This window comes from Xanthomonas maliensis (assembly GCF_009192945.1).
Taxonomy (GTDB): domain Bacteria; phylum Pseudomonadota; class Gammaproteobacteria; order Xanthomonadales; family Xanthomonadaceae; genus Xanthomonas; species Xanthomonas maliensis.
Genome location: NZ_NSET01000050.1, coordinates 1 through 56,115 on the forward strand (window position 1 = coordinate 1; position 56,115 = coordinate 56,115).

Consider the following 56,115-nt stretch of genomic DNA (forward strand, 5'->3'; position numbering starts at 1 on the left):
CTCTCACATCGGTCAGCGGGTGTGATTTGCGCAATTGCCGCCGTCGGTCTGCGCATCGGCGCGTTGCAAGGCCCGCCAGCACGCACCATTCCATCCGCGTCTTCAGCTAGCGCGACGGGAGCGGGCATTTTTGCCTACCATATCCGCCGCGAAGGGTGTGTCGTGTCCGATGAAGCAGCAGTGGGCCGCCGGTCTGGCGGGCAGGGGTAGGGCGGGCGCGCCGGGGAAACGTGCAATACGTCGTCATGCGGGGGGACGCTGCGTCTGCCTGCTGCTATGGCTGTGGCCGAGTGTCGCCTTGGCCACGAGCGTGCTGCCGGCACCGTTGCGGGACTACGCGATCGACAGTTGGAGCTCGCGTAACGGCCTGCCGCATAACTCGCTGCGCGACATCGCGCAGACCCCCGACGGCTATCTATGGTTTGCGACCTGGGAAGGGCTGGTTCGCTACAACGGCCTGGAGTTCAACGTCATCGATCGCAGCACGCGTCCTGGCCTTCCGGATAACGGGGTCGGCGCCTTGTACGTGGATCGCGACAGTGCATTGTGGCTCAGCGATGCGCGCGGCAACCTGGTCCGTCACGGCGCCGATGGGCAATGGCAGCATTGGCCGCGGCAGCCCGGCTGGCCGCAGGCCTTGATTCACGCCATGACCATGGATGCGCAGGGGCGCATGTGGCTGCTGTTCGAAGGTCATGGCCTCGGCTGCCTGTCGCCCGACGGTGGTTTCGTCTACTACCCACCACGCGATGGCGTTCCGCTGCAGACCAGTTTTCCGCGAATGACGTTCGACGATGCCGGCCGATTGCTGATCGGTAGCTTCGATGGGTTGATCTATCGCGAGCCGGACGGACGCATGCATCAGGCGCCGGCGGCCTTCGACCTGCCACCAGGGCTGGCCTGGCCCTATCGGGCACCGGACGGCACCTTGTGGGTGGTGGCCGGCGATAGCCTGTATCGCCTGCACGATGATCAGGCGACGCGGGTGTACCGGCTGCCTGGGCAAGGCCACTTCACCGCCTTGTTGCAGGACCGCCATGGTCAATTGTGGCTGGGAAGCGAGAACCAGGGCCTGCTGCGTATCGGGCGCCATGGCATCGAACAGCTACCGCCCGGGCGCGCCTTGCCGACCGGGCGCATCGTCAGCCTGCGCGAGGATGCCGAAGGCAGTATTTGGGTTGGCGCCAACGGCGGTCTGTTCCGCCTGCGCGAAACGCTGTTCAGTCGCTACAGCCAGCGCGACGGACTCAGCGGCGACTACAGTCGCGCCTTGCTGGAGGATCGCGACGGCAGCCTTTGGATTGCCGGCACCGGCGGCCTGGATCGGCTGCTGCCCGATGGCCGGATCGTGGCAGTGCCGGTTGCCACGCCGTCCGGCCGGCGGCTGTCGGTGCTGAGCCTGGCGCAGGACCGCAACGGCGATCTCTGGGTGGGAACCTACGCCGACGGCGTGTTCGTGTTGCGCGATGGCCGGCTCGTGCGCCACTACGGCGAGGCCGACGGTTTGCCTGGTGGACATATCCGCGCCATTGCCATCGATGCCGACGCGGTGGTCTGGCTGGCCACCCAGCGCGGGCTGGTCCGCGTGCGGGATGGGCGTGTGGAGCCGCTCACCGGCGATGGGCTGCCCATCAGCGTGGTGACCGCGTTGGCCTGCATCGACGGCGCGCTGTGGATCGGTTCGGTAGATGGGGCTGCGGTGCTGCGCGACGGGCGCCTGCGACAACTGGACCTGCAGGGACTGGGCGATGGGCGCAGCGTGTTCGGCTTTCAGGCGATCGGCAAGGAGATCTGGATCGCCACCGATCGTGGCCTGTATCGCGATCGCAACGGTGTGTTGGCGCGGGTCGGGCTGGAGCAGGGCATGCCGGTGGATACGGTGTTCCAGCTGGTCGAGGACCACGCGGGCAACGCCTGGATCAGCAGCAACCGCGGCATGCTGCGTGCCGACATGCACCAGTTGGAAGACGTGGCCGATGGACGCACCCGGCTGGCCACCGAGCAATACAACGAGATCGACGGCATGGGCAGTGCGCAGGCCAACGGCAGCTCCGGGCCGAGCCTGATCCGGCGTGCCGACGGATCGATCTGGGTGGTCACCGCCGGCGGCGTCAGCGTGGTCGATCCGCAGCGCCTGCAAGGCTTCCGCCAGCGTCGGCCGCCGCCAGCGCTGATCGAAAGCGTGCAACAGGACGGCAAGCCGCTGCTTTGGCAGCAGCATGCTCGCTTGCCCGGTGGGCATCGGCTCAACGTCTCGTATGTGGGCATGAGCTTCCTGCTGCCCGAACGGATCGAATACCGCACCCGGCTGGATGGCCTGGACCGGTCCTGGACCGAGCGCGGGCGGCAACGCAGTGTCGAATTCATCGGCCTGCCGCCTGGACGCTACCGCTTGCGCGTGGCCGCACGCCACCCCGGCGGCGCCTGGAGTGCACAGCCGGTGGTCTGGGACTTCGAGGTCCTCCCGTTGTGGTGGCAGCGGCAGGATGTCCGTCTTGCCGGAGTGCTGGGCTTGTTGTTCGCGCTGGCACTGTTGTATCGGATCCTGCTGCGCGGCTACCAGGCCCATAACGCACGGCTGGCCGAGCTGGTGCGCAAGCGCACGGCCGATCTGCAACTGCAGGCGCAGCGGCTGCTGCAGGCCAACCAGGAAAAGAGCGAGCTGCTGACCCGGCTGCGGATCAAATCGGACACGTTCGAACGGCAGGCGCACGAGGATGCCTTGACTGGGCTACCCAATCGTCGCCACTTCGACGAGGCGCTGGCGCGCGACCTGAGTCGGGCGCAGCGTAGCGGCCGGCCGTTGGTGCTGGCGATCCTGGACATCGATCATTTCAAGCGCATCAACGACCAACATTCCCACGCCCGTGGCGATGCGGTGCTGCATGAGGTGGGCGCGCTGCTGGCGGCGTCGGCGCGTGCGTCGGATCTGCCGGCACGCCTGGGCGGTGAAGAGTTCGCCCTGCTGCTCAGCGACACCACCCTGGACGAAGCCAAGACGCTATGCCTACGCCTGCGCGACCAGTTTCATGCACGGCGGGACTGGGGCGGCGTGCAGGGATTGCATGTCACCTTCAGCGCCGGCATTGCCGTCGTGCGCGAGGGCGAAACCGGCCCTGCATTGCTGCAACGCGCCGACCACGCGCTTTACGAAGCCAAGAGCGCCGGCCGCGACCGCATCTGCAGCGACGAGTGACCCAAGCTGTTGCTGCGGTGGTCGCAGCCGGGGTGCATGACGTCGTCTGCCAAACGCGACGATGAGCGAGCCGCACGCCAACGCGGGCACGCCACGAGGCGCTTGCCGCAGGCGCGATGAAGAATCAGCGTGCGGTCGGTGCCGGCCAGGCGTTGGCGATGGTGCAGAACAGGCGCGCGGTCTGCTCGGTGTCATAGACCGCGCTATGGGCGTCGGCGCTGTTCCATTCCAGCCCGGCCGCCTGCGCGGCACGCGCCAGCACGGTTTGCCCATAGGCCACGCCGGCCAGGGTCACGGTATCGAACACGCTGAAGGGATGGAACGGGTTGCGCTTGTGGCCGACGCGGGCCACTGCGGCATTGAGGAAATTCAGGTCGAAGTGCGCGTTGTGACCGACCAGGATCGCGCGCTGGCAACCGTACTTCTTCACCGCCGCGCGGACCGGCGCGAACACATGGTCCAGCGCCTCCTTCTCCTGCTTGGCGAAGCGGAACGGGTGATCGAGTTTGATGCCGGTGATTTCCAGCGACTTTGGGTCGATCTCCAGGCCGGGGGCCGGCACCAGGTGCGCACTGGCGGTGTCGCCGGGAAAGAAGCGCCCATCGGCATCCATTTCGATCGGTACGCAGGCGATTTCCAGCAGCGCGTGCCGGTTCCAGTCGAAGCCGCCCGTCTCCACGTCCACCACCACCGGCAGATAGCCACGGAAGCGTCGTGCCATCGGCACCAGGGAAGGGGAGGGTTGCAGGTCGTCCGGGTCGCTCATCCGCATAGCCTAGCAGGTCGAGCTCCTGGGGCCGTTGCGTCCGTGGGTCTCTGCAGCGCTGCGAAGCGTCGCCGGGCCATCGATACGAGGGCGCGCGCCCCCGGGAGGCGGGCGAGCCGTCGTCAGCACCTGCCAACGGGCCGGGCCGCCGCCGTGCGCAGGTGCTGGCGGGGGGGCGTCCATCGTGTCAGCGCGCCTGTGGCCGACATGGAGACCTGCAGTGTATTGGCTCAGCAGCGGGGCCCGGTCAGCGTCTGTCGCGGCCGGACCAACCTCAGGCAGTTCAGATCACGCCGGTGGTGCTGGTGTCGTCGCGCTTGACCCGCGGCGGCAGCGGCTGCTCGCCGTGGACCAGGAACCAGACGTTCTCGGCGATATTGGTGGCGTGATCGCCGATCCGCTCGAGGTTCTTGGCCATGAACAACAGGTGCGTGCATGGGGTGATGTTGCGCGGATCTTCCATCATGTAGGTCAGCAGCTCGCGGAACAGCGCGGTGTATTGCGCGTCCAGGCGGGCATCCTCGTCGCGCACGCGCACGGCTGCGTTGGCGTCCTTGTCGCGGTAAGCCTGCACGGCGTCGCGGACCGATTGCGCCGCCATCTGTCCGAGCGCGCGCAGACCGACCGTCTGCGGCAGCGGCGGCGCGGAATTGAGCGCGATCGAACGCTTGGCGACATTGGCGGCGTAATCGCCGATACGCTCGATGTCGGCCGGAATCCGCAACCCTGCCAGGATCTCGCGCAAGTCGCGCGCCATCGGCCCACGCAGCGCCAGCCGCATCACGTCGTGGCTGATCGCATGCTCGAGCGCGTCGATGGCTTCGTCGTTGACCACGATGCGATGGGCGGCATGATCGTCGCGGCGTTCCACCACATCCAGCGCGGCTTCCAGCTGCGCGACAGCCGTCTCGCCCATGCGCACGATCTCGGCGACGAGACGGTGCTGCTCTTCGTCGTAGCTTTTGACGATATGGTCGTTGGGATGTTGGTTCATGGTGGTCTCGAATGACGGTGGTGGCAGGCGCTGATGCTGCGGGGACGGCGCATGCCGTCGATGCGTGCTGGCGTCAGCTGCGGTGCTGGGACGGCGATAATGGAACGGTCTGCATCAACCGAAACGGCCGGTGATGTAGTCTTCGGTCTGCTGTTTGGATGGCTGGGAGAAGATCGTTTCGGTGCGGTCGTGCTCGATCAGGTCGCCCAGATACATGAAGGCGGTGTAGTCGGACACGCGCGCGGCCTGCTGCATGTTGTGGGTGACGATCACGATGGTGTAATCGCACTTGAGTTCCTCGACCAGTTGCTCGATGCGGCTGGTGGAGATGGGATCCAGCGCCGAGGTCGGCTCGTCGAGCAGCAACACGTCAGGACGGAGCGCAACCGCGCGGGCGATGCACAGCCGCTGCTGCTGGCCGCCGGACAGGCCCAGCGCGCTCTGCCCAAGCTTGTCCTTGACCTCGTCCCACAACGCACCCTGGCGCAAGGCGTGTTCGACGCGATTGGCCATCTCGGCCTTGGACAGCTTTTCGTGGTGGCGGATGCCGTAGGCGACGTTCTCGAAGATGGTCATCGGGAACGGCACCGGCTTCTGGAACACCATGCCCACCTTGCTGCGCAGGCGGTTCATCGGATACTTCGGCGACAGGATGTTCTCGCCATCCAGCAGCACCTCGCCGCGGGCTTCCAGCTTCGGATACAGCGCGTAGATGCGGTTGAAGATCCGCAACAAGGTCGACTTGCCGCAGCCGGACGGGCCGATCAGCGCAGTCACCCGCTTCTCGGGAATCTCCAGGTCGATGCTCTTCAGCGCGTGGTACTTGTCGTAGTAGAAATCGAGCTTGCGGGCGGCGAGCTTGACCGGCGCCTGCGCGGTCGGCGCGCCCTTGGCGGCCGGAACGGCGATGCGTTGCATCGGCGTGGCGTTGTGGAGGTCGTTCATGTCGGGCGTCCGGAAAAAAAGGTCAGTCATGGGAAATCTTGTTGCGCAGGAGCAGGGCGCGTGCGCCCAGGCTCACCAGCAGCACGAACACGGTCAGCACCAGGGCACCGGCCCAGGCCAGCGTCTGCCAGGACTCGTATGGGCTGCCGGCGAACTGATTCATGATCACCGGCACGCTGGCCATTGGCTGGAAGATGTTGCTGTTCCAGTACTGGTTGCCGAACGCGGTGAACAGCAGCGGTGCGGTTTCGCCGCTGATGCGCGCCAGCGCCAGCAGCACGCCGGTGACGATGCCGGCCGAGGCACTGCGGTAGAGCACCTGCACGGTGACCTTCCAGTGCGGGATGCCCAGCGACAGGGCGGCTTCGCGCATCTGCGCCGGCACCAGCCGCAGCATTTCGTCGGTCGTGCGCACCACGACCGGCAGCACGATGAAGGCCAGCGACAACGCACCGGCGAATGCCGAGAAGCGACCGCCGGTCTGCATCACGTACAAGGTGTAGACGAACAGACCGAGCACGATGGACGGTGCCGACAGCAGGATGTCGTTGACGAAGCGCACCACCACGCCCGCCTTGCGCGCATTGCCGTATTCGGCCAGCCAGGTGCCGGCGGCCACCCCGAGCGGGGTGCCGATCAGGATCGCCAGCCCGCACATCACCGCACTGCCGAAGAACGCATTGAGCAGACCGCCTTCCTGCATCGGCGCTGGGGTCATCTTGGTAAACAGATTGAGATCGATGCCGGGCAAGCCCTTGGAGAGCAGCGTCCACAGGATCCAGGCCAGGAAGAACAGCCCGAACAGGGCGGTGACGCACGACAGCAGCAGCGCCACCGCGTTGGTGATGCGGCGCCGGTTGTACAGCGCTTGCGAGACCGAGGACATCAGTTGCCCTCCCGGCGGGCCAGTTGCATCAGCATGAAGCGGGCGATCGCCAATACGATGAAGGTCACGATGAACAACACGAAGCCGAGCAGCAGCAGCGCCGAGCGATAGGTTTCGGTGGCCTCGCCGAAGTCGTTGGCGATCAGTGCGGCGATGGTGGTGCCAGGTTCCAGCAACGACGGCGACAGTCGCACGGTGTTGCCGACCACGAATGCCACCGCCATCGTCTCACCGAGCGCGCGGCCCAGGCCGAGGAATACGCCGCCGATCACCGCCGAGCGCGTATACGGCAGCACGATGTCCCAACTGACTTCCCACTTGGTGGAGCCCAGCGCATAGGCCGATTCCTTCAGCCGCGTCGGTACCGTCAGGAAGACTTCGCGCATCACCGAGGAGATGAAGGGCACCACCATGATCGCCAACACGAAGCCGGCGGTGAGCAGGCCGATGCCCAGCGGTGGACCCTGGAACATCACGCCGATCAGCGGCAAGGTTCCGAGGTGATCATTGAGCCAGGGGGTGACATGCTCGGTCATCACTGGCACCAGTACGAACAGGCCCCACATGCCGTAGATGATCGACGGGATGCCGGCCAGCAGTTCGATCGCGGTGCCGATCGGCCCGCGCAGCCAGCGCGGCGCCACCTCGGTCAGGAAGAAGGCGATACCGAAGCTCACCGGGACCGCGATCAGCATCGCGATCAGGGCGGTGACCAGGGTGCCGTAGATGGGGGCCAGTGCACCGTACTTGTTCTCGACCGGATTCCAGTCGGCCGAGTAGAAAAAGCTCAGGCCCTGGATCTGCAAGGCATGGCGCCCGCCCCACAGCATCGACAAGGCAGCGCTGCCGAGCGCGAGCAGCACGAACACGACCGTCGCGCCCAGGGCCAGGCGGAACAGGCGGTCGGCACGCGCATCGCGCAGGTCGCGACCGCGTGGGGCGGTCATCGCTTCGGGAAGGGCGGTGGCATTCATTCGGTTGGACTCTTCACCCGCGCAACGGCGGGATGAGATAGCAGGAACGGCGAGGGGCCAGAGGCCGCCTCGCCGCAGCGCGATCCGCCACGCAGGCGGGCGCAGGCATTACTTGAACTCGCTGGCCCAGTAGGACTCGATCTGCTTGACCAGCTCCGGCGGCAGCGGCACGTAGTGCAGTTCGTCGGCCTGCTTCTGGCCGTTTTCCAACGCCCACTTGAAGAATGCCAGCGTCGCCTTGCTGCGCGCCGCGTCCTTGGGCTGCTTGTGCATCAGCATGAAGTTGGTCGCGGTGATCGGCCAGGCCTGCGCGCCCGGTGCATTGGTGATCACCAGGTTGAAGTCCTTGGCATTGGCCCAGTCGGCGCTGGCCGCAGCGGCAGCGAAGCTTTCGGCATTGGGCTGCACCCAGTTGCCGGCGGCGTTCTGCAGCGAGGCATACGGCATCTTGTTCTGCAGCGCATAGGCCAGTTCGACGTAGCCGATCGAGCCCTTGATCTGCTGCACGTAGGAGGCCACGCCTTCGTTGCCCTTGCCGCCGACGCCGCCCGGCCACTGGACCGAGGTGCCTTCGCCGACCTTGGTCTTCCACTCCGGGCTGACCTTGGACAGGTAGTTGGAGAAGTTGAAGGTCGTGCCCGAACCATCGGAACGGTGCACCAGGTTGATCTTGCCGGTCGGCAGTGTCACGCCCGGGTTGGCGGCGGCGATGACCGGGTCATTCCAGGTGGTGACCTTGCCGAGGAAGATGTCGGCCAGCAGCGCGCCGGTCAGGCGCAGCTTGCCGGCATCCATGCCTTCCAGATTGACGACCGGGACAACCCCCCCAATTGCCGAAGGGAACTGGCCCAGGCCAGCCTGCTGCAGTTCGGCGCTGTCCAGCGGCTTGTCGGACGAGCCGAAGTCCACCGTCCCGGCCTTGATCTGGGCGATGCCGCCGCCGGAGCCGATCGACTGGTAATTGACCTTGTTGCCGGTGGCCGCGTTGTAGTCGGCCGACCACTTGGACACCAGCGGATAGATGAAGGACGCGCCCGCGCCCGAGATCTCGGCGCTCTTGCTGTCGCCAGCCGCCGTCCCCGGGGTGGCGCCAGCCTGGGGAGCCGCGCCGGATTGCGCGTCCTTGCCGGGCGAACAGGCGGCCAGGGCCAGGGCAATGGTAAGGGACAGGGCGGTCAGACCGGCCGACTGCAGTTTCATGGAGGCTCCAAGCGGGAAGGGGCCGGGGAACCCGGCAGGCGAGGCTATGAAATGATGTTTTTGTTACATGTGCATGACAGTGGCGCCCGGCCACCGCCATCACAAAAAAAGACGCGGACCCATGGGGTCCGCGTCCCGGGTGCCGGCGTCGGGGAGAGAGACGGCGCCGGTCCTGTTGCGTGCGTCAGCGTGGCAGCGTCTTGGCCCAGTACGCGTCGATCTGGCTGACCAGGCTGTCGGGCAGGGGCACATAGTCCAGCTGCTTGGCCTGGGCATCGCCCTTGGCATAGACCCAGCGGAAGAACTCCAGGGTGTTCTCCAGGCCGGCCGCATTCTTGGGCTTCTTCTGCACCAGGATGAAGTTGGTGGCGGTGATCGGCCAGGCGTTCTCGCCAGCCGCATTGGTCATCACCAGGTAGAAGTCCTTGGCGTTGGCCCAGTCGGCGCTGTTGGCGGCTGCGGCAAAGGTTTCGTCGGACGGCTGCACGAACTTGCCGGCGGCATTCTTCATCGCGGTGTAGGCCATCTTGTTCTGCAGCGCGTAGGACAGCTCGACATAGCCGATGCCGCCCTTGATCTGCTTGACGTAAGCGGCCACGCCCTCGTTACCCTTGCCGCCGATACCGACCGGCCACTGCACCGCGGTGCCTTCGCCGACCTTGCCCTTCCAGTCGCTGTTGACCTTGGACAGGTAGTTGGTGAAGTTGAAGCTGGTGCCCGAGCCATCGGAGCGATGCACCACGGTGATCTTGCCCTCGGGCAGCTTGAGGCCGGGATTGAGCGCGGCGATCGCCGGCGCGTTCCAGGTGGTGACCTTGCCCAGGAAGATGTCGCCCAGCACCTGGCCGTCCAGCTTGAGGGTGCCGGCTGCGATGCCCGGCACATTGACCACCGGCACCACGCCGCCGATCACCGAGGGAAACTGGGCCAGGCCGGCGGCAGCGAGTTCTTCCGGCTTCAGCGGTGCATCGGAGGAGCCGAAGTCCACGCTGGCGGCCTTGATCTGCGCGATGCCGCCACCGGAGCCGATCGACTGATAATTGACCTGCTTGCCGGTCGCCGCGTGGTAATCGGCCGACCACTTGGACATGACCGGATAGATGAACGAGGCGCCAGCGCCGGTGACATCGGCGGCCTGCGCGCACAACGCCAGCGAGGCGGCGAGGGCGCCGGCAACCAGGCGGGAAGGAAGAGAACGGATCACGGAAGCTCCTTGTGGCTAGGGATGAAGGCGACCCGCAGCCTCGCCATTGCAAAGCAGGCGGATGACACTGCGGTGTCGCCGGGATGACATGGGGATGACGCATGCCGAGCCGGCCCTCTGCACCAGGCAGGGGGCCGGTAGGGGCATGGCTGGCTGCGACGAGGCTTACCAGTAGAACTGCGCGCGCGCTTCCAGGATCGACGGGTTGTCGTCGACCAGTCGACGGGTGGTGGCGCTGTAACGGCTGCTGTCGACCTTGGCGTAGTCCAGCGCGAACTTGAAGTTGGAGCGCCAGTACCAGTTGACGCCGGCCGTCCAGATATTCATCTTGCCGCCCAGCACGCCATCCACGAACGGCGTGTTGCTGCCATTGGAAACCACATGGCCGTCGTTGAGGTCGAGCGTGTCGTAGCGCACCGCCAGCTGCCACATGCCCGAAGCCGGGGCGTTCGGCAGCGGCGTGGTCGGCACACCCGCCTTGTAGCCCCAGGTTTCGCCGGTGATGTTCCACACGCCGCTGACGTACCAGCCGTCGCTGGTGTAGTCAGGGCCAGCGTTGTTGGTGCGCGTGGCGTTCTCCTGGAAGTACTCGGCCTGCAGCTTGAACGGTCCGGTGACCCACATCGCTTCGGCACCGGCCACGCCGACCCGGTCCACATTGGCGACGGCGCCGCTGTCGATCAGACGAACCGTGGTCAGGTCCGCATCCGGCCGCGAGCGCAGACGCAGGATGTCGCCGTCGGCGGTGTAGTTCAGGTAGCTCAGGCCGAAGTGGAGGATATTGCCGGCCTGGTTGATCGGTGCCCAGGTGCCGCGCGCGCCATAGCCATGGCCAGCGGCCAGGTTGCGCGTCAGCTCGCGGCCGAAGGCGCTGGCGGTCACGCTCCAGTTGTCGTCGCCCATTCCGTACGCCACGCCGAGCCGGCGCGAAATGCCGTAGGTGTTGGTCACCGAGGCCTTGGAGACGAAATCGTTGTTCTTGGTGCTCGACAGCTCTTCCAGGCTGTTGGGCTGCTTGAACTGGCCGATCTGCAAGTAGTTGTTGGCGTTGCCGCCGAACTTGTACTTGACGTTGGTATCCAGGAACCGGCCGGTGCTGTTGATGGTGGTGCCCTTGATGGTCACCTGCTTCAGAACGCTCGGATCGTAGCCCAGTACCCACTCGACGTTGCCTGGTCCCTTGCCCTTGAGCACCAGCTCGGCGCGGCGGATGCTGAACTCGGAGTTGTCGCCATTCGCACCGATCGCGCCATTGAGATCCTGCACATCGTTGTGGAACCAGTTGCCGTCTGCCTGGACCAGGCCTTCGAGCGAGACTTCCGAGCCAGCGATGGCATCGATGGCGATTTCGGCGTGCGCAGCCGGAGCGGCCAAGGCCAGTGCCAAGGCGCTGTAGAGCAGGGTAGGCGAGCGTTTCATGGAAACCTTGCGGCAGTGGGAAAGTGCGCGCAGGCTAGGGTGTGAAGATGGCGTTAATGTGACAATTCGCAAAAATGCAACATTTAAATTTTTGCCAATAAAGACAATGATTTAATCGTATTTAAACCTTGTCATTGTGTGTCATGACTATGAACAAGTTTGGTGCGGAGTCGCCTATGACATTGCGTGCCATTCGTTGCTCGCACCCTGATGGTGCGTGGCGACCTGAACCCAGCCCTGTGCACTCGTGCCGAGAGTCACCACTTGTGCGACGCACCACTTGCGCATGGGCGCGCGGACTTGTTAGTTTCGAACCATGTTTCCGCGATTTCTCCAACTGCTGCTGGTCTGCCTGCTCACGCTCACCGCGTGGTCGGCAGCCAGCGCGCACGTCCGCGTGTTCGACGCGGGCGCGAGCGAAAGCCTGTTGGCGATGGCGGATAGCGGCGATGAGCGCGATCTCGCCGACGATCAGCTGGACGACGGGGAAGGCCAATCGCAGGTCGATACCCATCCGGTTGACGACATTGCCTTGCCCTCCCAGGCCTGGCCAGTCCTCGCGCGCTACACGCCCTCTTGGTATGCGCATCACGCGCCGGCAACTCAGAAACGCGACCTGATCCCGCAACTGCGTCCTCCAAACGCACTGCGCGCCTGATCCCCGCTGTCGCTGTACCCGATGCCACGCATCGGATTTCCTGACTTGTTCGTTTTCTTTTGCGTCCGTGTCGTTCGACACGGAGGCCATTCGTTGCCTAGAGGAATCTCCCATGGAAAGTTTGCTGAAAGGTTTTCGCCATTTCCGTAAAGAAGTGTATCCGCGCGAAAGCGCCCGCTTTCAGGAATTGGCTGCCGGGCAAAGCCCGCACACGCTGTTCATCACCTGCGCCGACTCGCGCGTCATGCCGGAGCTGATCTTCTCGGCGAAGCCTGGTGAACTGTTCGTCTACCGCAATATCGGCAATGTGGTGCCGCCGTATTCGCAACACGTCAGTGGCGTGGTCGCGGCGATCGAGTACGCGGTTGCGGTGTTGGGCGTGCGTCATATCGTGGTCTGTGGCCACTCCGATTGCGGTGCGATGAAGGCCGTACTCAAGCCCGAGTCGCTGGACGATGTACCTTCGGTGGCGGCGTGGCTCAAGCACACCGACGCGGCGCGGCATGTCACCACGCATCATGGCCATGATCCGCAGAGCCAGGAGGCCTTGACCTGCATGACCGAGGAGAACGTGGTCTCGCAGCTGGATCATCTGCGTACGCAGCCGGTGGTGGCTGCGCGTCTGGCGGCGGGCACGCTGCGTATCCATGGCTGGATCTACGACATCGCCCACGGCGAGATCCGCGCCTTCGATGCCGAGAAGGGCGGCTTCCGTCCGTTGCTTGGCGAGACGACCCCCGAGGCAACCCCGCGTCCGCGACTGCAGCAGGCAGTGCGGGCAGAACTGGCCTGACGGAGCACAGTCATGAACGCACCAGGTATCGGCGGTTATTTCCGCCAGGGACTGTTCGGCCGTGATTTGCTCGCGTCGGTCGTGGTCTTTCTTGTCGCTCTTCCGTTGTGCATGGGAATCGCGATCGCATCGGGCATGCCGCCCGCCGCAGGCCTGATCACCGGCATCATCGGTGGTCTGGTGGTCGGCTTTCTGGCGGGGTCGCCGCTGCAGGTGAGTGGCCCGGCCGCCGGCCTGGCTGTGTTGGTGTTCGAACTGGTCCGTGAGCATGGCGTTGCCGCGCTCGGGCCGGTCGTTCTGCTGGCAGGCGTGATCCAGCTGGTGGCCGGCCTGTGCCGTGTCGGGGTCTGGTTCCGCATGACCTCGCCGGCGGTGGTGGCGGGCATGCTCTCGGGCATTGGCATCCTGATCGTTGCCTCGCAGTCGCACGTGCTGATGGATGCGGCGCCGAAGGCGCGCGGTCTGGAGAACTTCGCCGCGTTGCCTGCCACATTGTGGCGGGCGATTGGCGAGGGCGTCGGCTTGTCGGCGCTGTTGGTCGGCCTGGCGACGATCGCGATCATCGTGGCGTGGGAAAAGCTGCGCCCTTCGGCGCTGCGTTTCCTGCCGGGCGCGCTGATCGCGGTGGTCGCGGTGACTGCGTTCGTGCAAGTGCAGGGCATCGCCGTCAATAAGGTCGACGTGCCCGCCAACCTGTTCTCTGCGGTCACCATCCCGAGCGTGTCGGATATCTTCGGCGTGTTCAACGCGACCTTGCTGGTGTCGGCGATCACGTTCGCCTTCATTGCCAGCGCCGAGACGCTTTTGTCGGCGGCGGCGGTGGATCGCATGCATCAGGGCGCACGGACCCAGTACGATCGCGAGCTGGCTGCACAGGGTGTGGGCAATATGCTGTGCGGCTTCCTGGGCGCACTGCCGATGACCGGCGTGATCGTGCGCAGTTCTGCCAACGTGCAGTCCGGTGCGGCCACCCGCATGTCCACGGTGATGCATGGCACCTGGTTGCTGGTGTTCGCGCTGCTGCTGCCGTGGCTGCTGCGGATGACGCCGGTCGCCTGTCTGGCCGGTATCCTGGTCTACACCGGTGTGAAGATGATCAAGTTCGGGCAGGTCAAGGAGCTGGCGACGTATGGGCGTGGCACCGCGGCGATCTACGTCGCTACCACGCTCGCGATCGTGGCAACCGATCTGCTGACCGGTGTGCTGATCGGCTTCGGTCTATCGCTGTTCCGGTTGGCGCTGCACTCGGCGCGTCTGAAGGTCCACGTGCGCGAGCACGCCGACAAGAAGGACGAGATGCACCTCACCCTGCAGGGCTCTGCCACGTTCCTCAAGGTGCCGGCGATGGCGCGGACGCTGGAGAGCGTGCCGCCCAACACCGCATTGCATCTGGATGTGGCCAAGTTGCACCACGTCGACCATGCCTGCATCGAACTGCTACGGGATTGGAGCCGCAACGCCGCCTCGCGCGGCTGCGAATTGGTGGTGGATTGGGACGAACTGGAGCGGCGTGTCGAAGGGCAGCCGACGGTAGAAAGCGCGGCGCTCGAAGTGCCGCGCAAGGCGGCGTAGACTCGTTGCAAGCGCCCGGCGTCCGCGCCGGGCGACTTCTGTCGTGACCGGGTGATGCATGGCGCCGCAAAGACGCATCGCCCGGTCACGATTTCTCTGTCTTCCCTCGCTCTGGCAACGCCGGCTTATTCGCCTGGCAAGGTCTTGTCGCGGTAGCGGCACAGATCGTGGATCACGCAGCCTGGGCAATCCGGCTTGCGCGCCTTGCAGACATAACGCCCATGCAGGATCAGCCAATGGTGTGCATCCTGCAGGAATTCGGCTGGCACGACCTTCATCAGGCGATCTTCCACCGCCCGGACGTCCTTGCCAGGGGCTAGCCCGGTGCGATTGGCGACGCGGAAGATATGCGTATCCACCGCCATGGTGGGTTGACCGAAGGCGGTGTTGAGCACGACGTTGGCAGTCTTGCGGCCGACCCCGGGCAGTGCTTCCAGTGCTGCGCGATCGGCGGGCACTTCGCCGCCGTACTGCTCCAGCAGGATGCGGCAGGTGGCGATGACGTTCTTGGCCTTGGCGTTGAACAGGCCGATCGTCGAGATATACCGCTTGAGACCGTCCTCGCCCAGATCCAGGATCGCCTGCGGTGTGTTGGCGACGGGATATAAGCGTCGGGTGGCCTTGTTCACGCCCACGTCGGTAGCCTGGGCCGACAGCACCACCGCGATCAGTAATTCGAACGGCGTGCGGTATTCCAGCTCGGTGGTCGGATGCGGGTTGAGTTCGCGCAAGCGCTCGAAGACTTCCTCCACTTCGGCACTGCGCAGCACGCTGCCGCGTCGCGCGCGGGGTGTGGCGGTAGGTGTGCCTTTCACGCGCCGGCGCCTCGATTGGCCTTGGCCTTGGCGCGCGCCAGCGCTGCCAGTGCCAGCGGTGGCAGTGCAGGGGTGTCGGTTGCGCGTGCCGTGGCGGACGGGAGTCGGCGGGCGTCGCGCTCGGCGGCGCGTCGTTGCAAGCGGGCCGCGCGTGCCCGATAGCGATCGCGTGCTGCCCAGGCGGCGTGCAATCGTTGCTGCGCCGCCAGCAATTGCGCGCTCAGCGACGGCTGGCTGGCAGTGAGCCGGTCATCGTCGGGCGTGGGTCGATACTCCATCAGGCCCAGCGCCAATGCGCCATCCAGATCATCGGCCAGGACCCGTGCGAGCAATTGCAGCGGCAGCGGCGTGTCGTGAACGTACATCATCGCGATCAACGGTTGTGGAACTGGGCAGGCCGCTTGTCGAGGAACGCGCGCGTGCCTTCCCGCATGTCGTCGGTGGCAAACAGCAGGGCGAACTGTGCGGTTTCCAACTGCAGGCCTTCTTCCATCGCGCATTCGCCGCCGAACACGATGGCATCGAGGATGCCGCGCAGGGCCAGCGGGGCAGCGGTGGCTAGTTGCTCGGCCCAGGCCAGGGTTTCAGCCTGCAATGCATCCGCTTCGACCACGCGATTGATCAGGCCTAGCGACTGCGCGCGCGCCGCTTCGATCGGCTTGCCGAGCAGGCATAGCTCCAATGCGGCGGCCCGGCCGGTCAGGCGCAGCAAGCGCTGGGTACCGCCAAAGCCGGGAATCAGCCCGAGATTGATCTCCGGTTGGCCCAGGCGCGCGTTTGCCGCGGCGATCCGCAGATGGCAGGCCATCGCCAATTCCAGGCCGCCGCCGAGCGCGAAGCCGTTGATCATGGCGATCACCGGCTTGGGCATACGCTCGATCCGCCGCATCAACTGCTGGCCGAGCAGGGAGAACGCCCGCCCGTCCATCGCCGACAGTCTGCTCAGCTCGGCGATGTCGGCACCGGCGACGAATGCCTTGGGGCCGGCACCGGTGAGGATCACGACCCGGACCTGGGCATCGTCGGCGGCGTCGGCGAATGCCGCATCCAGCGCCTGCATGGTCTCCCGGTTGAGTGCGTTCAGCTTGTCGGGGCGGTTGACGGTGATGGTCCGGATGCCGGCCTGGTCGGCGACAAGGATGACGGGAGAGGACATCGCGTTTCCTGTTGAAGTAAAAAAAAAGTAAACACGGAACTTCCGCAAGCCTTGCAGGTCCTAGCTTTCGTGCTCAGTAGCGGTTCCGTATCGCGGCCGCTATCCTAGCGCGTCATCTCAGGCGGCAGCCCCGTCCTGTGCCACCACCCTGGAGAAATGTTTGATGAAGTTGCGTTCTATCGCGGTCGCCGTGGCGGCCCTGGCCCTGACGGGCAATGCACTGGCCCAGGACACGACGTCCGAGAAGGGCAAGTTGAGCTACTACTTCGGTTACGACTACGGCAATAACCTTGCCGAGCTCACCGGCCGCGGCGAGCAGCTGGACATCAACTCGGTGGTGAAGGGTCTGCAGGACGCCTACGCCAAGAAGCAGCCGGCGATCACCGCCGACCAGCTCAAGCCGGCGGTCGAGGCTTTCCAGAAGCGTGAGCAGGCCCGTGCCCAGCAGGCCAAGGCGCAGTACGACAAGGTCGCTGCCGAGAACAAGACCAAGAGCGATCAGTTCCTGGCCAAGAACAAGGCCGCTGCCGGCGTGCAGACCCTACCCAGCGGCGTGCAGTACCGCGTGATCGAAGCCGGCAAGGGCGCCAAGCCGACCCAGGCCAGCACCGTGCAGCTCGAAGTGGCCGGTCCGTTCCCGTACGGCGACCGTGGCCAGGCGCGTCCGGCGCAGCAGATCCCGGCGATCAAGGTCAGCGAGGTCGAGATGCAGGCCATGCGCGAAACCCTGATGCAGATGCCGGCCGGCTCGAAGTGGGAAGTGACGCTGCCGCCGGAGAAGGCCTACGGCGCCGATCCGCGTACGCCGTTCCCGCCGAACGTGGCCGTGCAGTTTGAGATCAAGCTCGTCAGCGTCAAGTAATTCGCTGTTGGATGCAGTACCGACGACGCCGACCGAGAGGTCGGCGTCGTTGTTTTGAATGGGGATGCAGTGCCGTGAGCGATGCGACGAAGGACAAGGAGCGCGCACCGCGCGCGCTGCTCAGTCCCTGTATCGGTGTATGTTCTCTGGACGCGCAGGGCCGCTGTATCGGCTGCCTGCGAACCATGGACGAGATTGCACGTTGGACGCGCATGACTGACCGCGAACGCCAGGACCATCTCGAGCAGTTGCTTCCATCACGTGCGCTGGCGCGGCGATTGGCCGAATACGCGGCGCTGACGCGCGCGTTGTATCCGCTGCATGCGGTCCCGTCCGGGCCGGGCTGGAATCACGGCGAACTGGTCGATCTGACCCCTGTCGGTCCTTCGGCCGAGGCGGCCGTGCTGGTCGGCCTGCTGCCGCGCACGGATGCGACGACGGTGCTGCTGACCCGCCGCACCGACAGCCTGCGTCATCACGCCGGACAGGTCAGTTTTCCCGGTGGGCGGATCGAGCCGTCCGATCATGATGTCGCCACTGCTGCATTGCGCGAGAGCTGCGAAGAGATCGCGCTGGGCGCCGACCAGGTGCAGGTGATGGGCTATCTGGACCCCTTCCTGACCGTGAGCGGGTTCCGCGTCACGCCGGTGGTCGCAGCGATCGACCCGGCCTTCGTGCCGGTGCCGCAACCGAGCGAGGTCGCCGAGGTGTTCGAGGTGCCGTTAGCCTATTTGATGGATCCAGACAACCTGCGCAGCGTGGAAATCCTCTACCGGGAACGGCCGCGGCGGGTACTCGAATACGCCTGGCCAAGGCACCGGATCTGGGGCGCCACTGCCGCCATCTTGTTGAATCTTCGTCGTCGCCTGGAGCAGGTTGCATGAGTGCAGACCCCGAGTGGACCACGCTGGTCGATACCACCCAGCTCGCTGCCGCCCTGCGGCACCCGCGGCTGCGGCTGCTGGACGCACGCGCAGCGCCGCCGACCGCGCCCGATCCCGATGCGGCCCGGCAGGCCTATGCGCAGGCGCATCTGCCGGGTGCACCGCATGCGGATCTGGAGGCGGATCTGTCCGACTTGTCGCGTCCGGGCGAGGGCCGCCATCCGCTGCCTGATAGCGCGGCCTTCGCGCGCCGCCTGGGCGCGTGGGGAATCGCAGCGGACAGCCAGGTGGTCGTCTACGACGCCGGCGATGGCAGCATGGCGGCTGCGCGCGCCTGGTGGATGCTGCGTCTGATGGGGCATCGCCGGGTGGCAGTGCTCGACGGTGGCCTGGCCGCCTGGCGCGCCGCCGGCCTGCCGGAAACGGCGCAGGTGCCGGCACCGGTGCCGACGGCCGACTATCCGGGACGCTTCGATCCGCAGGCGGTGGTGCAGGCCGAAGAAATCCTGGCGCGGCTGGGGCAGGCGCCGGGGTGGCTGCTCGATGCGCGTGCCGCCGAACGCTTCCGTGGCGAGGTCGAGCCGATCGATCCGGTCGCCGGACATGTGCCTGGTGCAGTCAATCGTCCGTTGGGCTTGAACCTGCAGGACGGGCGCTTCAAGTCGGCCGCGCAACTGCGCGCCGAACTGGGGGCCTTGCTGGGCCCGCACCGGCCCGAGCAGGCGGTGGTGATGTGCGGGTCCGGGGTCACTGCCTGCCATCTGTTGCTGGCGCTGGAAGTGGCCGGCCTGTCCGGCGCGCGTGTCTACGCCGGGTCATGGAGTGGCTGGTTGCAGGAGTCCGATCGTCCAGTTGCGACCGCTACGGGACAAATGCAGGCACAATAGCGACAGGATGGGTTGCCTGTGGGGACGCAGGCTCGCTGCGCGGAGCGCAGTTCCTCGCGGGTGCTGGGTGTGCGCATGCGGTTGCCGTTGCAGATGGGGGTGGGCTGCCTCGCAGTCCTGTGGCTGGCCGGCTGTTCGGCCGATTCGAAGTCGTCGATCGCGCAGGCGCAGACGCAGGCATCTTCCGCAGACGAGCCCACCGGTTCCTACCAGGCCCAACTCAGCCAGGCCCGTGCCGCGCATGTGGCCGCGTTGCGTGCGCCCGACGGCTGGTTGAGCGTGACCGGCTCCGGACGCCTGAAGCCTGGTCAGTATCGGCTGGGCGCGGACACGCGAAACGACATCGTGTTGCCGGCAGGTCCGGCTGAGCTGGGACGACTGACCCTGCAGCCCGATGGCCAGGCGCGCTTCCAGGTCAGTGGTGGGGCCGCGGTCACGCTGGATGGACAGCCGGTGCAGACCGCGCTGCTGCGACCAGAACAGGCCGGTCAGGGCGGCAGTCGCCTGCAAGTGGGGGAGCGCCAGTTCTATCTGGTGCGCACCGGTGCCCTCTGGGGTTGGCGCTTCCGCGACCCACAGGCGGCGAAGTCGGTGCAATTTCACGGGTTCGAGTATTTCCCGGTGGATCAGCGCTGGCGTGTGCAGGCGCAGTGGCACCCCTACGACACTCCGGAGCAATTGACCTTGCTGACGTCGATCGGCACGCCATTGACCTTGACGGTTCCCGGAGAGGCGGAGTTCGTCCGTGATGGCCACCGCTATCGCCTGCGACCGGTGATCGACCCGACCACCCGGCAGCTGTTCTTCCTGTTCACCGATCGTACCAGCGGCAAGGAGAGCTATGGCGGTGCGCGGTATCTGTATGCCGGCCCGCCGCGCGACGGGCATCTGCTGCTGGATTTCAACCTGGCCGAGAACCCGCCTTGTGCGGTGAGCCGCCATCTGGTGTGTCCGATCGCGCCGCCGGAAAACCGGCTCGATGTGCCGGTGCGCGCCGGCGAGAAGACCTATGTCGCGCTGGCGCACTGAGCAACGCTCAGCGCGGACTATGCGACCACCTCACCGCCTGTTCGATCTGCTCCCACGGGAACAGCGGGCCGGGATCGAGTTTGCGGCGGATCTTGCGTGCGGGATCGTCGCTGGCCGCTTCTTGCGTGGTGTCCAGGGCCTGGTGGCCAGCGATTCGGCGGATCGTCGGCAGCGTGTGCTGCAGCCATTGCAGCAAGCCGATCAGCGCGTTGATCTGCGCCGGCGCATAGGGTTCGTCCATCTGCTGGAAGCGTGAGTCCAGCCAATGCGGATAGCGTCCGCGGTTGACCAGTTCGATGCCCAGCGAGTGCGGGTTGTGCCCACGCACGTGGTGGGCGACGCGGTCCAGTGCGACGTATTGCTGGATGCTGCCATTGCGATCGATGTAGTAATGCCCGCTGTTGCCGGTACCGCTGTCGTAGAGCACGCGTTCGCCGTATTCGCGCGCCATCGCCATGTCGGGCAGTTCGGTGCAGTGGATCACCACCAGGTCGATGTCCGCGAGCGCGCGTCTGGCCAGACGCGATTCGTAGGGCAGCGGCGCGTAGGTGATCGGCGGCGACGGCAGGACGGCATCGGACATGGAGCGGATGCTAGCATTGCGCGATGGCTTTGAATCCCGACAGCCCGCTGGGCAAATTGATGGCGACGCTGCCGCAACAGGGGCAGTTGACCTGGATCGGCGTGCGTCCGGCGCGCGATGTGGCGATGCAGCAGGTCGATGCCGCGCAGGCGACCGCTGGCGCCGGCCTGACCGGCGACCGGTATCGCGGCGGCAGCGGTAAGCGTGGCGTCACCTTGATCCAGGCCGAACATCTGCCGGCTATCGCGGCGCTGTCCGGTCATGCCGTGGTCGCACCGGCATTGCTGCGGCGCAACCTGGTCGTGACCGGCATTCCGCTGATCGCGTTGAAGGGGCGCCGCTTCCGGATCGGCGAGGTCGAACTGGAAGGCACCGAACCCTGCGATCCGTGTTCGCGCATGGAGGACGCCCTGGGTGCGGGTGGCTACAACGCCATGCGCGGTCATGGCGGGCTGTGCGCGCGCATCCTGCGCGGCGGCGTGCTGCGGCTGGGCGATCCGGTGCAGGCGCTATGAGCCGCGGACATTGCATTCTGGTGCACGGTTTCGAGAGCGGGCCTGAGGCGTTGAAGGTCACCGCGCTGGCAGCGGTGGCCGAGCGGTTGGGCTGGACCCACGAACGACCGGATTTCACCGACCTGGACGCGCGGCGCGACCTCAGCCCGCTGGGCGATGTGCAGGGACGGCAGCAGCGATTGCTCGAGATCGCGCGTGCGGCCGCAGGCAGGGGCCCGTTGGTGCTGGCAGGGTCCAGTCTCGGTTCCTATATCGCCGCGCAGGTGTCATTGCACGTGCCCACGCGTGCGCTGTTCCTGATGGTGCCGCCGACCAGGCTGGGACCATTGCCAGCGCTGGATGCCGCGGCGGTGCCAATCTCCATCGTGCATGCCTGGCGGGACGAACTGATTCCCGCCGCCGAGGTCATCGCCTGGGCACAGGCGCGTGCAGCGCGCCTGCTGCTGGTCGACGACGCGCATCAGCTGGCAGCGCATGTGGAAACGGTGGCGCAGGCGTTTGCCGACTTGCTGCAGCTGCTGTGATGCGAGTGGGCCGCTGAGCGCATGGACATTTTGATCCGCGAGGCCGGCGAAAGTGATGCGCAGGCGATCGAGCTGCTGACCCTGGTCGCTTTCCTGCGCGAGCCGCAGCGCGGTCATGACGCGCATGCGGTGATCGCGGCCTTGCGGGAGGATGCGGCGCTGACGCTGTCGCTGGTGGCCGACCACGAGGGCTACGTGGTCGGCCATCTGGCGGTGTCGCCGGTGTCCTTGTCGGACAACGCGTCCGGCTGGTATGCGTTGGGCCCGTTGGCAGTGGGGCCAGGGCATCGACGCCAGGGCCTTGGCACGCGGCTGGTGCAGGCGGCGCTGGCCACCTTGCGGCAGTCCGGCGCGGCCGGCTGCGTGGTGCTGGGCGCGCCCGGACTGTTTCGCCCACTGGGCTTTGCCGTCGAACCGGGACTCACGCTGGCCGCGGAGTCCGACGAGCCGTTGTTGGCGCAGGCCTTCGGCGATCGCTTGCTGCCGTTGGCCGAGGTGAGCTATCACCCGGCATTCGGCCTGGACTGAGCGCGCCACTGCAAGCCGTGCGCTTGCGCGGACCTGGCTCGCCAAGGCAGCGCAACGGCAGCGTGTTTCGGTTCGTTTGACCGGCGTTGGCATCGCTCTGGGCGTGGCCGTGCGGCAATCCGCTCGGCGAGGATGGGACGTACAGCGTGATCGATGCTCGCCAAGGTGGACCATGGAAGACAATGCGCTGCCCGCAGGCGCGTCCGCGCCTCGCGGTCAGCTGATTTCCCATTCGCCGGATCCGCCGCCGCAGGACGAGGCCTTGCTGCGATCGGTGCGCTCGCGGCTGATCGCGGCCCATGCCGACGCGCCCGCGCAGCTGGATGTCCTGCTTTGCCAGGTCGATGCGCTGTGGACGTTCGAATTCGGCCGGTTCCTGCTACGCAATCGCGGCTTGAATGCGGACTGGGCGCATCAGATCGTGACCTATCGACCGGGGACGTTGACGCCGGCGTCGACGCCCGCGTTGCAGTACGCCTTGTTCGAGCGCTTGCCGTCGATGCTGGCGACCCGCGAGCGGTTCGGCATCTTTCGCCGGCAGCTGCAGCGACTGTTGCGTCCCGGCCTGACCCTGGCCTCGATCCCATGTGGCTATATGAGCGAACTGCTGACGCTGGACTACCGGCATTGCCCGGACGTCCGGCTGCTGGGCAGCGATCTCGATCCGCAGGCATTGGAGGGCGCGCGTGCACTGGCGCAGCAACATGGCCTGGAGCGACAGGTCGCGTTGCAACTGGCGGACGCCTGGGCGCCGGGTGAGCCCGATAGCGTGGATGTGTTGACCAGCAATGGCTTGAACATCTACGAGCCAGACGATGCGCGGGTGGTGGCGCTGTATCGGGCCTTCTTCGCGCGGCTGCGGCCAGCCGGCATGCTGGTGACCAGCTGTCTGACGCCATCGCCGGCGCAGTCTGCGCAATCGCCCTGGAAGTTGGCGGCAATCGATGCCTGCGCCGCGCATCTGCAGGCACAGCTGTTCAGAGAGGTCATCCAGACCCACATCAACGTCCGAACCCCGGCGCATACCCGCGCACAGCTCGAACGTGCCGGATTCGTCGACGTGCGGGTGATCGAAGACAGCGCCGGCATCTTCCCGACGTTCATCGCCTCCAAGCCAGGGCCTGGATGACGTCGGGGCCGGGCGGGTGGCGTTGGTTGCGCACGCAGGGCGTGGAGGTACCGGACCCACGGTCTGGGCAAGGCGGTCCCGAGGTAAGCCGTAGCGCTCTAGACGCCTTGGGCGGCTCCGGGTCCCCGACCGGTCCGGGATGGTGGAGCGCTCGCCGCCGCGCGGGTCACTGCGCAGACCATGCCCCGGGCTGGTAAAGCCGTGCGCAATGGCCGACCATTTGCACCCGCCCGCGGCGGCCGTGGCAGCCTTCTGCAGTGCCGGCCGCCCTTCCTGTCTTGCGGTCCGCGTCCGGCGCGGTCACTGCCTCCATTGATACCTGTCGACGTGAAATTTTTCGCATCCTGCGCCAAGGGCCTGGAATACCTGCTGGCCGACGAACTGCTCGCGCTGGGCGCCCGTACGGCCACCGCCACCATCGCCGGCGTCAATGTCGAGGGTGACCTGGTGCACGCACAGCGTGCGGTGCTGTGGTCGCGCCTGGCCAGCCGGGTGGTGTGGCCGTTGAGCGAGTTCGACTGCCCCGATGAGGACGCGCTGTACGCAGGTGTGGCCGCATTGCCGTGGGCGGAACACCTGGCCAGCGGACAGACCCTGGCAGTGGATGCGCACGTGTCCGGTACCGTCATCACCCACGCCCGCTACGCCGCCCAGCGCATCAAGGACGCGGTGGTCGACAGCATGCGTCAGCACGGGCTGGAACGGCCGTCGGTGGACCTGGAGCGGCCGGACCTACGGCTGAACCTGTCGCTGCGCAAGGGCCGCGCGACGCTGTCGGTGGACCTGGGCGGCGGCCCGCTGCACCGACGTGGCTGGCGGATGGCGCAGAACGAAGCGCCCTTGAAGGAAAACCTGGCCGCAGCGGTCTTGCTGCGAGCCGGTTGGCCGCGTGCCTACGCCGATGGGGGCGGTTTGCTCGATCCGATGTGCGGCAGCGGCACCTTGTTGATCGAAGGCGCGCTGATGGCGGCCGACGTCGCGCCGGGCTTGCAGCGCTACGGCAGCGATCTTCCCAGCCGGTGGCGTGGATTCGATCGCGACGCTTGGCAGAGGCTGGTCGCCGAGGCGCGTGAGCGCGAGCGCGCCGGCCGGGCGGCGCTCGCCCAGGTGATCCATGGCAGCGACATGGATCCGCACGCAATCCGTGCCGCCAAGGAGAATGCGCAGGTGGCCGGCGTGGCCGAAGCGATCTGGTTCGGCGTGCGCGAGGTCGGCGACCTGCAAGCGCCGCCACAGGCCGACGGCGTGGTGGTCTGCAACCCGCCGTACGACGAACGCTTGGCCGCCGATGCGGCGCTGTATCGCCGCCTGGGCGATGCCTTGCAGCGCAGCGTGCCGCAATGGCGCGCCAGCCTGCTATGCGGCAACGCCGAGCTGGCGTATGCCACCGGACTGCGGGCGGGCAAGAAGTATCAGCTGTTCAATGGCGCGATCGAATGTGCGTTGATCGTCTGCGACCCCATCGCCGTGGCGCGACGCGAGCCGCTGGCCGCACCCACTGCGCTCAGCGAGGGGGCGCAGATGGTGGCCAATCGCCTGCGCAAGAATCTGCAAAAGCTCAAGAAGTGGCGCGCCCGCGAGGGCATCGCGTGCTTCCGCGCCTACGATGCGGACCTGCCCGAATATGCTGCCGCGATCGATGTCTACCAGCAGGCCGACGCCGAGCGTCAGCTGTTCCTGCATGTGCAGGAATATGCGGCCCCGGCCAGCATTCCGGAGGCCGATGTGCGGCGTCGGCGCAACGAGCTGCTGGCGGCTGCCCGCGCCGTGTTCGAGGTGCCGGGCGAGCAGGTGGCGTTGAAGTCGCGCGAGCGCGGCAAGGGCGGCAGCAAGTACGGCCGAATGGAGCAGCGCAATGCGTTTATCCATGTGCGTGAGCATGGCGCGCTGTTGCGGGTGAATCTGTTCGATTACCTGGATACCGGACTGTTCCTGGACCACCGCCCGCTGCGCGGGATGATGGCCGCCCAGGCCAAGGGCCGTCGGTTCCTCAACCTGTTCTGTTACACCGGTGTCGCCAGCGTGCAGGCAGCGGTGGCCGGTGCAGCCGCCACCACCAGCGTGGACCTGTCGGCGACCTACTTGCAGTGGTGTGCCGACAACCTGGCGTTGAACGGCCACAGCGGCAAGCGGCATACCCTGGTGCAGGCCGATGCGCTGGCCTGGCTGGAGGCCGAGCGCGCGCAGTACGACGTGGTGTTCTGCGACCCGCCGACATTTTCCAACTCCGCGCGCGCAGAGGATTTCGATATCCAGCGCGAGCACGTGCGCGTGTTGCGCGCCGCGGTCGCGCGGCTGGCACCTGGCGGTGTGCTGTACTTCTCCAACAATTTCCGGCGTTTCAAGCTGGACGAGGCGGCGGTCGCCGAGTTCGCCCAATGCGAGGAGATCAGTCCACGCACCATCGATCCGGACTTCGAACGCAATGCACGCATCCACCGCGCCTGGCGCCTGAACCGCTGAGCCAGGCAGTGCCGAGCGCAAGCAGGCACGGCGCGCTTGCCCGCCGCGTCGCGACCAACGTGGCGGCGAACGACGATCGCAGCACGGGCGTACCGACAAGTCGGTCATGGTGCTGCGGTATGCTGATTCGCATGTCCTGGAGTCACCGATGACCGCAACGCCCCGCATCGCCTTTCTGGCCAGCCCCGCCGAGACCGCGGTGGCGGCACGCGCCCAGCTGGTAGAGCGCTATGGCGACCACCCGCTGGACAGCGCCGAGATCGTCTGCGCGCTGGGCGGCGATGGTTTCATGTTGCAGACCCTGCATCGCCACGGCGCCGCCGACAAGCCAGTGTTCGGCATGAAGCTGGGCTCGGTGGGGTTTCTGATGAACCAGCACCGCCCCGACGAGGACTTGCTGGCACGACTGCAGCGGGCCGAGCCGGCCCATCTGCGGCCGCTGGAAATGTTGGTGCAGACCGAGTCCGGAACGAGTGCCGGTTCGCTCGCGTACAACGAGGTCTCGTTGCTGCGCCAGACCCGCCAGGCGGCGCACCTGAGCGTGGACCTCAATGGGCAAACCCGGATCGCCGAGTTGATCGGCGACGGGGTGATGGTGGCCACGCCGGCCGGCAGCACCGCCTACAACTATTCGGCGCATGGGCCGATCCTGCCGTTGGGCTCGCATACCCTGGCGCTGACGCCGATCGCGCCGTATCGGCCGCGACGCTGGCGCGGCGCCATCCTCAAGGCCGATACCGAGGTGTGCTTTCGCGTGCTGGATCCATACAAGCGGCCGGTCAGCGTGACGGCCGATTCGCACGAGATCCGCGATGTGGTGGAGGTGACCATCCGCGAGTCGCGCGAGCGCCGGGTCACCCTGCTGTTCGACCCGGAGCACAACCTGGAAGAGCGCATCTTCAGCGAACAGTTCGCGGTCTAGCGGACAGGAGTATTTCGTCGATGTGCTCCCGGTGGCGCGCGTGGGGCCGTCACTGGCTGTCCCCGCTCAGCCCGGCCTGTGCGCGCCGCGCCTCCATGCCTCAGCCTTGGGCGGGCTTGTGGATGGTTGGAGACCGCATCCCGCCTGCTTTAGGTCCTGCCGGAATGTTGGCAGGGTGCGGCAACCGGCGCGCGGTTCGGGCGATAATGCGCCATGGCTGACAATTCCCCCAGGCTGTTGACTGTCGCGGTGACCTCCCGCGCCCTGTTCGATCTCGAGGAAGGCCATCTGCTCTTCGAAAGCGATGGCTTGGAGGCCTACTCGGCCTATCAGCGCGAGCACGAGGACGATGTGCTCGAGCCGGGGGTGGCCTTTCCGGTGGTGCGCAAGCTGTTGGCGCTGAACCACGACACTCCAGCGGAAACGCCGCGGGTGGAAGTGATCCTGCTGTCGCGCAACTCGGCCGACACCGGCCTGCGCATCTTCAATTCGATCCAGCATTACGGCCTGGATATCGTGCGTGCCACGTTCACCTCGGGCCAACCGACCTGGCCTTACGTCAAACCATTCGGCACCGACCTGTTCCTGTCGGCCAATCCCGAATCGGTGCGGCGTGCGCTGGCACACGGCATCGCCGCGGCCACCATCATGCCGCGTGCACCGGGCGAGCGCGCCGAAGCAGCGGCGGCGATCGTCGACAACGACGACAGTCGCCTCTCTACCCAGCTGCGCATCGCCTTCGATGGCGATGCGGTGATCTTCGGCGATGAGAGCGAGCGCATCTCACGCGAGCAGGGCGTGGAAGCATTTGGCCAGCACGAACGCGAGCGTGCACGTGAACCGTTGTCGGTGGGGCCGTTCCGCAACTTCCTGGCCGCGTTGCATGTCTTGCAGGCGGCATTTCCGGCCGGCGAGGCATCGCCAATCCGTACGGCGCTGGTCACTGCGCGCTCGGCACCGGCGCATGAGCGGGTGATCCGCACCCTGCGCGAGTGGGGCGTGCGGCTGGACGAGGCGCTCTTTCTGGGCGGACGCCACAAGGGGCCGTTCCTGGAAGCCTTCGGCGCGGACATCTTCTTCGACGATTCGCAGCACAACATCGACAGCGCTCGCCAACATCAGCATGTCGCCGCTGGGCATGTGCCGCATGGTGTGGCCAACGAAGGGTAAGGGCAGGGCGGTAGCGTCACTCGACCGGCGGTGACATCCCCAACTGCAGGTCCACCACCTTCCAGCGCAATCCCTGTGGTTCCAGCACCACCTTCATCGGTGGTGCGCCAGGGCCGCGTTCGACGTCGATCACGAAGCGGTCCAGTGCCTCGAAGTGATGGGTGGCGTTCTTCAGCGGTCGCGCAGGTTCGGTGGGGCCGAAGGGGTCGCCTCCCTGCAGTTCATTGCGGCCGCGCTTCCACAGCACATGTCCCTGCAACAATGCACCGATGCCGATCGGCGTCACCAGCGTATCCACCGCCGCACCACCGAGCTGGTTCCCCAGGCCATAAAGCAACGTGCCCCAGCGACTGGCGGCGATGTCTGGCCCGGCTTGTCGCACCAGATAATCGTTGAGCTGGGCCCGCAGGCTGCTGCGCACACGCGGAAAGTCGACATAGCGTTCCAGTGCGGCGGTGTCGCGTTGCTCGATGGCCCTGGACAGTCCGTGCATGGTCATGTAAGGCCCGGCGAACCACCACGAAGTGACGGCCAGCAGGACAATGACGAGGATGCGGAGGGCTTTCTTCATGGCGCCCAGACTGCCGCAATCGCGGCCGCCGCAGGTGAAGATCAGTGGCTGGGCGAGCCGCGGCCATCGCCGAAGGCGGCGACCAGACGTTGCCGTTGGGCGGGGTCCAGCGCCTGGATGCGGGTCCGCAGCACTTCGTCCAGATTGCCGATGCGGGTGGTGCCCAGGATGCCGCTGGCCACGCCCGGGTGCTGCAGGACATAAGCGAACGCCGTTTGTGCCGGGCGTTGGCTGTCGATCGACGCCACCGCGCGCCGCATGTCCCGCGCGCAGTGCATCAAGGCACGGCTGCTGGGCTTCAGCCAAGCGCGTGCCAGATACCAGGCGTCGGCCAGACGCGGCAGGCGCGCGCGAGCGGGCAACAGGTGCCCCTGCGCAAGCACGGTGCCGGCTAGTACACCGATGCCCACGTGCTGCAGCTGGTCGATCAGCGGTTCGCGGTCCTGCTGCAGCGCGTTGTAGTCCAGCAGCACCACATCGAAGACGTCGGGGTGGGCGATCATCCAGCGCAGGGTGGACGCCGAATGCGTGTTGATGCCGGCGTGGCGGATCAGGCCACGCTCGCGCAGACGCTGCATGGCCAGCAACAGGTCATCGTTGATGTCGTGCTCGCTGGCGCCATGCAGTTGGTAGATGTCGAGATAGTCCAGGCCAAGATTGCGCAGCGATGCTTCGCAACTGGCCGTGATCGCGGCGGCAGAGAAGTCACGCTGTTCCGCACCACTGATCCCGGCCTGTCCGGTCAAGGTGCCGCCCTTGCTGGACACGACCAGGGAATCTCGTGGGAACTGCCTCAGTAGGGGGCGCAGGATCCGTCCCAGGCGCGGTTCCGCATGGAAGCCGGAGTAGTTGTGGCCGGTATCGAGCAGGTTCACGCCCTGCGCCAGCGCGTGCTCGACCACCCGTGCGGCGGCGCGTTCGTCGAAGCTGCGGTGGCCCCAGAAGCCGGAACACCCCAAACCGATCGGCGAGACTGCCAGCTCGGTGCGACCCAGCATCCGGCGCTGCTGGCCCAGCGGTAGATCCTGCGGCATCAGAACTCCAGGTCCAGCGCAGCGCACAGGTAGTCGACGAATGGCGCCAGCACGACCAGATCGGCGGCGATGGTGTGGCGCAAGCGCGGGCCGGTCATCGTGGCGTCGTCCAAGTGGCGCAGATACGCCCAGTTGCGATGCTTGAGATCTTCGATGAAGGCGAAGTCGTTGGGGAAACCCCGCGGTGCGCGCACCAGCTTCTCGCTCTCGTCCAGCGCGAAGTTGCGGCGCAGCTTGGGCGAATGCGCTGCGGCCTGCCAGCTCCCCGGATTCTCGAAGATGAACTGGCGGACCTTGCGCTGGGTGTCCGGCTCCGGATGCCACAGCCCGGCGCCGACAAAACTCTCCCCTGGCTGCAGGTGGATGTAGAACGACGGCGCCGGCACCTGACGGCGACGCGCATGGAACAGCCGTGCGCCCTGCCAGGTCTTGTATGGGGACTTGTCGTGCGAGAAACGCGCATCGCGATAGATACGGAACAGCGAACCGCCCTGCGACTTGGGATCGGCGCGGTAGTGTTCGCTCACCTGTGCCAAGGCCGGCTGCAGGTCGGCGATCAGCTGCAGGAACGGTTGCCGCACATGCGCTTCGTACTGCTCTCGGTGCTCGTTGAACCACGTTTTGTCGTTGTGGCGCGCCAGGCCGCGCAGGAACTTGAAACTGGCTGCGGAAAAGTAACTGGTCATAGCGTGCGTCTTAAGTCCGAACCCCAGGCGGAGAGCTGGTCGAGCAAGGACTGCTTGGTAGCATCGTCGGGGTGAGTAAGCCGTAAATCGGCGATCTGAGCGTCGTATTGGTCCAGGGTCAACTCGCCCAGGCCACGATCTTCCAGCAGGCGCTGGCGGCGATACGCCTGCCACCGTTCCTGCTCGTCAAACGTCAGGCTCTGCGGCCAGTTGCGGGCGCGATAACGGAACAGCAGTTCGACCAGGCGTGGGTCGCGCAGGCGCTCGCTCAACGCGCCCAGCTCGGCCGGCGCGCTGCTGCGCACCTGCGCCAGCAAGCGTTTGTCGCCCTCGGCGAGGAAACCATCGTAGAGCGAGGCGTCGGCGTCGTTGCTGGTTGAGCCGCTGGCGCGTTCGCCCGCGTAGACCTGGCGGACCTTTTCGGCCAGCTGCGGTCCCAGTGTGCGCAGACGCTCGGCCTTGGCCAGCACGGCCTCCACGTTCACGCCCAGCCGATGGAAATCGGCCGCGCGCAAATGTTGCCAGGACACCAACGCCGGCACCTTGTTGAGATGCACTTCCTTCAATGGGACGCGGTGTTCGCCCTCGGGCAAATCGGCGGCACGGACGTACAGCCGATCGGCGATCTCCTCCGGCGACAACCGCAGCAGCGCATCCACATCGCCATCGAGATCGAACACGATCACCCGGCTGTCGATGCGCGGATGCCGCGTCAGCGGCAGCACCGCCGCCGCACATAAGCGGCTGGCCGGATAGCGCTGGGAAACGTGCAGCACAGGCTGCATCCCCACCACGTCCAGCAGGCTGGCAGCGAAGCGCTTGTCGCGCAGCCGCAGCGCGTATTCCCATAGCTTGGGCTGATGCTGGCGGAAGCGGCGTGCCATGCCGATAGTGGCGTAGACGTCGGACAAGGCCTCGTGCGCATCGCCTTCGCGCACGTCGTTGGCCGCCGCCAGATCCTCCAGGCGGAACGAGGTGGCGCCATCGGCGCGTTGCGGCCAAGCGATGCCCTCGGGGCGCAAGGCGTGCACCAAGCGCAGCATGTCGAGCAGATCCCAGCGTGAATTGCCGCCACGCCATTCACGTTCATAGGGATCGTGGAAGTTGCGGAACAGGCCGCAGCGAACGAATTCGTCGTCGAAACGGATCGAGTTGTAGCCCAGCGTGCAGGTCTGCGGCCGGCTCATCAGGTCGGCGATGCGCGCGAACGCTTCGGCCTCGCTCACGCCTTCGCGCAGGGCATGCTGCGGGGTGATGCCGGTGACCATGGTGGCGTAGGGCGAGGGCAGCAGATCGTCGGCCGGCTGCACAAAGAAGCTGACCGGCTCTTCGATCACCTGCAGTTGCGCATCGGTGCGCACGGCAGCGAATTGCGCGATGCGTGTGCGGCGCGGATCCTGGCCGAAGGTTTCCAGGTCGTAGAAAAGAAAGCTGTCAGTCATGCGGTGCGTGGTCCGGTCCGCGACGCGTGGCGATGCGCCGCCAGGCCGGCATTATCGCCGATCCCGCCGCGCCACGCTGACGCGTGGCTGTGCTGGCGGGAACAGCATCGTGCACCGTGTCGATGACGAACAAGCGCGTTGGGCGTCAGGCGGTCGGCGTCGGGATCATCGGCGGTTGCATCCAGCAGCGCCGATGCGCCGCAGGATCCCGGCAGGAGCCACAGACGGCGCACTCAGTGCGCGCCGTGCAACGGCTCCAGGCGGGCATGGATGCGCGCTTCCAATGCCGTCCAGTCGATCCACGACAGGTCGCTATGCCCTCGGGTCGCTTCCTGCAGGATCTCACGCTGAATCTCGCTGCGCGCCAGGGCGACCGAGTACGGCGTTCGCAGGAAGGTGACCATCGTGTAGTGCGGTACGAAGCGGGTCGGCCAGCGCGCCTGCAGTTCCTGCTCCAGTGCGCGTTGCAGCAGGAAGCTGGCATCGCCGACCCGGTCGCGCATTTCCAGATAGTTTTCCAGTGCCATCTGCTGGATCGCGGCTGCGTCGTGGCGACGGCCGGCTTCGAAGGCGGCGTAGGCGCTGGCGAGGTCGTCGTGCGCATCCAATTGTTCGGCCAGCGCCACGCAATCTTCGAACGCGCTGTTCATGCCCTGTCCGTGGAAGGGCACCATCGCATGCGCGGCGTCGCCGAGCAGCACCGCGCGCCCGCCCAGGTGCCAGCGGTCCAGCGTCAGGGTGCCCAGCAGGCCAGGCGGATGTTCTTCCCAGTGCTCGCGCAGCTGTGGGATCAAGGCCAGCGCGTCGGGGAATTCGCGCGCGAACAAGGCATGGGCTTCGTCGCCGCTGCGGGTAGTGGCAAAGCTGGGCGTGCCTTCGTTGGGCAGGAACAAGGTCACCGTGAAGGTGCCGCCGGCGTTGGGCAGGGCGATGCACATGTAGTGGCCGCGCGGCCAGAGATGCAAGGCATTGGGCTCGATACGGAAGCTGCCATCGGGGCCGGGTGGGATTTCCAGCTCCTTGTACGAATGGTCGAGGAAGCTGATGCGCTCGCCCAGCGGCGACTTACGTTGCATCGCCGCGCGCAACGCCGATCCGGCACCGTCGCTGCCGACCAGGCTGTCGAAATGGATGTCGTGCGGTTGGTCGTCGCGGTCGTCGATGAAGCGCGCATGGCCGGCATCGAAATCCACCGTATGCAGGCGACGATAGAAGTGCACGCGTGCGCCTGCCTGTTCGGCCAATTCGAGCAAGGCGATGTTCAAGTCGGCCCGATGGATCGACCAGATCACTTCGCTATCGTCGCGGCCGTAGCGCTGCAATTGTGGGCTTCCCTCGCGCGGATGCACCATCCGCCCGCGCATCATCACGGCCTTGGCCATCACCGCCGCTTCGGCCCCGGCCTGGCGCAGTGCGTGCCGGCCGCGCTCGGCCAACGCCAGGTTGATCGAACGTCCCGATTCGTAACCCTTGATGCGTGGATCGCCGCGACGTTCGTAGACAGTGACCTGCCAGCCGCGGCGCGACAGCAGGATGGCCAGCAGGCAACCGGCCAGGCCGGCGCCGATCAGGGTCAGGGTGCGAGGGGAGTCGGCGTTCAATGCAGTATCTGGCAGGGGCCGGGCGCGTGCGCCGGCCAAGTGGGGGCTCAGGCGGTAGCCCAGGTTTCGACCTGTTCCACCAAGGTGTGGAGATCGACGAAGCGGTTGTACAGCGGCACCGGTGCAATGCGGATCACGTCCGGCTCGCGCCAGTCGCCCAGCACGCCGGCCGCTTGCAGCGATTCGAACAATGCGCGGCCCCGTGCGCGGCCGCCGCTCACCCGCAGCGAGAGCTGGCAGCCACGCTGCGCCGGATCAGACGGCGTGACGATCTGCAGCACCTGCGGCACGCGCGCCTGGATCAACTGTTCCAGGTGAGCGGTCAGCTGCTCGGACTTGCCGCGCAAGGCCTGCATGCCGGCCTGGTCGAACAGCTCCAGCGACGCGCGCAACGGCGCCAATGCCAGCACCGGCGGATTGCTGAGTTGCCAGCCTTCTGCACCGGGCGCGGCGACGAACTCCGGTGCCATCTGGAAGCGGGTCTGTTGCTCGTGGCCCCACCAGCCGGCCATGCGGGGCAGGTCGCTGTTGGCATGGCGGGCATGCACGAAACAGCCGCCGACCGCGCCCGGGCCAGCGTTGAGATATTTGTAGTGGCACCACACCGCGAAGTCGGCACCGTCATCGTGCAGCGTCAGCGGCACATTGCCGACTGCGTGCGCCAGATCGAAGCCGACCGCCGCACCCTGGGCGCGGGCCAGGCGAGTGATCTCGGCCAGATCGAAGGCCTGGCCGGTGCGGTACTGGATGCCCGGCCACAGCACCAGCGCCAGGCGTGCGCCATCACGGGCGATCGCGTCGGCGATCGCGGCCATCGACAAGGTGCCGTCGGCCTGGTCAGGCTGGACCTCGATCAAGTGGGTGGCCGGGTCCAGCCCATGCAGACGCAACTGCGATTCCACCGCGTGGCGGTCGGACGGAAACGCGCCGGCCTCGAGCATGATCGCGCCGCGCTGCGATGTCGGCCGATAGAAGCTGGCCATCATCAGGTGCAGGTTGACGCTGAGAGTGTTCATCGCCACCACCTCGCCCGGTTGGGCGCCGACCACCCGGGCCAGGCCATCGCGCACCAACTGGTGATACGTGAGCCACTGGGTGGGGCCAGTGAAATGGCCCTCGACCGCCAGCGCGCCCCACTGATCCAGCACTTCCTCGACCATCAGGCGGGCGCGCCGCGGTTGCAGTCCCAGCGAATTGCCGACGAAATACGTCTGATCGCGGCCGGCGTGCTGCGGGAACACGAACGCCTCGCGCAAGGCGCGCAGCGGGTCGGCGGCATCGAGGGCCGCGGCATGCGAACGGGACAGCGGGTCGGTCATCTTCGGGCCTCGCGGCACAGGTCAGTCGCTCAGTGTACCTGCCTGCGCTCCCCCCGCCGGTGCGGTCTCCGACCGTGCCGCCATGCGGGCAGGGCGCAGCAGATGCGTCAGGGTGCCGATGCTGTCGGTGACCCGGTCCAGGGTATCGATCAACACGGCGTTGACGGCCGGGGCATCGTCCTGGTCGGCGAGCGCGGCCGCCAGTGGTCGCTCGCTGCTACGTAGGGTCGCTGCCGGCGGAACCTGCCCGTCGACCAGGCAGCGCGCCAATTCCGCCAGCGCCTGGTCGGCCTGTGCAGCGAAGGCGTCCAGTGCATCCAGTTGCGGGATCGGATGGCCGTCGCGCAGTACCGCCTCCAGCGACAGCGTTGCACGGAGCAGGCGATTGGCGTTGGCCAACAAGGATTCGGCCAGGGTGAGCTCGGCGCGATTACGGCGGCTGCCCGGCTCGCCGCGCAAACGTTCGATCGACGCCTGAGCGTTGGTGCGTGCCACGCGTGCGGTGGCGCGGGTGTCGTGCAGGGCCTCCAGCTGGCCGCCCAGCACCTGGTGCAGATGCGCGCGGTACGCATCCAGCAGGAGGGCCAGCGAGGCACGGATATGGCGCCGCTCGCGGGTCGGCCAGAGCGCATAGGCCACCAGCGCCAGCACGCTGCCGGCCACGGTCGCCTGCAGGCGTGCGCCGACTGCCTCGCCCGGTGCCACGCCCTCGAACGACAGCAAGATCACCAGCATGCCGGTCAGGAAGGCCACACCGATGCCGTAGTTGACCTGGGTCAACAGGCGGAACGCCAGGCAGAATGCCGCCAGCAGGATGATCCGGATGGTCGCGCCGTCCATGGCCAGATGCGCCAGCGCGGTGGCCAGCAACAGGCCGATCACGGTGCCGGCCACGCGCAGCGCGCCGAAGCTGAAGGTGCCGCCGAAGTCGGGCTTGAGCACGATGGCCGTGGTCATCGGAATCCAGAATCCGTGGGGAATCTGCAGCCAACGCTGGACCGCGATCGCCAGTGCCAGGCAGACCCCGCAGCGCAGCGCGTGGCGGAACGCCACCGAGGACAGATCCAGGTTGGCGCGCAGCGTGGCCCAGGTCGCCGCCGGCCGCAGGGCCGCGGGCAGCCGGGCCTCGGCGAGTTGCGCCTGGATCTCGCCACGGCTGCTGGCCCAATGCGCGTTGCGGACCAGGGCGCGCAGCTGCCCGGCCAGGCCATGCGCACGTGCCAACGCCACCCGCATCAGCCGACGCTGGCGGGTGTCGGCGGTGTCCTGCTGCACCTGCGTCAGTGTCTCGATCAAGGCGTCGAAGCCGGTCATCGAGGCGTCGGCGGCAGTCGGGTCTTCGCCGGCCGTCATCGCGTGCGCCAGTTGTTCCAGCACGATCGCGCTGCGTTCGAGCACGCGTTCGATCGCCTGGCGCGCCGGCGCGAGTTCCAGCCGGGTGTCGGCATCGGCCAGCGACAGCAGCTCCAGTCGGACCCGGTCGCAGACTTCGGCAATGATGCGAAAGCTCTGCACGGCGATCGCGCGCGACCGGTGTTCGCCGTGCAGCATCACCATCGCGTCGAGCACTTCCTGAGTGGCCGGTGGCGCGGCGCTGGCGTCCGGTCGCTGGCGGGCGATGCCGGCAAGCTGGCGCATCAGCTCGGCCAGGGCGAAGCGCTCGGGCCGGTAGCGCTGCCACGGCCAGGCGGCCAACGCCAGCAAGGCCTGCAACAGACCGCCGGCGAAGATCAATGCGGCCACGCCTGCGGCCTGCTGGGCGGGCAGGGCCATGTCGGCGCTGACGACCAGCAAGATCATGCTGGTCAACCCGACGCGTGCGGCGACCGGCCCCAGTGCGACCAGCAGGCCACCTGCCAAGCCGAGCAGCAGGCCGGCCAGCGCCAGTGCGACCGTGTGCCCGCCGACCAGGATGCCGAGCAGGGTCGCCACGCCGGCCGCCAACGCGGCCATCAGCATGCGCTGCATCCGCGCACGATAAGGGCCGGGCTGGTCGGAGAACATGGTGTTCAAGGCGCCACTGCTGACCGCCAGGCCGGCTGCCACATGATCGCTGGCCACGCCAACCGCCAGCGGGATCACCACCGCGGCGGTATTGCGCAAGGCCACGCGCAACGGCACGTCGCGCGGTTTGAGGTCGATCAGGTTACGCAGCATGTGCGTCCACCCAGCGCGGCAGGCGGGGAGCGGGAGGTTGCGCCGCCTGCACGCGGTGTCGTGACGGGGCTGCGGCTTGCGCTGGCACGCGGATCGGAATGTCGCCAGCCTGTCGCGTGGGTGCGATTGCCCTGAGCCAATGCGGGGCGAGGCGCTTCCAAGGCATACGGCGGTGGGCAATGGCATCCATGCACGTGACCAGACGCGTCATTGCCAACCATGGCCTGGCCGGCTCCGCGCCAACGCAGGCCGCGCCAGCGTTCTCCAGAACGCCAGCGCCTCGCCGACACACCGTCGGCAAGCGCTGGCATGCGTCATCCATCGCCTGCTCACTCCTGCGCTGCGGCGTAACGCTCCGGTGCCGGGTGGACGTGCCCGCAGCGTTCGCAGGTACGCAGTTCGCGCGAGCCGTAGAAATGGGCGAAGACCGGTGGAAAATCGCGCTCGATGTCGCGCAGCGGGAACATCGCCTCATAAAGTTTGTGGTTGCATTGCGGGCAATACCACTGCAGGCCATCCTGTTCGTGCGGCAGGCGCTGACGCTCGATCACCAGGCCGACCGAGCCGGCACTGCGCTGCGGCGAATGCGGTACCCGTGGCGGCAGCAGGAAGATCTCGCCCGCGCGGATCGGGATGTCGCGGGCGACACCCTCGTCCTGCACTTTCAGTACCATGTCTCCTTCCAGTTGGAAGAACCATTCCGGTCCCTCGTCATAGTGGTAGTCGGTCCGCGCGTTCGGCCCACCGACGACCATGATGATGAAGCCATCCTGCTGGATGCATTTGTTGCCGACCGGCGGCTTGAGCAGATGACGGTGCTCGGCGATCCACGCGTGCAGATTGATCGGCAAGGCAAGCATCGGGGCTCTCGCGGTATGGGGAGTGCCCAGCATAGCCAACGCCGGCAGGATCAGGGCGCCCCCCGGCCGCCGGTCGCAGCCGAGGGTTCAGCGCTCGGCGTGATCGGCCTGGATGCGCGCCAGCGCCGCGTCGTAACGTGGCTGCAGTGCGTCCGGGCGATCGACCGAGACGCCCAGGTCGTGGACCCGGCCATCGCGCAGGCTGTACACCCAGCCATGCACGCTCAGGTCCTGGCCGCGCGCCCAGGCATCGCGCACGATGCTGGTGCGGCAGACATTGACGACTTGTTCGAGCACATTGAGTTCGCATAGGCGTGCGTGTTGCACCGGCACATCGCCCGCCTGCTGCAGGCAGCTCTCGTGCTTGTCGGCAACATCGGTGACATGGCGGATCCAGTTGTCCACCAGGCCCATGCGCATCTGGGTCAGGCTGGCGAGCACGCCACCGCAACCGTAATGACCCACCACAAGCACGTGCTTGACCTTGAGGACGTCGACCGCAAACTGGATCACCGACAGGCAGTTCAGATCGGTGTGCACCACGACATTGGCGACGTTGCGATGCACGAACACTTCGCCCGGCGCCATGTCGATGATCTGATTGGCCGGGACGCGCGAATCCGAGCAGCCAATCCATAGATACTCTGGGGTTTGCTGCTGTGACAGACGGGAAAAAAACTCCGGATCTTCCCGGTTGATGCGGTCGGACCAGGCGCGGTTGTTGTCGAGCAGATGGCTGAGTTCATTCATGCCGCCAGTATCGCCCAGATGCGGCGGCGATGCGCTCACTCTGCGACAAGCTCAGCCGCATGCCTGGAGCCGGCGACTGTTCAGCGGGCGTGCTGAGGTCACTTCGATCGATGGTGTGCCGAGAAGCGTGCTGCTATTGGAATGCGCGCAGACGTCGGTCGTGCAGAGGCGCGATAAAGCTGCGTCGCTTTCCTTTCGATTCCTTCCGATGGCATCACTGGTCCGCTTCACTCGCAGGCCATTTTGGTTGGCAGGAGACTGATCGCATCCAGATCGTTGCCAGCCCCGGGCCTTGCATTCGCTCTGCCGCGTGTGCCGTTCGATCGGCGTCGCAGGCCAGATCGACAAGGGCGAACACGTCCGCGCGTCTCAGGCGCGGCCGCCCAGGGTCTGCACCATGCGTGCGCGCAGGTCGGCCTCGTTGTCGGCATGCGGCGGGGAGACTTCATGCAGCGAGAAACCGCGGGCCAGTGCATCGTCCTCGTCCAGCCCGTCGAAGGCGACGAACTCGGCATCGAACAGTGCCGCGCGTGCGCTGTCTTCACTGTCGTAGACCAGCGTCTTGCCATCGCTGTCCAGCACCTCGGCCGTGCCCGCGTGCTTGATGCGCAGCCGTGCCCAGATCAAGGTGCGGGCGATACTCGCCAGCCACCATTGGTCGTGTTCGTCAGCGGAAGGTGATAGGTCGTCAGTGTGCGGATTCATGGCAATACCTTGGACATCAGGCCGAGCAGGGCGGCCATGCCCAGACCGACAAAAAGGGTCAACAGCGACACCCAGGCGGGTGTGGCCAGCCCGGACAATGCGCGGTCGCGGTAACTGCGGTAGCGGCGCGCCAGTAGCCAGCGTAGTGCCGCCGGGCTGATGAAGGCAGGCTCGCCGAACGCGTCGAGCGCATCGGGATGTCGATCGCGCAGGTGCACCAATGTGAGCGGCCAGAAGATCAGCAGCGCACTCAGCCCGGCGACGGCGACACCCACGAAACACAGCGCGAAGAACAAGGTCATGCGGCCGCCAGCATCAGTGCAAGTTTTGGGAGCGCCGCGCCAATGATCAGCGCCGCAATGGTCCACCGCAGCGGAACGATGGCATGCCGCGTCGCGTCGCGCGCGCTGTCGGTCTGCCACCACTGCTGCGGGTCCAGTTGGCGCGATGCCGATCGCGTCAGCTGCACGCTGCGTACTACTGTTACCCCGGCAGTGACGATTGCCAGGACGAAGGCCAGCAATTGCAGCGTGGAGGCGATGGTCAATGGAGTCATGCTCAGAACTCCGCGCTTCCCGGCGCACGTGGGTAGGGAATGGCGTCGCGGATATTGCTCAACCCGCAGACATAGACCACCAGACGCTCAAAGCCCAGGCCGAAGCCGGCGTGCGGCACCGAGCCATAGCGGCGGAAGTCGCGGTACCAGCCGTAATGCTCCTTATCCAGGCCGAACTGCGCCATGCGCGCATCCAGTACCTCCAGGCGTTCCTCGCGCTGGCTGCCGCCGATGATCTCGCCGATGCCCGGCGCCAGCACGTCCATGGCCGCCACCGTCTTGCCGTCGTCGTTGAGGCGCATGTAGAACGCCTTGATGTGCTCTGGGTAATTGGTCACCACCACCGGGCGGCCGATATGTTCTTCGGTCAGCCAGCGCTCGTGTTCGGTCTGCAGGTCCAGGCCCCATTCGACCGGGAAGTCGAACTTCTTGCCCGCGTTCTGCAGCAGCTTCACCGCGTCGGTGTAGTCGATCTGCTCGAACGGCGCATTGATGAAGGCTTCCAGCTTGCCGATCGCGTTCTTGTCCACGCGCTCGGCGATGAAGGCCAGATCGTCGCTGCGCTCGTCCAGCACCGCGCGGAACAGGTACTTGAGGAATTGCTCGGCCAGGCGCGCATCCTCGGCCAGATCGGCAAAGGCGATTTCCGGCTCGATCATCCAGAACTCGGCCAGGTGGCGAGTGGTGTGGCTGTTCTCGGCGCGGAAGGTCGGGCCGAAGGTATAGACCTTGCTCAGCGCCAGGCAGTAGGCCTCCACGTTGAGCTGGCCGGACACGGTGAGAAAGGTCTCCTTGCCGAAGAAGTCGCGGCTGAAGTCCACCTCGCCGTTGCCGGTGCGCGGCAGGTTGACCATGTCCAGGGTAGAGACGCGAAACATCTGCCCGGCGCCTTCGGCGTCGGAGGTGGTGATGATCGGCGTGCTGATCCAGTTGAAGCCGTTCTGGTGAAAGAAGCGGTGCACCGCCTGCGACAGGCAGTTGCGGATACGGGTGACCGCACCGAACAGGTTGGTGCGCGGGCGCAGGTGCGCCACTTCGCGCAGGAACTCCGGCGACATCGGCTTGGGCTGGATCGGGTAGGTGAGCGGGTCCTCGACCCAGCCCACCACCTCGATCGCGCTGGCCTGGATTTCGAACGATTGGCCCTTGCCTTGCGATTTCACCAGCACGCCCTTGGCGATCAGCGAGCAGCCGCTGGTCAGGCGCTTGACCTCGTCGAAATTGGGCAGGGCATCGGTTGCCACCACCTGGATCGGGGCGAAGCAGGAGCCGTCGCTGACGTTGACGAAGGCCAGTCCGGCGGACCCGCGCAGTGTGCGCACCCACCCGCGTACCGTGACTTCGCCGCCTTCCGGGATCTTCCCGGCAAGCGCATGTTCAACGCTGACCACCGTCATGACTGTTCCTCGCCGTGGCGACTCGAATAGGACCGTCGAGTTTACTGGCTGCATGCGCACCGGCGCGAGCGCCCGGCTCGGCCCCGTTGGTCGGCCAGACTTGTCGATCCCGCGATGCACCCCCACATCGCCGTTGCGCGCGTCGCGCGCCGCTATACTTTCCCCTTGCGTTTCGGAGTGCCCCCATGGCCATCACCCTCACCCCCGCCGCGCTGGAGCGCGTGCAGCGTTTCGTGCAGCAGAGCCCAGGGGCGCTGGGTCTGCGGTTCGGCGTGACCAAGACCGGTTGCTCCGGCTGGGGTCACGTGACCGACCTGGCCCGCGAGCGGCGCGAGGATGATGCGGTGTTCGAGCAGGACGGGGTGCGCATCTTCGTCGATGCGACTAGCCTGCCGCTGGTGGACGGGACCTGCATCGACTTCGGCAAGCATGGTCTCAGCGAGACCTTCACCTTCCGCAACCCCAACGCCACGGCCGAGTGCGGTTGCGGGGAAAGCTTCACCACCGACGCCGATAAAGGCTGAGGCCGGCGCACGGTCTGGGGCGCAGCGTCCGGCGGCGGCTCCGCTGGCTTGGCTTGCAGCCAGCGCTTCGGGCTGACATACTTGCCTGCTTCCTGCCCGTCTGGGCGGGAGTCCCTTGCTCCACCGTCGTGCCTGCGGGCCGTCCGGGGAGCTGTCCGGCCCACGTGGCCACATCCGAAAGGTAAACAACATGAGTCGTCATTACGAAGTCGTGTTCCTGGTCCATCCGGACCAGAGCGAGCAGGTCCCGGCCATGATCGAGCGCTACAAGGCGCTGATCGAGGGCGGCAACGGCACCGTCCACCGTCTGGAAGACTGGGGTCGTCGTCAGCTGGCCTATCCGATCCAGAATCTGGTCAAGGCGCACTACGTGCTGCTCAACATCGAAGTCGACCAGGCCGTGCTGAGCGAGCTGGTGGAAAGCTTCCGCTTCAACGACGCCGTGCTGCGCCACCTGGTGATCAAGCGCGACGGCGCCGACACCGAGCAGTCGCTGATCATGAAGAGCAAGGACGAGAAGGGCGACAAGCCCGAGCGCAGTGAGCGTCGTCGTCGCGACGATGAGGAAGGCGACAGCAACGCCGCCAACGATAACGACGGCGACAACGCCGAAGCCGCTTAAGGAGCGCTGTCATGTCCAAGTTCTTCCGTCGCCGCAAGTTCTGCAAGTTCACCGCTGAAGGTGTCAAGGAGATCGACTACAAGGATCTCAACACCCTGCGTCAGTACCTCACCGAGAACGGCAAGATCGTGCCGAGCCGCGTGACCGGTACCAAGTCCAAGTACCAGCGCCAGCTGGCCACGGCGGTCAAGCGCGCGCGTTTCCTTGCGCTGATCCCGTACACGGACAACCACGACGTTTGATAAGTCGTTGAGGTCGGCGACTTGCAGGCGCCGCACGGTTGCCTGCGCGTCGCTCAGCAAGCCCGCACTTGGATGCGGGTGAGCAAATCGATAGAAGTTGGTGCGTTGAGAGTGCGGTGGTCCAGGTGCCTTTGGCGATCCTGGCGGCCAACTCCCCAATCCCGGCTTCTCCTATTCGGACAGCATGCGTTGCGTCGGCCGCCGCCGGCGCTAACGAATAACGGAGCAAGACCATGGAACTGATTCTTCTGCAAAAAGTGACCAACCTGGGTGGCCTGGGCGACAAGGTCAGCGTCAAGCCGGGCTACGGCCGCAACTTCCTGGTGCCGCAGGGCAAGGCCGTGCCGGCCACCGCTGCCAACGTGGAAGCCTTCGAAGCCAAGCGCGCCGAGTATGAGGCCAAGGCCAACTCGATCCTGGCCGAAGCGCAGAGCCGCGCCGGCAAGTTCGAAGGCGCCAGCGTCACCATCGGTGCGCACGCCTCCACCGAAGGCAAGCTGTACGGTTCGGTCGGTCCGCGCGACATCGCCGAGGCGTTCACCGCCGCCGGCCTGCCGTTGGAAAAGAGCGAAGTGATCCTGGGCGAAGGCGCCTTCCGCAACGTCGGCGAGTACGACGTGGTGCTGCACCTGCACGCCGACGTGGAAACCACCGTCAAGGTCGTCATCGAAGCCGACGCCTGATCCTGACAGGTCCGCAAGGACGAACAACGGGCGCCCTAGGGCGCCCGTTTTTTTGTGCGTGCGCAAGCGGCGGGTTGCACTGCGCCCTGTGTCTGCGCGTTCACGTTGGCGCGCAGTCGGTCGCTGGCCGATGCGGCGCCAGATCATGCCAGGGCAGGGATGCTGCCGCTGGGCTGTGCCGGCGCCGGTTCGGCAGTCCTGGGGCATTCCAGTGGCGCCGGCGTGCGCTCGTGCTGCCCCCTCGCACGCCCTTCTACCGCTCCATCAGGTGAGGGCTTTGGACGGTGCGGCGCGCTGGTATGGCGCTGCCGCCCCGCGGCCTTGTCGCGCCGCCCTGCCGCGGACGCTCGTCGATGGCTCGGCAAAAACAACTGGTCGAGCGCATGACCGGCGCCGGGTCCCAGCGCCCCATTCCGCCTTGCAGGTTCGACAGCCGGCATCCCACCGATGCCCGACAAGCATGTTGGGCCGTGCTGCCACTTCGCGAGGCGGCCGCCGCTTGGTTGCGGCGGCGAGGGCTAGCAGGCCTGACGTTGCTGCTGTTCGGGCCGGCGACGGCGTGCCGGGGTGGGGCCGGCTATACTCCCGGCAATCGTTCGCTTCGCGCCCCGCGCTGTCCGGTTGCTGCAGCCAGAGGCGAAGCCCTTGCAAACCCGACCCGACGGTCGCTGTCGCCGTTGACCGAGATCCCCGCTCCATGCGTCTTTCCACGATCAAACTGTCCGGTTTCAAGTCCTTCGTCGATCCGACCACGCTGCATCTGCCGACCAACATGACCGGCATCGTCGGCCCCAACGGCTGCGGCAAGTCCAACATCATCGATGCGGTACGCTGGGTCATGGGCGAGAGCTCGGCCAGCCGCCTGCGCGGCGATTCGTTGACCGACGTGATCTTCTCCGGGTCCTCGGCACGCAAGCCGGTGTCGCAGGCCACGGTGGAACTGATCTTCGATAATTCCGACCACACCATCTCCGGCGAATTCGCCTCCTTCAACGAGATTTCGGTCAAACGCCTGGTCAGTCGCGACGGCAACAGCGCCTATTATCTGAATGGCACCAAGTGCCGGCGACGCGACATCACCGACCTGTTCCTGGGAACCGGCCTGGGGCCGCGCAGCTACTCGATCATCGAGCAGGGCATGATCAGCCAGATCATCGAGGCGCGCCCGGAAGACCTGCGCGTGTACCTGGAAGAAGCCGCCGGCATCTCCAAGTACAAGGAGCGCCGCAAGGAGACCGAGACGCGGATCCGCCATACCCGCGAGAACCTGGACCGGCTGGGCGACCTGCGCGAGGAAATCACCAAGCAGTTGGCGCATCTGCAGCGACAGGCGCGCCAGGCCGAGCAGTACCAGGCGCTGCAGGAAGAGCGACGGGTCAAGGACGCCGAATGGAAGGCGCTGGAATACCGCGGCCTGGATGGCCGGCTGCAAGGCCTGCGCGAAAAACTCAACCAGGAAGAGACGCGCCTGCAGCAGCTGATCGCCGATCAGCGCGATGCCGAGGCGCGGATCGAAACCGGGCGCGTGCGCCGCGAGGAGGCCGCCGAGGCGGTGGCCAAGGCGCAGGCGGACGTTTACCAGGTTGGCGGCACGCTGGCCCGCATCGAGCAGCAGATCCAGCATCAGCGCGAATTGTCGCAGCGCCTGCACAAGGCGCGCGACGAGGCGCAGAGCCAGTTGCAGGAGCTTACCCAGCACATCAGCGGCGATTCGGCGCGTTTGACGGTGCTGCGCGAGGCGGTGGCCAGTGCCGAGCCGCAGCTGGAACAGCTGCGTGAGGATCACGAATTCCGTCAGGAAGCGCTGCGCGAGGCCGAGTCGCGGCTGGCCGACTGGCAGCAGCGCTGGGAAGCGCATAACCGCGATACGGGCGAGGCCTCGCGGGCGGGCGAGGTCGAACGCACGCGTGTCGATTACCTGGACCGGCAGGCGCTGGAGGCCGAGCGCCGCCGCGAAGCCCTGGCCAACGAACGTGCCGGCCTGGACCTGGAGGCGCTGAGCGAGGCGTTTGCGCAGATCGAGCTGCGGCACGAGACCCAGCGCGCCTCGCTGGATGGATTGACCGAACAGGTCGAAGCGCGCAAGCACGCGCTCGGCGGCCTGCAGGAGCAGCAGCGGGCCAGCCAGGGCGAACTGGCCGAGGTGCGCAAGCAGGCGCAGGCCGCACGTGGCCGCCTATCCTCGTTGGAGACCTTGCAGCAGGCCGCCTTGGGCCAGGAGCAGGGCGCCGCGGTGGCCTGGCTGAAGGCGCACGGGCTGGAATCGGCCGCGCGCGTGGGCGAACGTCTCAGCGTCGAGTCGGGATGGGAAAACGCCGTCGAAAGCGCCTTGGGGCAGTTGATCGAAGGTGTGTTGGTCGAGGCGCCTGAGCAATTGGTCGACGCCTTGGGCGGACTCGGCGATGGGCGCATCGCGCTGGTCGACGCGGCCGACGCAGCACTGCAGTGCGCGCCGACCTCGTTGGCGGCGAAGGTGCAGGGGCCGAGTGCGATCCGGCGCCTGCTGGCGCGGCTGCATGCCGCCGAGGATCTGCCGGCGGCCGTGGCGCTGCAGCGCACGTTGCCGGACGGCGACTCGGTGATCACCCGCAGTGGCGAGCGGCTGGGCGACGGCTGGGTGCGTGTGTCGCGCTCGGGCGCAGCCAAGCAGGGCGCCCTGCTGCGCGAACGCGAAATTCAGGAGTTGCGTGCGCAGATCGAAGCGCTGCAGGACCGCGAGGCCGAGCTGGAACACCGTCTGTCCGGTTTCCGTGAACAACTGCTGGCCGCCGAACAGCAGCGCGAGGACGCGCAGCGCCAGCTCTACATGGCCCATCGCAGCGTGTCCGAGCTGGCTGGGCAGTTGCAGAGCCAGCAGGGCAAGGTCGACGCCGCGCGCACGCGCATCGAGCGGATCGAGGTCGAACTGACCCAGTTGCTGGAGACGCTGGACACCAGCCGCGAGCAGGCGCGCGAAGCACGCGCCAAGCTCGAGGATGCGGTCGAGCGCATGGGCGACCTGGAGAGCACGCGTCAGGCGCTGGAAAGCGAGCGGCGTCAGCTCACCGATGCGCGCGACCAGGCGCGCGACGCCGCCCGCGGCGTGCGCGATGCCATGCACGCGCTGGCGCTGACGCTGGAATCGCAACGCACCCAGATGACGTCGCTGAGCCAGACACTGGAACGCATGGACAGCCAGCGCGGTCAGCTCGATACCCGCCTGGAGGATCTGCTGGCGCAGTTGAGCGAAGGCGACTCGCCGGTGGAAACCCTGGAGCACGAACATCAGGCCGCGTTGAGCGAGCGCGTACGCACCGAGCGCGTGCTCGGCGAAGCCCGCACTCAACTCGACAGCATCGACGGCGAACTGCGCAGCTTCGAGCAGACCCGCCACCAACGCGACGAGCAGGCGCTGGCGCAGCGCGAGCGGATCTCTCAGCGCAAGCTCGATCAGCAGGCGCTGGTGCTCAGCGCCGAGCAATTGTCCGCCGCGGTGGTGAAGGCTGGCTTCGTGCTCGAGGACGTGGTCAACGGCCTGCCCGAAGCGGCCAATCCGGCCGAATGGGAAGCGGCCGTGGGGCAGATCGATGCGCGCATGCGACGGCTGGAACCGGTCAACCTGGCGGCGATCCAGGAATACGGCGAGGCGGCGCAGCGCTCGGAATACCTGGATGCGCAGAACGTCGACCTGACCACTGCACTGGAGACGCTGGAAGAGGCCATTCGCAAGATCGACCGCGAGACGCGCGGCCGCTTCAAGGACACCTTCGATCGCGTCAACGCCGGCGTGCAGGCGCTGTACCCGCGGCTGTTCGGCGGCGGCCACGCCTATCTGGAGCTGACGGGCGAGGACCTGCTCGATACCGGTGTGACCATCATGGCGCGCCCGCCGGGCAAGCGCGTGTCGAGCATTTCGCTGCTGTCCGGCGGCGAGAAGGCGATGACCGCGGTGGCGCTGGTGTTTGCGATCTTCCAGCTCAATCCGGCGCCGTTCTGCCTGCTGGACGAGGTGGACGCGCCGCTGGACGAGGCCAACGTCGGCCGCCTGGCGAACATGGTGCGGGAGATGAGCGAGAAGGTGCAGTTCCTGTTCGTCAGCCACAACAAGGCGACCATGGAGGCGGCGCACCAACTCTCCGGCGTGACCATGCGCGAACCCGGCGTCAGCCGCCTGGTCAGCGTGGACCTGGAGGAGGCAGCACGTTTGGCGGGCGCGGCATGACGTGCCATGCTTGTTGGAATGAATGCACCTGTCACTCTTGCGCGGAGGCACGCTGAATGTCCGACATGGCCCTGATGCGGATCGGGATCCTGATCGCTGGACTGCTGCTGGTCGCGGCCATCTTCCTGTTTGGCCGCCCTAAGAAGCCGGCGCAGGGACGTCGGGTCGACAAGGACGACGGCCAGCCGCGCGAGCGCCGTGAGCCGGTGATCTCCACCGACGCTGGCAGCGGAGGCAGCGCGGCGATGGAGGGCGATGCGGCGATGCAGGCCGAGTTGGAGCTGGATGCGCAGGACGCCGCCGCCGGTAACGACGTCGGCAAGCGGCCCAGCCAGGATTTCGACAAGATCGTCTCGCTGTTCGTCGCGGCCAAGGCCGGTCAGGTGCTGCGCGGCGAGGACGTGGTGGTGGCGGCCGAAAAGACCGGCCTGGTGTTCGGCCATATGAATGTGTTCCATCGCCTGGTCGAAGGCCACCCTGAGCGCGGGCCCATCTTCAGCATGGCCAGCATCCTCAAACCGGGCAGTTTCGACATGGCCAACATCCGCGGGATGCAGACGCCGGCAATCGCGTTTTTCCTGACCTTGCCGGCGCCGATGACCGCGCTGGATGCGTGGGAGAAGATGCTGCCGACGGTGCAGCGCATGGCCGAACTGCTCGATGGCGTCGTGCTCGACGATAGCCGCAACGCGCTGGGTCGCCAGCGTGTGGCGCATATCCGCGACGAACTGCGCGCCTACGATCGCCAGCACCAGGCCCCGCCGCTGACCAAGTCGCCGCGCTGGTGAAGCAGGGCCGGGGAGGCCCGGCGAGCCGACCGCTTCCCGAGCACGCCAACCAGCGCGCTATGCGTGCCGGCAGCAATGTCGATGCCGATTCTGCATCTTGCTCTGGTCGATCCCTCTTGGACTTGTCAGGTGACCCGGCGACCGCACAGATCGGTTGATCTGGAGGCTGCGGCTCGCCGGCATGCTGCGGTCCCGGGTCCCGGGTCCCGGGTCCCGAACCCGTTACCCCATCACCTTCACGAACGCCTGGCGGAACCGCTGCATCTCTGCGTCGGTGCCTACCGTGATGCGGACCAATTGGGGCCAGATCGGCCAGCTGCGACCGACGACCACGCCCTGCTGTTGCATCGCCGCAGTGAAGGCTTTTCCGTCGCGGCGGAGGTCGACCATGAAGCAATTGGCCTGCGAGGGCAGGCAGGCATAGCCCTGGTGTTTGAGCCAGGCGACGGTGTCCTCGCGCACACGGGCATTCTCCGCGCGACGGCTGGGAATCAGCTGCGGCTCGCGCAGGCTGGCGATACCCGCGGCCATCGCCGGCACCGGCAGCGGATTGCCGCCGCGGCTGGCCAGCTTGGTCAGCAGGTTCGGCGCCGCCAGCGCCGCTCCCAGCCGCAGCCCGGCCATGCCGTAGAGCTTGGAGAAGGTGCGCAGCACGATCAGATCCTGGCGCTGCGGCACAAGATCGATGACCGACGGCTCATTGCTGAAGTGGATATAGGCCTCGTCCACCAGCAGTACCGCACCGGCGGGCTTGTCGGCCAACAGACGCTCGATGTCGCTGCGTGGAGTGATGCTGCCAGTGGGATTATTGGGATTGCAGAGGTAGATCAGTCCCGCGTCAGGGGCCGCCTTGGCCATCGCTGCGACGTCGTGGGCGCCATCGGCGCGCAGCGGTATCCGGCGTACCGGCGCACCCTGCGCGCTGGCGACGTCGATCACCGCCTCGAACGTCGGGTCGGCGACCACCAACCCTGCGCGCGCGCTGGTGAACAGCGAAGCGGCGCGATTGAGCGGGTCGCTGGAGCCGGGAAACAGCGCGACATGGTCCTTCGGCAGTTGCAGGTCGCTGGCCATCAACGTGTGCAGCTGCTGCTCCAGCTCGAACTGATAGCGGCCCGAACCAGCCAGTGCTGCAGTGGCTGCCGCCAATGCTGCCGGTGCGGGGCCGATGGGATGCTCGTTGAAGTTCAGGTAGACCGTTCCGGTCGCTGGCGACGCGTCATTGGCTGGCGTCGCCGGTGCACGCTGGCGCGCTGCCTCGGCCGGGTCGATGCCGAGCGCGGAGATGGCCAGGCCAGCGGTGGTCAGTCCAAGAAAGGAGCGGCGCGAGACGGGCAGTGACACAGCGGCCTCCCAGGGGCGGCAATGTGGAAGCAGCAACGCTAGCGCGTTCGCCCGAGTCTGCCTATCGGCAATTTGCAACTACCCTGGTATTGGGGATGAAAGCAGGCTGATCTGCGTGCGGTCGGTCGCGGGCCACGATCGTTAGAATGGACGCTTCTGCCCGACCGTGTTTCGTATGACTGCCAGCCTGGACCCCGCTCAGCGTATCGCCGACCTGCGCCGCCGCATCGAGGACGCCAACCATCGCTACTACGTGCTCGATGAGCCGCAGATCCCCGATGCCGACTACGACGCGCTGATGCGCGAGCTCGAAGCGCTGGAAGCCGCGCATCCGGCGCTGGCGCGCGACGATTCGCCAACCCGCACGGTCGGTGCGCGGCCGGATGGCGGCTTCCCGGAAGTACGCCATGCCATGCCGATGCTGTCGCTGGCCAACGCGTTCGAAACCGCCGGCGTGCCCGATGACGCCGACGATCGCAGCCGGTTTGCCGAGGTCGCCGATTTCGAGCGGCGCATCGAGCGCGAACTGGAACTGGCGGCCCCGGTATTTTCGGTCGAGCCCAAGCTGGATGGCCTGGCGATCAGCCTGCGCTACGAGAACGGCGTCTTCGTGCAGGGTGCCACCCGTGGCGACGGCAGCACGGGTGAGGACGTGACTGCCAATCTGCGCCAGGTCCGCTCGGTGCCATTGAAGCTGCGCGAGACCGGCACGGCGATGCCGGCAGTGCTGGAAGTACGTGGCGAGATCTATATGCCGCGCGCCGCCTTCGCTGCCTGGAACGCGCAGGCGCTGGAACGCAACGAGAAGCTGCTGGCCAACCCGCGCAATGGCGCGGCTGGATCGCTACGCCAGCTCGACCCGGCAATCACTCGGCGCCGGCCGCTGGCCTTCTTCGCCTATTCGGTGGGTGAAGTGCGCGGACTGGAATTGCCCGAGACCCATTCGCAAACGCTGCAGTTGCTGCGCGACTATGGCTTTCCGGTGGCACCGGAGGCCGACACCGCCACCGGTTTCGATGGCCTGATTGCCTATTTCCGTCGTATCGGCGCGGCACGCGACACTCTGCCGTACGACATCGATGGCGTGGTCTATAAGCTCGACGACTACGATCAGCAGCAGGCGATGGGCTTCGTCTCGCGTGCACCGCGCTGGGCCCTGGCGCACAAGTTTCCTGCGCAGGAACAGTCCACCGTGCTGCGCGCGATCGAGGTGCAGATCGGCCGTACCGGCGCGGTGACGCCGGTGGCGCGACTGGAGCCAGTGCAGGTCGCCGGCGTCACCGTCACCAATGCCACCTTGCACAATGCCGACCAGATCCAGCGGCTGGACGCGCGCGAAGGCGACACCGTCATCGTGCGCCGCGCCGGCGACGTGATTCCCGAAGTGGTGCGGGTGATCGCCGAACGCCGTCCGCCCGGCACCGTGGCCTGGACGATGCCGGCCGCCTGCCCGGTGTGCGGCTCGGAGCTGGTCAAGGAAGAAGACGCGGTGGCCTGGCGCTGCAGTGGCGGCCTGGCCTGCGCGGCGCAGCGCAAGGAAGCGCTGCGGCATTTCGCCTCGCGCCGCGCGCTGGACATCGAAGGCCTGGGTGAACGCCAGGCCGATGCCCTGGTCGAATTCGGCTTCGTGCAATCGCTGGCCGATCTCTACGCGCTGAGCGTAGAGGATCTGGTGCGCATGAAGACGGCATTGGACGCGGCCACCGCTGCCGATCTGCAGCAGGCCGTAGAGGATAGCAAGGGCGCATTGGCGCTCGATGCTGCCGGGCGCGCGGTCCTGGCGCAGGAAACGCCCGACTGGCGACAGGCCGAGTTCCTGCGCGCGCATCTGACGGTAGACCTGGGCGGCAAGCTGGCGACCAAGTGGGCCGAGAACCTGGTCGCCGCGATCGCGGCCAGCCGCAGCACGACACTGCCGCGCTTCCTGTTTGCGCTCGGCATTCCGCATCTGGGCGAAACCACCGCCAAGGCCTTGGCTTACTGGCTGGGATCGCTGGAGTTCGTGCGCAGCACTCCGGCCGTCTTGCTGCAGGCGCTGCCGGATATCGGCGGCGAGGTGGCGCGCTCGATCGCGACCTTCTTCGAGCAAGCCGGTAACGCCGCCGTGGTCGATGCGCTGATCGCCGCCGGCATCACGTTCGCCGACGAGGGCGCACCGCCGGCCGAGCTGCGCGAGCGCTTGGATCTGGCGCATCTGCTCGGCACGCTGCCGGTGGACAAGCTGGGCGGCAAGAGCGCGCAGCGGCTGGCCGAGACCTACGGCACGCTGGAGGCGTTGTTGCGCGCCAACGAAAGCGGCTGGACTGGTGCTGGGCTGTCGACCGCAGGCGCGGCCAACCTGGCCGCCTACCTGGCCGACGCTGCGCGACGACAGGCGCTGCTGGATGCCGATGCGGCGATGCGTCGTCTGCTCGATGCCGCCCCCGCCCAAGCCGAGCGCCGCGCCGGTCCGCTCGACGGCCAGACGGTGGTGCTGACCGGCAGCCTGTCGGCGCTGACCCGCGATGCCGCCAAGGAGCAACTGGAGACGCTGGGGGCCAAGGTCGCCGGCAGCGTTTCCAAAAAGACCAGCTTCGTGGTCGCTGGCGCCGATGCCGGTTCCAAGCTGGACAAGGCGCAAGCGCTCGGCGTGCCGGTCTGGGACGAGGACCGCTTGCTCGCCTTTCTCGCCGAGCAGGGCTGACCTGCCGCCATCGACGTGCCGCGTGCAGTGCGCGGCGCCATAGGACACCACAGATGCAGACAGCGCCCCTGGAGTTTCGCCTGGCCACCCGCGACGACGCGGAGACCTTGTTGGCGATGATGCGCGCCTTCTATGCCGAAGACCGTCTGGTCTTCGATGCGCCACGCGTACGTCACGCCGTCGAGACGCTGCTGTCCGATCCCCGTCACGGCGAAGCCTTGCTGTGGCTGGACGCGGACGTCCAGGTGGTGGGCTATGCCGTCGTCACCATGGGCTTCAGCCTCGAGCAGGGCGGCGCCTTCGTGTTGCTGGATGAGTTGTATCTGGCGCCGCAGGCGCGAGGCCGTGGGCGCGGCAAGCAAGCGCTGGCGATCGTGGAGCGGCGCGCGCGCGCGCGCGGCGTGAGCCGCCTTCGGCTGGAGGTCAATCACCATAACGAACTGGCACGTCGGCTCTATGTCGCCACTGGCTACATCGATGAGCAGCGCGCCTTGCTGACGTTGCCGCTGGACCACGCCGCCAAGGCAGCGACGGCATGAGCGAGGAGCTGCTGGCGCGACTGCAGCTGCGCGCGCGTCTGAACGCGATGATCCGTGCGTTCTTCGCCGAGCGCGGCGTGCTCGAGGTGGAAACGCCGGTGTTGTCAGCGGCCGGCAACACCGAGCCAAACATCGATAGCTTCAGCACGCACTTCAGTGGCCACGTGACCGCCGGTGCGCCGTTGCGCTGGTTGCGGACCTCACCCGAGTACCCCCTCAAGCGGCTGCTGGCCGCGGGTGTGGGCGATTGCTACGAGTTGGGGCGGGTGTTCCGCAATGGCGAGGCCGGTGGGCGTCACAATCCCGAGTTCAGCATGCTCGAGTGGTACCGGGTGGGCTGGGACGATCGCGCGCTGGGCGAGGAAACCGTGGCGTTGGTGCAGCAGGCATTGGCCCTGGTCGGGCGCCAGGCCAGCGTACAGGTGCTGAGCTACCGCGCGCTGTTCCAGCAGCACCTGGGCCTGGATCCGTTGTTGGCTACCGACGCGCAGTTGCGCGCGCCGCTGCAGGACGTCGCCATCGATCCGCAGGGCCTGCGCCGCGACGACTGGCTGGACCTGCTGATGACCCATCGCATTCAGCCGGCGCTGGCGGCCGATACCTTGACCGTGGTGCACGACTGGCCGGCCAGCCAATGCGCGCTGGCGCGGATCCGCCCCGGCCAGCCGCCGGTGGCGGAGCGCTTCGAGCTGTACCTGGGCAGTTACGAGATCGCCAACGGCTATCACGAACTGAAGGATGCGGCCGAACAGCGCGCGCGTTTCCTGCGCGACAACCAGCTGCGTGCAGCGCGCGGTGCGGCGCAGCTTCCGCTCGACGAACGCTTGCTGCAGGCCTTGCCGCAGTTGCCCGATTGCGCTGGCGTGGCGGTGGGCGTGGATCGCCTGCTGATGGCCTTGCGCGGCACGACACAGATCGCCGACGTGCTGGCCTTCGCGTTCGCCGAGGCCTGACGCGACGCCGGTGTCATCGGCGCCGTATTGCTTTCTTCACATCGATGGTGCTCTCATCGCTGCGTCCACGGGGGGCGCAGCGCGAATCTGTTCGGGTGAGGATTGTCTGCATGAAGTGGCTGATCGGTCTGTATGGTCTGTGGTGGCTACCGCTGCTGACGCCGACCGATGTGCGCGCGCAAGAGCGTGGCAGCGGCGTGGTGCGCTGCGAATCCAAGGATCTGGCACGCGTGCATTGCCCGATGGAGACCCGCGAGGGCGTGCAATTGGTGCGTCAGTTGTCCGAGACCAGCTGCATCCGCGATAGCGAGTGGGGTGTCGAACGCGATGGCGTGTGGGTGGAGCAGGGCTGCCGGGCGGAGTTCGCACCCGCACGGGTGGCGGCCGCGCCGCTGATGCGGCGGGTGGTGCGCTGCGACTCCAACGGCGGTCGGGTGTCGTGCCCGGTGGTGCTGCGTGGCGCGCCGGTGCGTTTGCTGCGTCAGCGTTCGGTCTGGCCGTGCAAGGAAGGGCGGACCTGGGGAGTGGAGCGCAACGAGATCTGGGTGTCGCGTGGCTGCGATGGCGAGTTCGAGGTCGGCGCCGAGGATGGTTCGGGTTTCGTGCAGGTGCCGCGTCCGCTGACCTGCGAATCCAAGTCGCGCGCCCGCCGGATGTGCGGCGTCACCGTCGAGCACGGTGTGCGGATGGCGCGGCAGATTTCCGGCTCGCCCTGCGTGGAGGGTCAGACCTGGGGCTGGAGCCGCGATGGGGTCTGGGTCAACGACGGTTGCCGCGCAGAGTTCATCGTCGACTGACGGGCTGGCGGGCGCGCCTTACAATAGGCGCATGAACGACAGCGCCCAGATCGATTACGCCCGCTACGACCACATCCGTCCGTTACTGTGGACCGGCGATGCCCTGGAACTGCTGGACCAGCGCAAGCTGCCATTTGCCGTGGAGCATCTGCGCTGCGAGAGCAGCGACGCCGTGGCCGAGGCGATCCACGCACTGGCCGTACGCGGCGCACCGGCGATCGGCATCGCCGCCGCTTGGGGCGTGGTGCTGGCCGCGCGCGACGTGCAGGCCGCCGATGGCAGCGAGGCGCTGCAGAAGCTCGAACCGGCCTTGCTGCGGCTCAATGCCGCGCGCCCGACCGCGGTCAACCTGGCGTGGGCGCTGATGCGCATGCGGCGCGTGCTGGCAGCGGCTGCTGCCGACTGGCGTCAGATCCTGGCGCGCGAAGCGCAGGCCATCGCCGACGAGGATCTGGCAGCCAATCGCCACATGGGCGCGTTGGGTGCAGCCTTGATCGCTCCTGGTAGTGGCGTGCTGACGCACTGCAATACCGGCTCGCTGGCCACGGCCGGCTTCGGCACCGCGCTGGGCGTGATCCGTGCCGGCATGGCGCAACAGCGCATCGCCAAGGTCTTCGCCGGCGAAACCCGCCCCTGGCTGCAGGGCGCGCGGCTGACGGTGTGGGAACTGCAGCAGGACGGAATCGACGCCACCCTGATTGCCGATTCGGCCGCCTCGCATCTGATGAAGTCGGGTCTGGTGCAGTGGGTGATCGTTGGTGCCGACCGTATCTGCGCCAATGGCGATACCGCTAACAAGATCGGCACCTACCAGCTGGCGATCGCCGCCCGCCACCATGGCATCAAGTTCATGGTGGTGGCGCCGTCGTCCACGGTGGATATGGCCACTGCCGACGGCGCGCAGATCGAGATCGAGCAGCGGGATCCGGGCGAGTTGTTCGGCGTGGGCGGGGTACGCACCGTCGCCGACGGCATCCATGCCTGGAATCCGGTGTTCGACGTCACCCCGGGCAGCTTGATCGATGCCATCGTCACCGAGCGCGGCGTAATCGAGCATCCCGACCAGGCACGCATGCAAGCCGCCTTTGGCTGAGCGTCTCGTCACAGGGCTGCCCGTGGTCGCTAGCAGCCCGCAAGTGCTTGTTTCTCGGGGGTAAAGCCCCGGCATCGGCGCGCCCCTTCGTGCTACAATCGGACGCTTGAATCGATCGGTGGGAGCGCCGGGTCGGCAGCCTGTCATCAGGTTGCGCCCGTCGCCGCTTTCCGGCTCGCCCGCCACCTCACCTACGGAACCCGAATGGCAGAAACCGCCAAGGAAATCATCCAGGTCAACCTGGAAGACGAGATGCGCAAGAGCTACCTCGATTACGCCATGAGCGTGATCGTGGGACGCGCGCTTCCGGATGCCCGCGATGGCCTCAAGCCGGTGCATCGCCGCGTGCTGTTCGCGATGAACGAGCTGGGGGCGCACAGCAACAAGGCGTACTTCAAGTCGGCGCGTATCGTCGGCGACGTCATCGGTAAATACCATCCGCACGGCGACCAGTCGGTGTACGACACGCTGGTGCGTCTGGCACAGCCGTTCTC

At 66.8% G+C, this 56,115-nt stretch carries 53 protein-coding genes (1 of these 53 only partly in view); 27 read left to right on the top strand and 26 right to left on the bottom strand.

Features of this window, described 5'->3' with window-relative positions; all coding sequences use genetic code 11:
* Positions 1 to 169: 169 nt before the first annotated feature.
* A complete protein-coding gene (locus CKY51_RS15575; RefSeq protein ID WP_081641322.1) occupies positions 170 to 3,196 on the top strand; it encodes a ligand-binding sensor domain-containing diguanylate cyclase in 3,027 nt (1,008 codons plus the stop codon).
* Between the two features lie 124 nt (positions 3,197 to 3,320).
* Here CKY51_RS15575 and rnt read toward each other — a convergent pair whose 3' ends face one another.
* The 8 genes from rnt to CKY51_RS15615 form a co-directional block, all read right to left on the bottom strand.
* On the bottom strand, positions 3,321 to 3,968 hold the full coding sequence (gene rnt / locus CKY51_RS15580; RefSeq protein ID WP_152249481.1) for a ribonuclease T: 648 nt from the start codon (positions 3,966 to 3,968) through the stop codon (positions 3,321 to 3,323).
* Between the two features lie 277 nt (positions 3,969 to 4,245).
* Entirely contained in the window at positions 4,246 to 4,956 is a 711-nt protein-coding gene (gene phoU / locus CKY51_RS15585) for a phosphate signaling complex protein PhoU (RefSeq protein WP_022971106.1), read from the bottom strand.
* 114 nt (positions 4,957 to 5,070) lie between these two features.
* Positions 5,071 to 5,901, bottom strand: coding sequence for a phosphate ABC transporter ATP-binding protein PstB (pstB, locus tag CKY51_RS15590; protein WP_022971105.1), 831 nt, complete (start codon positions 5,899 to 5,901; stop codon positions 5,071 to 5,073).
* Between the two features lie 22 nt (positions 5,902 to 5,923).
* Positions 5,924 to 6,787, bottom strand: a complete 864-nt coding sequence (gene pstA / locus CKY51_RS15595; protein WP_022971104.1) for a phosphate ABC transporter permease PstA — start codon at positions 6,785 to 6,787, stop codon at positions 5,924 to 5,926.
* A complete protein-coding gene (gene pstC / locus CKY51_RS15600) occupies positions 6,787 to 7,761 on the bottom strand; it encodes a phosphate ABC transporter permease subunit PstC (RefSeq protein ID WP_022971103.1) in 975 nt (324 codons plus the stop codon). Before pstC ends, pstA begins: the two co-directional genes overlap by 1 nt.
* 108 nt (positions 7,762 to 7,869) lie before the next feature.
* Positions 7,870 to 8,961: a phosphate ABC transporter substrate-binding protein PstS gene (gene pstS / locus CKY51_RS15605; RefSeq protein WP_022971102.1), complete on the bottom strand. Its 1,092-nt coding sequence runs from the start codon at positions 8,959 to 8,961 to the stop codon at positions 7,870 to 7,872.
* A gap of 184 nt (positions 8,962 to 9,145) precedes the next feature.
* Complete coding sequence (gene pstS / locus CKY51_RS15610) at positions 9,146 to 10,165, bottom strand: phosphate ABC transporter substrate-binding protein PstS (RefSeq protein WP_031338680.1); 1,020 nt, start codon at positions 10,163 to 10,165, stop codon at positions 9,146 to 9,148.
* A 165-nt stretch (positions 10,166 to 10,330) separates the two neighbouring features.
* Positions 10,331 to 11,584, bottom strand: a complete 1,254-nt coding sequence (locus tag CKY51_RS15615; RefSeq protein WP_022971100.1) for an OprO/OprP family phosphate-selective porin — start codon at positions 11,582 to 11,584, stop codon at positions 10,331 to 10,333.
* 337 nt (positions 11,585 to 11,921) lie between these two features.
* Here CKY51_RS15615 and CKY51_RS15620 point away from each other — a divergent pair, with 337 nt between their 5' ends.
* From CKY51_RS15620 to CKY51_RS15630, 3 genes are all read left to right on the top strand, one after another.
* A complete protein-coding gene (locus CKY51_RS15620; protein ID WP_031338678.1) occupies positions 11,922 to 12,242 on the top strand; it encodes a hypothetical protein in 321 nt (106 codons plus the stop codon).
* A gap of 112 nt (positions 12,243 to 12,354) precedes the next feature.
* Positions 12,355 to 13,035, top strand: coding sequence for a carbonic anhydrase (locus tag CKY51_RS15625; RefSeq protein WP_022971098.1), 681 nt, complete (start codon positions 12,355 to 12,357; stop codon positions 13,033 to 13,035).
* A gap of 12 nt (positions 13,036 to 13,047) precedes the next feature.
* A complete protein-coding gene (locus CKY51_RS15630; protein ID WP_022971097.1) occupies positions 13,048 to 14,607 on the top strand; it encodes a SulP family inorganic anion transporter in 1,560 nt (519 codons plus the stop codon).
* Between the two features lie 125 nt (positions 14,608 to 14,732).
* Here CKY51_RS15630 and nth read toward each other — a convergent pair whose 3' ends face one another.
* Genes nth through CKY51_RS15645 form a run of 3 tightly spaced genes read right to left on the bottom strand, consistent with a single transcriptional unit; the run spans position 14,733 to position 16,578 of the window.
* Positions 14,733 to 15,422: an endonuclease III gene (gene nth, locus CKY51_RS15635; RefSeq protein WP_152249482.1), complete on the bottom strand. Its 690-nt coding sequence runs from the start codon at positions 15,420 to 15,422 to the stop codon at positions 14,733 to 14,735.
* The gene (locus tag CKY51_RS15640) at positions 15,419 to 15,790 is read right to left on the bottom strand and encodes a hypothetical protein (RefSeq protein ID WP_038219512.1); all 372 of its coding nucleotides are present in this window, start codon (positions 15,788 to 15,790) and stop codon (positions 15,419 to 15,421) included. The genes nth and CKY51_RS15640 overlap by 4 nt, the downstream gene beginning before the upstream one ends.
* Before the next feature lie 5 nt (positions 15,791 to 15,795).
* Positions 15,796 to 16,578, bottom strand: a complete 783-nt coding sequence (locus CKY51_RS15645; RefSeq protein ID WP_031338675.1) for an enoyl-CoA hydratase/isomerase family protein — start codon at positions 16,576 to 16,578, stop codon at positions 15,796 to 15,798.
* A gap of 163 nt (positions 16,579 to 16,741) precedes the next feature.
* Between CKY51_RS15645 and CKY51_RS15650 the strand changes: the two genes are divergently transcribed.
* From CKY51_RS15650 to CKY51_RS15665, 4 genes are all read left to right on the top strand, one after another.
* Positions 16,742 to 17,440: an FKBP-type peptidyl-prolyl cis-trans isomerase N-terminal domain-containing protein gene (locus tag CKY51_RS15650; RefSeq protein WP_152249483.1), complete on the top strand. Its 699-nt coding sequence runs from the start codon at positions 16,742 to 16,744 to the stop codon at positions 17,438 to 17,440.
* A 74-nt stretch (positions 17,441 to 17,514) separates the two neighbouring features.
* Positions 17,515 to 18,324 (top strand): CoA pyrophosphatase, encoded by an 810-nt coding sequence (locus CKY51_RS15655; protein ID WP_022971092.1) that lies wholly within the window; start codon positions 17,515 to 17,517, stop codon positions 18,322 to 18,324.
* The gene (locus CKY51_RS15660; protein WP_022971091.1) at positions 18,321 to 19,211 is read left to right on the top strand and encodes a sulfurtransferase; all 891 of its coding nucleotides are present in this window, start codon (positions 18,321 to 18,323) and stop codon (positions 19,209 to 19,211) included. Before CKY51_RS15655 ends, CKY51_RS15660 begins: the two co-directional genes overlap by 4 nt.
* 75 nt (positions 19,212 to 19,286) lie before the next feature.
* Positions 19,287 to 20,240, top strand: a complete 954-nt coding sequence (locus tag CKY51_RS15665) for a DUF1684 domain-containing protein (protein WP_031338672.1) — start codon at positions 19,287 to 19,289, stop codon at positions 20,238 to 20,240.
* 7 nt (positions 20,241 to 20,247) lie between these two features.
* Here the strand turns inward: CKY51_RS15665 and CKY51_RS15670 are convergent, their stop codons facing one another.
* Positions 20,248 to 20,823 (bottom strand): N-acetylmuramoyl-L-alanine amidase, encoded by a 576-nt coding sequence (locus tag CKY51_RS15670; RefSeq protein ID WP_022971089.1) that lies wholly within the window; start codon positions 20,821 to 20,823, stop codon positions 20,248 to 20,250.
* 23 nt (positions 20,824 to 20,846) lie between these two features.
* Here CKY51_RS15670 and CKY51_RS15675 point away from each other — a divergent pair, with 23 nt between their 5' ends.
* The 7 genes from CKY51_RS15675 (at position 20,847) to CKY51_RS15705 (ending at position 28,074) form a co-directional block, all read left to right on the top strand.
* Entirely contained in the window at positions 20,847 to 21,338 is a 492-nt protein-coding gene (locus CKY51_RS15675; RefSeq protein ID WP_022971088.1) for an MOSC domain-containing protein, read from the top strand.
* Entirely contained in the window at positions 21,335 to 21,862 is a 528-nt protein-coding gene (locus CKY51_RS15680) for an alpha/beta hydrolase (protein WP_022971087.1), read from the top strand. The genes CKY51_RS15675 and CKY51_RS15680 overlap by 4 nt, the downstream gene beginning before the upstream one ends.
* Positions 21,863 to 21,883: 21 nt before the next feature.
* The gene (locus tag CKY51_RS15685; RefSeq protein ID WP_022971086.1) at positions 21,884 to 22,390 is read left to right on the top strand and encodes a GNAT family N-acetyltransferase; all 507 of its coding nucleotides are present in this window, start codon (positions 21,884 to 21,886) and stop codon (positions 22,388 to 22,390) included.
* A gap of 172 nt (positions 22,391 to 22,562) precedes the next feature.
* On the top strand, positions 22,563 to 23,519 hold the full coding sequence (locus CKY51_RS15690; protein WP_022971085.1) for a class I SAM-dependent methyltransferase: 957 nt from the start codon (positions 22,563 to 22,565) through the stop codon (positions 23,517 to 23,519).
* A gap of 327 nt (positions 23,520 to 23,846) precedes the next feature.
* The gene (gene rlmKL, locus CKY51_RS15695) at positions 23,847 to 25,982 is read left to right on the top strand and encodes a bifunctional 23S rRNA (guanine(2069)-N(7))-methyltransferase RlmK/23S rRNA (guanine(2445)-N(2))-methyltransferase RlmL (RefSeq protein ID WP_022971084.1); all 2,136 of its coding nucleotides are present in this window, start codon (positions 23,847 to 23,849) and stop codon (positions 25,980 to 25,982) included.
* A gap of 148 nt (positions 25,983 to 26,130) precedes the next feature.
* Positions 26,131 to 26,904, top strand: a complete 774-nt coding sequence (locus CKY51_RS15700) for an NAD kinase (protein ID WP_031338670.1) — start codon at positions 26,131 to 26,133, stop codon at positions 26,902 to 26,904.
* 213 nt (positions 26,905 to 27,117) lie between these two features.
* Positions 27,118 to 28,074 (top strand): 5'-nucleotidase, encoded by a 957-nt coding sequence (locus CKY51_RS15705; RefSeq protein ID WP_022971082.1) that lies wholly within the window; start codon positions 27,118 to 27,120, stop codon positions 28,072 to 28,074.
* A gap of 16 nt (positions 28,075 to 28,090) precedes the next feature.
* Here the strand turns inward: CKY51_RS15705 and CKY51_RS15710 are convergent, their stop codons facing one another.
* From CKY51_RS15710 to asnS, 13 genes are all read right to left on the bottom strand, one after another.
* Positions 28,091 to 28,645 (bottom strand): DUF2939 domain-containing protein, encoded by a 555-nt coding sequence (locus CKY51_RS15710; protein ID WP_031338668.1) that lies wholly within the window; start codon positions 28,643 to 28,645, stop codon positions 28,091 to 28,093.
* A 41-nt stretch (positions 28,646 to 28,686) separates the two neighbouring features.
* Complete coding sequence (locus CKY51_RS15715; RefSeq protein ID WP_031338663.1) at positions 28,687 to 29,679, bottom strand: aldo/keto reductase; 993 nt, start codon at positions 29,677 to 29,679, stop codon at positions 28,687 to 28,689.
* Positions 29,679 to 30,365, bottom strand: a complete 687-nt coding sequence (locus tag CKY51_RS15720) for a DUF2461 domain-containing protein (RefSeq protein ID WP_022971079.1) — start codon at positions 30,363 to 30,365, stop codon at positions 29,679 to 29,681. The genes CKY51_RS15715 and CKY51_RS15720 overlap by 1 nt, the downstream gene beginning before the upstream one ends.
* On the bottom strand, positions 30,362 to 31,807 hold the full coding sequence (gene sbcB / locus CKY51_RS15725; RefSeq protein ID WP_022971078.1) for an exodeoxyribonuclease I: 1,446 nt from the start codon (positions 31,805 to 31,807) through the stop codon (positions 30,362 to 30,364). The genes CKY51_RS15720 and sbcB overlap by 4 nt, the downstream gene beginning before the upstream one ends.
* 233 nt (positions 31,808 to 32,040) lie before the next feature.
* Positions 32,041 to 33,408 carry an FAD-dependent oxidoreductase gene (locus CKY51_RS15730; protein WP_022971076.1) on the bottom strand — a complete coding sequence of 456 codons (1,368 nt, stop codon included), beginning with the start codon at positions 33,406 to 33,408 and terminating at the stop codon, positions 32,041 to 32,043.
* A 47-nt stretch (positions 33,409 to 33,455) separates the two neighbouring features.
* Complete coding sequence (gene kynU, locus CKY51_RS15735) at positions 33,456 to 34,727, bottom strand: kynureninase (protein ID WP_022971075.1); 1,272 nt, start codon at positions 34,725 to 34,727, stop codon at positions 33,456 to 33,458.
* A gap of 21 nt (positions 34,728 to 34,748) precedes the next feature.
* Positions 34,749 to 36,884, bottom strand: a complete 2,136-nt coding sequence (locus tag CKY51_RS15740) for an FUSC family protein (RefSeq protein ID WP_022971074.1) — start codon at positions 36,882 to 36,884, stop codon at positions 34,749 to 34,751.
* A gap of 329 nt (positions 36,885 to 37,213) precedes the next feature.
* Entirely contained in the window at positions 37,214 to 37,744 is a 531-nt protein-coding gene (locus tag CKY51_RS15745; protein WP_031338660.1) for a 3-hydroxyanthranilate 3,4-dioxygenase, read from the bottom strand.
* Positions 37,745 to 37,831: 87 nt separating this feature from the next.
* On the bottom strand, positions 37,832 to 38,494 hold the full coding sequence (can, locus tag CKY51_RS15750) for a carbonate dehydratase (protein ID WP_031338659.1): 663 nt from the start codon (positions 38,492 to 38,494) through the stop codon (positions 37,832 to 37,834).
* A 369-nt stretch (positions 38,495 to 38,863) separates the two neighbouring features.
* Positions 38,864 to 39,199: a hypothetical protein gene (locus tag CKY51_RS15755; RefSeq protein ID WP_152249484.1), complete on the bottom strand. Its 336-nt coding sequence runs from the start codon at positions 39,197 to 39,199 to the stop codon at positions 38,864 to 38,866.
* A complete protein-coding gene (locus CKY51_RS15760) occupies positions 39,196 to 39,501 on the bottom strand; it encodes a hypothetical protein (protein WP_031338657.1) in 306 nt (101 codons plus the stop codon). The genes CKY51_RS15755 and CKY51_RS15760 overlap by 4 nt, the downstream gene beginning before the upstream one ends.
* The gene (locus tag CKY51_RS15765; RefSeq protein WP_031338656.1) at positions 39,498 to 39,755 is read right to left on the bottom strand and encodes a hypothetical protein; all 258 of its coding nucleotides are present in this window, start codon (positions 39,753 to 39,755) and stop codon (positions 39,498 to 39,500) included. The genes CKY51_RS15760 and CKY51_RS15765 overlap by 4 nt, the downstream gene beginning before the upstream one ends.
* A 2-nt stretch (positions 39,756 to 39,757) precedes the next feature.
* Positions 39,758 to 41,152: an asparagine--tRNA ligase gene (gene asnS, locus CKY51_RS15770; RefSeq protein WP_022971069.1), complete on the bottom strand. Its 1,395-nt coding sequence runs from the start codon at positions 41,150 to 41,152 to the stop codon at positions 39,758 to 39,760.
* A 185-nt stretch (positions 41,153 to 41,337) separates the two neighbouring features.
* Between asnS and CKY51_RS15775 the strand changes: the two genes are divergently transcribed.
* From CKY51_RS15775 to zipA, 6 genes are all read left to right on the top strand, one after another.
* Positions 41,338 to 41,676: a HesB/IscA family protein gene (locus CKY51_RS15775; protein WP_022971068.1), complete on the top strand. Its 339-nt coding sequence runs from the start codon at positions 41,338 to 41,340 to the stop codon at positions 41,674 to 41,676.
* Positions 41,677 to 41,866: 190 nt separating this feature from the next.
* Positions 41,867 to 42,298: a 30S ribosomal protein S6 gene (gene rpsF / locus CKY51_RS15785; protein WP_031338652.1), complete on the top strand. Its 432-nt coding sequence runs from the start codon at positions 41,867 to 41,869 to the stop codon at positions 42,296 to 42,298.
* 11 nt (positions 42,299 to 42,309) lie between these two features.
* Positions 42,310 to 42,540, top strand: a complete 231-nt coding sequence (gene rpsR / locus CKY51_RS15790; protein ID WP_002804494.1) for a 30S ribosomal protein S18 — start codon at positions 42,310 to 42,312, stop codon at positions 42,538 to 42,540.
* Between the two features lie 233 nt (positions 42,541 to 42,773).
* Positions 42,774 to 43,223 (top strand): 50S ribosomal protein L9, encoded by a 450-nt coding sequence (rplI, locus tag CKY51_RS15795; RefSeq protein WP_022971065.1) that lies wholly within the window; start codon positions 42,774 to 42,776, stop codon positions 43,221 to 43,223.
* Between the two features lie 697 nt (positions 43,224 to 43,920).
* The gene (gene smc, locus CKY51_RS15800; protein WP_022971064.1) at positions 43,921 to 47,424 is read left to right on the top strand and encodes a chromosome segregation protein SMC; all 3,504 of its coding nucleotides are present in this window, start codon (positions 43,921 to 43,923) and stop codon (positions 47,422 to 47,424) included.
* Positions 47,425 to 47,480: 56 nt separating this feature from the next.
* The gene (zipA, locus tag CKY51_RS15805; RefSeq protein ID WP_022971063.1) at positions 47,481 to 48,212 is read left to right on the top strand and encodes a cell division protein ZipA; all 732 of its coding nucleotides are present in this window, start codon (positions 47,481 to 47,483) and stop codon (positions 48,210 to 48,212) included.
* Between the two features lie 222 nt (positions 48,213 to 48,434).
* Here zipA and CKY51_RS15810 read toward each other — a convergent pair whose 3' ends face one another.
* Entirely contained in the window at positions 48,435 to 49,556 is a 1,122-nt protein-coding gene (locus CKY51_RS15810) for a pyridoxal phosphate-dependent aminotransferase (RefSeq protein ID WP_152249486.1), read from the bottom strand.
* A gap of 175 nt (positions 49,557 to 49,731) precedes the next feature.
* Between CKY51_RS15810 and ligA the strand changes: the two genes are divergently transcribed.
* The 6 genes from ligA to gyrA form a co-directional block, all read left to right on the top strand.
* Positions 49,732 to 52,239, top strand: coding sequence for an NAD-dependent DNA ligase LigA (ligA, locus tag CKY51_RS15815; RefSeq protein WP_022971061.1), 2,508 nt, complete (start codon positions 49,732 to 49,734; stop codon positions 52,237 to 52,239).
* A 53-nt stretch (positions 52,240 to 52,292) separates the two neighbouring features.
* Positions 52,293 to 52,778, top strand: coding sequence for a GNAT family N-acetyltransferase (locus CKY51_RS15820; RefSeq protein ID WP_022971060.1), 486 nt, complete (start codon positions 52,293 to 52,295; stop codon positions 52,776 to 52,778).
* Positions 52,775 to 53,731, top strand: coding sequence for an EF-P lysine aminoacylase EpmA (gene epmA / locus CKY51_RS15825; RefSeq protein WP_022971059.1), 957 nt, complete (start codon positions 52,775 to 52,777; stop codon positions 53,729 to 53,731). The genes CKY51_RS15820 and epmA overlap by 4 nt, the downstream gene beginning before the upstream one ends.
* Positions 53,732 to 53,841: 110 nt before the next feature.
* Positions 53,842 to 54,528 (top strand): DUF3011 domain-containing protein, encoded by a 687-nt coding sequence (locus CKY51_RS15830; protein WP_022971058.1) that lies wholly within the window; start codon positions 53,842 to 53,844, stop codon positions 54,526 to 54,528.
* Positions 54,529 to 54,559: 31 nt separating this feature from the next.
* Positions 54,560 to 55,621, top strand: a complete 1,062-nt coding sequence (gene mtnA, locus CKY51_RS15835) for an S-methyl-5-thioribose-1-phosphate isomerase (RefSeq protein WP_022971057.1) — start codon at positions 54,560 to 54,562, stop codon at positions 55,619 to 55,621.
* Positions 55,622 to 55,825: 204 nt separating this feature from the next.
* On the top strand, positions 55,826 to 56,115 hold the beginning of the coding sequence (gene gyrA / locus CKY51_RS15840) for a DNA gyrase subunit A (RefSeq protein WP_152249487.1). The gene runs 2,410 nt beyond the window's last position; only the first 290 of its 2,700 coding nucleotides appear in the window; the start codon lies at positions 55,826 to 55,828; its stop codon lies off the right edge, out of view.

Excerpts from the sequence above, each read along its gene's own strand:
- CKY51_RS15720 (WP_022971079.1), bottom strand. The coding sequence starts at position 30,365 with ATGACCAGTTACTTTTCCGCAGCCAGTTTCAAGTTCCTGCGCGGCCTG.
- CKY51_RS15660 (WP_022971091.1), top strand. The coding sequence starts at position 18,321 with ATGAGTGCAGACCCCGAGTGGACCACGCTGGTCGATACCACCCAGCTC.
- CKY51_RS15665 (WP_031338672.1), top strand. The coding sequence starts at position 19,287 with ATGCGGTTGCCGTTGCAGATGGGGGTGGGCTGCCTCGCAGTCCTGTGG.
- pstA (WP_022971104.1), bottom strand. The coding sequence starts at position 6,787 with ATGTCCTCGGTCTCGCAAGCGCTGTACAACCGGCGCCGCATCACCAAC.
- CKY51_RS15625 (WP_022971098.1), top strand. The coding sequence starts at position 12,355 with ATGGAAAGTTTGCTGAAAGGTTTTCGCCATTTCCGTAAAGAAGTGTAT.
- CKY51_RS15745 (WP_031338660.1), bottom strand. The coding sequence starts at position 37,744 with ATGCTTGCCTTGCCGATCAATCTGCACGCGTGGATCGCCGAGCACCGT.
- CKY51_RS15830 (WP_022971058.1), top strand. The coding sequence starts at position 53,842 with ATGAAGTGGCTGATCGGTCTGTATGGTCTGTGGTGGCTACCGCTGCTG.
- CKY51_RS15650 (WP_152249483.1), top strand. The coding sequence starts at position 16,742 with ATGAAGTTGCGTTCTATCGCGGTCGCCGTGGCGGCCCTGGCCCTGACG.
- CKY51_RS15820 (WP_022971060.1), top strand. The coding sequence starts at position 52,293 with ATGCAGACAGCGCCCCTGGAGTTTCGCCTGGCCACCCGCGACGACGCG.
- rplI (WP_022971065.1), top strand. The coding sequence starts at position 42,774 with ATGGAACTGATTCTTCTGCAAAAAGTGACCAACCTGGGTGGCCTGGGC.
- sbcB (WP_022971078.1), bottom strand. The coding sequence starts at position 31,807 with ATGACTGACAGCTTTCTTTTCTACGACCTGGAAACCTTCGGCCAGGAT.
- CKY51_RS15575 (WP_081641322.1), top strand. The coding sequence starts at position 170 with ATGAAGCAGCAGTGGGCCGCCGGTCTGGCGGGCAGGGGTAGGGCGGGC.
- CKY51_RS15715 (WP_031338663.1), bottom strand. The coding sequence starts at position 29,679 with ATGCCGCAGGATCTACCGCTGGGCCAGCAGCGCCGGATGCTGGGTCGC.
- CKY51_RS15640 (WP_038219512.1), bottom strand. The coding sequence starts at position 15,790 with ATGATGTACGTTCACGACACGCCGCTGCCGCTGCAATTGCTCGCACGG.
- phoU (WP_022971106.1), bottom strand. The coding sequence starts at position 4,956 with ATGAACCAACATCCCAACGACCATATCGTCAAAAGCTACGACGAAGAG.
- CKY51_RS15615 (WP_022971100.1), bottom strand. The coding sequence starts at position 11,584 with ATGAAACGCTCGCCTACCCTGCTCTACAGCGCCTTGGCACTGGCCTTG.
- rpsR (WP_002804494.1), top strand. The coding sequence starts at position 42,310 with ATGTCCAAGTTCTTCCGTCGCCGCAAGTTCTGCAAGTTCACCGCTGAA.
- CKY51_RS15710 (WP_031338668.1), bottom strand. The coding sequence starts at position 28,645 with ATGAAGAAAGCCCTCCGCATCCTCGTCATTGTCCTGCTGGCCGTCACT.
- kynU (WP_022971075.1), bottom strand. The coding sequence starts at position 34,727 with ATGACCGACCCGCTGTCCCGTTCGCATGCCGCGGCCCTCGATGCCGCC.
- CKY51_RS15705 (WP_022971082.1), top strand. The coding sequence starts at position 27,118 with ATGGCTGACAATTCCCCCAGGCTGTTGACTGTCGCGGTGACCTCCCGC.
- CKY51_RS15740 (WP_022971074.1), bottom strand. The coding sequence starts at position 36,884 with ATGCTGCGTAACCTGATCGACCTCAAACCGCGCGACGTGCCGTTGCGC.
- CKY51_RS15700 (WP_031338670.1), top strand. The coding sequence starts at position 26,131 with ATGACCGCAACGCCCCGCATCGCCTTTCTGGCCAGCCCCGCCGAGACC.
- CKY51_RS15670 (WP_022971089.1), bottom strand. The coding sequence starts at position 20,823 with ATGTCCGATGCCGTCCTGCCGTCGCCGCCGATCACCTACGCGCCGCTG.
- CKY51_RS15760 (WP_031338657.1), bottom strand. The coding sequence starts at position 39,501 with ATGACCTTGTTCTTCGCGCTGTGTTTCGTGGGTGTCGCCGTCGCCGGG.
- mtnA (WP_022971057.1), top strand. The coding sequence starts at position 54,560 with ATGAACGACAGCGCCCAGATCGATTACGCCCGCTACGACCACATCCGT.
- CKY51_RS15680 (WP_022971087.1), top strand. The coding sequence starts at position 21,335 with ATGAGCCGCGGACATTGCATTCTGGTGCACGGTTTCGAGAGCGGGCCT.
- zipA (WP_022971063.1), top strand. The coding sequence starts at position 47,481 with ATGTCCGACATGGCCCTGATGCGGATCGGGATCCTGATCGCTGGACTG.
- rnt (WP_152249481.1), bottom strand. The coding sequence starts at position 3,968 with ATGCGGATGAGCGACCCGGACGACCTGCAACCCTCCCCTTCCCTGGTG.
- ligA (WP_022971061.1), top strand. The coding sequence starts at position 49,732 with ATGACTGCCAGCCTGGACCCCGCTCAGCGTATCGCCGACCTGCGCCGC.
- rpsF (WP_031338652.1), top strand. The coding sequence starts at position 41,867 with ATGAGTCGTCATTACGAAGTCGTGTTCCTGGTCCATCCGGACCAGAGC.
- pstS (WP_022971102.1), bottom strand. The coding sequence starts at position 8,961 with ATGAAACTGCAGTCGGCCGGTCTGACCGCCCTGTCCCTTACCATTGCC.
- can (WP_031338659.1), bottom strand. The coding sequence starts at position 38,494 with ATGAATGAACTCAGCCATCTGCTCGACAACAACCGCGCCTGGTCCGAC.
- pstB (WP_022971105.1), bottom strand. The coding sequence starts at position 5,901 with ATGAACGACCTCCACAACGCCACGCCGATGCAACGCATCGCCGTTCCG.
- pstC (WP_022971103.1), bottom strand. The coding sequence starts at position 7,761 with ATGAATGCCACCGCCCTTCCCGAAGCGATGACCGCCCCACGCGGTCGC.
- epmA (WP_022971059.1), top strand. The coding sequence starts at position 52,775 with ATGAGCGAGGAGCTGCTGGCGCGACTGCAGCTGCGCGCGCGTCTGAAC.
- CKY51_RS15645 (WP_031338675.1), bottom strand. The coding sequence starts at position 16,578 with ATGTCCTCTCCCGTCATCCTTGTCGCCGACCAGGCCGGCATCCGGACC.
- CKY51_RS15685 (WP_022971086.1), top strand. The coding sequence starts at position 21,884 with ATGGACATTTTGATCCGCGAGGCCGGCGAAAGTGATGCGCAGGCGATC.
- CKY51_RS15630 (WP_022971097.1), top strand. The coding sequence starts at position 13,048 with ATGAACGCACCAGGTATCGGCGGTTATTTCCGCCAGGGACTGTTCGGC.
- CKY51_RS15690 (WP_022971085.1), top strand. The coding sequence starts at position 22,563 with ATGGAAGACAATGCGCTGCCCGCAGGCGCGTCCGCGCCTCGCGGTCAG.
- smc (WP_022971064.1), top strand. The coding sequence starts at position 43,921 with ATGCGTCTTTCCACGATCAAACTGTCCGGTTTCAAGTCCTTCGTCGAT.
- CKY51_RS15775 (WP_022971068.1), top strand. The coding sequence starts at position 41,338 with ATGGCCATCACCCTCACCCCCGCCGCGCTGGAGCGCGTGCAGCGTTTC.
- CKY51_RS15675 (WP_022971088.1), top strand. The coding sequence starts at position 20,847 with ATGGCTTTGAATCCCGACAGCCCGCTGGGCAAATTGATGGCGACGCTG.
- CKY51_RS15765 (WP_031338656.1), bottom strand. The coding sequence starts at position 39,755 with ATGACTCCATTGACCATCGCCTCCACGCTGCAATTGCTGGCCTTCGTC.
- asnS (WP_022971069.1), bottom strand. The coding sequence starts at position 41,152 with ATGACGGTGGTCAGCGTTGAACATGCGCTTGCCGGGAAGATCCCGGAA.
- CKY51_RS15755 (WP_152249484.1), bottom strand. The coding sequence starts at position 39,199 with ATGAATCCGCACACTGACGACCTATCACCTTCCGCTGACGAACACGAC.